Consider the following 41,663-nt stretch of genomic DNA (forward strand, 5'->3'; position numbering starts at 1 on the left):
GCCATGCGCCGGATCGGGCGTTCGCAAAAACCTGCCAGATGGTGTTTCAGGATCCCCTTGCGGCCTTTAATCCCCGCGCGACCATTGGGGGTGTGCTGGCGGACCCGCTGCGCATCCACGGGCTCGCAGATCGCGGTTCGCGCCCGGCGCGGGTCGGCGAGCTTCTGGAACGAGTCGGACTTCCCACTGCCTATGCTAGGCGCGGCGTTCATGAAGTATCGGGGGGCGAGCGTCAGCGTGTCGCGATCGCCCGCGCGCTGGCGGTACGACCCTCGCTTATCGTATTCGACGAGCCGGTGTCCGCACTCGACCAGTCGGTGCGCGGCCAGATCCTGGAACTCATCGCTGATTTGCAGAAAAGCGACGGCCTCTCTTACCTCTTCATAGCGCACGACCTTGCGGTGGTGCGTCTCATCGCCCATCGGGTGGCGATCATGGAGAGGGGACGTATTGTCGAGACAGGATCGACGCCGCAGATCATCGCAAAGCCGCAATCGCAGGCGGGTCGGGCGTTGGTGGCGGCTGCGCCGCGACTTCGAGACCGCCGCATGCAATAGGCTGAGCGGAATCGTGCCGGGCGGGTTGCATTCCCTTTGCACCATGCCGCTATAGTGCGTTTGCAAGACCCGATCAGCGCGAACCCGGAGTCATCGCCCATGACGATCCGCAATCTGGAATTTGCCGCCCGCCCGCGATCCGTCGCCGTGATCGGCGCGTCGAGCAGACCCGGAGCCGTTGGACATATCGTGATGGAGAACCTGCGGGAAGGCGGGTTCGACGGCGACATATGGCCGGTCAATCCGAAGTACAAGGAGGTCGCAGGTCGCCGCTGCTACAAGCGCGCGGCCGACATTCCAGCGGTACCGGACATTGCCGTGATCGTGACACCGCCTGAGCCCGTGCCCGGTATCATCACCGAACTGGGCGAGAAAGGCACGCGCGCAGCGGTGGTCATAACCGCCGGGCTTACGCGGGAGAATGGGCTGCGCCAGGCTATGCTTGATGCGGCGAAACCTTACCTGTTTCGTATCATTGGCCCGAACACGGTGGGGTTGATTGTGCCGCCGATGAATTTCAATGCCAGCTTTGCGCACATGCAGGCGAAGCCCGGTGGATTGGCTCTCTTGTCGCAGTCGGGTGCAATCGCGACTTCGCTTGTGGATTGGGCGGCGGCGGAGGGGGTGGGCTTCTCGCACATCGTCTCGCTTGGCGACATGGCAGACGTGGATGTGGGCGATTATCTTGAAATGCTCGCTGGCGACGGACGCACGCGCGGCATTCTCATGTATCTCGAAACGATCCCAAATCCGCGAAAGTTCATGACGGCCGCGCGGGCCGCCGCGAGGCTAAAGCCGGTGATCGTGATAAAGTCGGGTCGTCACGCACAGGCGGCACAGGCGGCGGCAACCCACACGGGCGCGCTGTCAGGCGCCGATCGCGTTGTGGAGGCGGCGCTGCGTCGCGCCGGTATTCTGCGCGTGCTCGACCTCGGAGAGTTGTTCGACGCAGCCGAAGTGCTCGCGCGTTTCCGTCCCTTGCAGCGCGCGCAAGTGGGCATCGTCAGCAACGGTGGTGGCGCGGGCGTGCTGGCGGTCGACCGTCTCAACGATCTCGGTGGAACATTGGCGGCGTTTTCGCCCGAAACGATCACGCGTTTGAACAAAGCGCTACCGCCCAACTGGTCGCACTCCAATCCCGCAGACATCATCGGCGATGCGCCGCCGGAACGCTACAGCGAGGCTGTTTTGGCGGTGGCCGACGACCCCGATACGGACGCCGTTCTCGTCTTCAACTGTCCGACGGGGCTTGCATCACCCTCCGATGCCGCGCATGCCGTCGCGGCGCACGCGGACAAGGGCCGGATCAATGGCAAGCCGCTTATCACCTGTTGGCTGGGCGAGGAAACGGCGCGAGAAGGGCGCCGCATTCTGCAGGAATCGGGCATTGCGAACTTCAGTACGCCGTCGAGCGCCACGGCCGCGCTCTCCTACCTGAGCGAATGGTCGCGCGCGCAGAAGGCTCTGACCCGTGTGCCTTCAAGCCGCAGCGAGGATGTGCATGGCGATCGCGATGGGTTGCGCGCCATTCTCGAAAAGGTTGCAGCCGAAGGTCGCCGGATGCTGACGGAGCCCGAAGCCAAGGCGGCGATTGCCGCCTACGGAATTCCAGTGCCCGAAACGGTGATTGTCGAAACGCCGGAAGCGGTGGGCGCGGCCACCGCGCGGATGCTCGAGAGTTCGGAGAAGGTTGTCGTCAAGCTTCTCTCCAAGACCATCACCCACAAATCCGATGTCGGTGGTGTGGTGCTCGGTCTCAAGACTCCGGAATCGGCCACAAAGGCCGCTGAAAACATCGTGAAACGGCTTGAGGATGCCGGAACGGTCGAAGGGCTGGAGGGCTTCGTGGTTCAGCCCATGGTGGTGCGCAGGCATGCGCATGAATTGATCCTCGGTGTCAGCCAGGATCCGATCTTCGGGCCGGTGGTGCTGTTCGGTGCCGGCGGCACGGCTGTGGAGGTGATGGAGGACACGGCAATCGCGCTGCCGCCACTCGACGATGTGCTGGCCGGCGATCTGATGGCCTCGACGCGCATCGGCAAGTTGCTTGCCGGGTATCGCGACCGCGCGCCCGCCGACCGGGAGGCGATTGCCGGGGCGCTCAATGCGGTGTCGCAGATGATCGTCGATTTTCCCTGCATCAAGGGCATGGACATCAATCCGCTTCTGGCGGATGCCGACGGCGTGGTGGCGCTCGATGCGCGCATCGAGATCGAACCGGCGGAAATCGGCCGTGCGGGACCGAACACCGATCTCGCCATCCGGCCTTACCCGGACGGGTGGGAGAAGGATGTGAACCTCGAAGGCCATCGTTATCATCTGCGCCCGATCAAGCCGGCGGATGTGGCGCTGTTTCCGGATTTCCTGTCGCGTGTTTCGCCGGAGGACATCCGCTTCCGTTTCCTGGCGCCGCGCAAGCACTTTCCGGATGAAATGCTGGAACGGTTGACCCAACTCGACTACGAGCGCGACATGGCCTTCATCGCGCTGCGGGAAGAGGATGGGGAAATGGCCGGCATTGGCCGCCTCTCTTCCGATCCCGACAAGGAGATCGCCGAGTATGGCCTGCTTGTGCGCACCGATCTTCAGGGGCACGGGCTTGGCTTCGCGCTTTTGAAGCAGCTCATCGACTATGGCCGGGAAGAAGGAATCGGCGCTATCGAAGGCATCGTGCTGAGCGACAACACCAAGATGCTCGCCATGTGCCGGGATTTCGGTTTCGTGGTGAAGGAAAGCGGCGAGGCCGGCGTGATCACAGTGGTGCTGGAGCTTTAGGCAGACCCAGTGTAGTCCCTCACCCGTCTGCCGGATGAGGAACGTTTGACAGCGGTCAAACCTCAGATACAGGCTTCGAACAGTGCCTTCGTGTTCGCAACGGTCAGCTTGACCGGGTTGCCGCCGGCACTCGGGTCTTCCAGCGCCATTTCGACCATCTCGTCGATGCGGTCCGTGCCCACACCCATGTCGCCAAGCCGGTCGGGAATGCCGAGTTCGGCACGCAGGCTCATCACGTAATCGAAGAACCCGTCAAATCCGCCTGCAATGCCCAGATAGGCGGCTGCCGCGGCGATGCGGTCCTCGATTTCAGGCCGGTTGAGTTTCAGCACCGCGGGCATCACCACCGCATTGGTGGTGCCATGGTGGGTGTTGTAAACAGCGCCGACAGGGTGCGAAAGTGCGTGGATGGCGCCGAGCCCCTTCTGGAAGGCGACCGCGCCCATGGCGGCGGCGCTCATCATGTGCGCGCGCGCTTCCAGATCGTCCGCGTTCCGATAGACGCGCGGCAGGTTTTCCTTCACCAGACGAAGTCCTTCGAGCGCGATGCCCTGGCTCATCGGGTGGTAGAAGGGCGAGGAATAGGCCTCCAGACAATGCGCGAAGGCGTCCATCCCCGTGCCGGCGGTGATGGCCTTTGGCATGCCCACCGTCAGTTCCGGATCGCAGATCACCACGGAGGGGAGCACCTTCGGATGGAAGATGATCTTCTTCACATGGGTCCTTGAATTGGTGAGCACGCCTGCGCGCCCCATTTCCGAGCCGGTGCCGGCGGTGGTGGGCACGGCCACATTCGGTGCGATTTTCGAGGCGTCGGCGCGGGTCCACCAGTCGCCGATGTCCTCGAAGTCCCACACCGGCCGTGTCTGACCGGCCATGAAAGCGATCAGCTTGCCGAGATCGAGGCCCGAACCGCCGCCAAACGCCACGACGCCATCATGCCCGCCATCGTTGAACACCTTGATGCCGGCTTCGAGATTCGTCTCGTTGGGGTTGGGGTCGACCTCGGAAAAGATCGCGCGCCCAAGACCGGCATTCTCCAGAATGTCGAGCGCATTCTTCGTGATGTCCATGCCGGCCAGCCCACGGTCGGTGACGAGCAGGGGCTTTGAAATGCCGGCCGCCTTGCAGGCCTCGGCCAGTTCCTTGATCCGGCCCGTGCCGAACCGCACAGACGTGGGATAGGACCAGTTTCCTTCGAGCTTCATGCCTGTTTCTTTCTCAAATGGTAGGATTTCGGGCGGGTCAGATTGTGGTATCCGATTTCCGACAATGCGCCGCCGCGCCCCGTGTTCTTGCAGCCGGTCCAGCACAATGCGGGGTCGAGATAATCGGCACGGTTCATGAACACGGTGCCCGTTTCGATCTCCGAGCCAAGTGCCGCCGCGCGGTCGGGGTCGGCGGTCCACAGCGAGGCGGTGAGGCCGAATTCGCAATCGTTCATGAGGTCGAGCGCTTCGGCGTCGTCCTTTACCGGCATGATGCCGACGACGGGGCCGAAGCTCTCCTCGCGCATCACCCGCATCTGGTGGTTCACGTCGATCAGAATCTGCGGCATGAGATAGGTGCTGCTATCGTCTTCGGGGAAGCGCTTGGGATCGACCAGCGCTTTCGCGCCCTGTGCCACGGCCTCTGCGGTCTGGCTGCGCACTTCGGCTGCAAAACGCTTGTTGGCCATGGGGCCGATCGTGGTTTCCTCGTTCAGCGGATTGCCGAGCTTGAGCTTGTTCGCCCAGTCGACGGATTTCTCGACGAAGCTCTCGAAATGCTTCTCGGCCACATAGATGCGCTCGATGCCGCAGCAGCACTGGCCGGCATTGAACATCGCGCCGTCCATCAGCCCGTCGACGGCCCAATCGATGTCCGCATCGTCCATCACATAGGCCGGATCCTTGCCGCCGAGTTCGAGCCCGAGCCCGGTGAAGGTGCCGGCCGCGGCGCGCTCGATGGCGCGTCCGCCGCCAACGGAACCGGTGAAGTTGACGAAGTCGAAGGAGCGATCGCCGATCAGCTTCTCCGTGCCGGCATGGTCGAGGAACAGATTGACGAACAGCTCTTCGGGAATGCCGGCCTCATGGAAGGCGCGCACGATACGCTCGCCCACCAGCAGCGTCTGCGTGGCGTGTTTGATGGCGACCGCATTGCCCGCGATGAGCGCCGGAACAACCGTGTTGATGGCCGTCATGTAGGGGTAGTTCCATGGCGCGATGATGCCGACAAGACCATGCGGTACGCGTTCGATGCGACGCGCGAAGCTTTCCGAATCCTCCAGAACGATCGGTGCGAGTCCGCGCTCGGCTATCCCGGCCATGTAGGAGGAGCGTTCGTTCATGCCGCCGAACTCGCCGCCATAGCGCACCGGGCGACCCATCATGTGGGCAAGCTCCGGCACCACCTCGTCCTTCATCTCGTTGAGGCGGGCGATGCCGGCATTGACCAGCGCGATGCGCTCATCGAGCGGACGCGCGGCCCAGGCCCTCTGCGCCTGGCGGGCGGTGGCGAGAAGCGTGGCAGCCTTGTCGGGGGCCATCACGGGTCGCTCGGCGAAGACCGATCCGTCGATGGGGGAAATGCATTGCAGGGTTTTCGTCATGTCATGCTCTCTCAAAACCGCGCCTGACCTCCCAGTCGGTGACGCGGCGGTCATATTCGGATTGTTCCCAGCGGGCTGCATGGACATAGTGATCGACAACGTCGTCACCAAAGGCCGCACGCAGCATTTTCGAACCGTCGAGCGCGGTGGCGGCGTCGCGCAGGGTTTTGGGTATCTCGCGGATCCCTTCGCCCTCATACGCGTCGCCGACAAAGGCCGGCTCCAGCTCTTTCTTGTTTTCGATGCCATCAATGCCTGCCGCAATTAGCGCCGCGAAGGCAAGATGGGGGTTCAGGTCGGCGCCACCGACACGGCATTCCACGCGCACCGCCTTGGTGTCCGAACCGCAGACGCGGTAACCCGCCGTGCGGTTGTCGAACGACCATATCGCCTTGGTGGGGGCGAAGGTGCCAGCCGCGAAACGCTTGTAGGAGTTGATGTAGGGCGCGAGGAAATAGGTGATCTCGCCGGCATGGGCGAGAAGGCCGGCCATGTAGTGCCGCATGAGTTCGGACATGCCGTGCTCGCCCGACGGATCGAAGAACTGGGGCTTTCCGTCGAGCGCCCAGAGTGACTGGTGCACATGCGAGGAATTGCCGGCGGCATTGTCGTCCCACTTTGCCATGAAGCTGACGGCGCGCCCGGCCTTCCAGGCGATTTCCTTGCAGCCGTTCTTCACGATGGCATGGCGATCCGCCATGGTGAGCGCATCGGTGTAGCGGACGTTGATTTCTTCCTGACCGGCATCGGCTTCGCCCTTGGAGTTTTCCACTGGCACATCGGCACCGTTGAGGCCGTTGCGGATCGCTCGCATCACGTCTTCCTCCTTGGTGGTCTGGAAGATGTGATAATCCTCATTATAGGCGCTGATGCGCTCCAGCCCGCGATAGCCCTTGGCGGCGGCTTCCTCGAACGTGTCGCGGAACAAGAAGAATTCCAGTTCCGAGGCCATCATGGCTTTCATGCCCATGGCTTCCAGCCGCGCGACCTGCTTTTTCAGGATGGCGCGGGGCGAATGGGGCACGTCCTCATGGGTGTGGTGGTCGAGCACGTCGCACAGAACCAGCGCCGTGCCTTCCAGCCAGGGAATGCGGCGCATGGTCGAAAGGTCCGGTTTCATCGTGTAGTCGCCATAGCCCGCCGACCAGCTCGTCGCGCGATAGCCCTCGACCGTGAACATCTCCATGTCGGTGGCGAGCAGATAGTTGCAGCTGTGTGTCTCCTCGAAAGCGCTTTCGAGGAAGAAGTCCACATGGAACCGCTTGCCCATCAGGCGCCCCTGCATGTCGACCAGCGCGACGAGAACCGTGTCGATCTCGCCGGCCTCCGCTGCCGCCTTGAGGCTTTCCAAAGTCAGTTTGCCCGCCATTCAATTCGTCCTGTCGGTGGTTTTGGGTTTGGCCCCGGAGTATTTGCCCCGGAGCCATGAAGTTTCGATCTAATCAGCCGTAGCGATAGGGTGGGCCGGCCTTTTGCATGAGGGCGCGATAGTTGCGCAAGATCTGCACGACGCGCTCCCTGCGCCCGCCCTCGGCGGCGATCTCGTCCCAGAATTTTTCCGCCTCGGCTTCCACCGTCGCCCACTCGGCGTCGGGTATGGTGGTGAGCTCCATCTTGCCGCCATTGACGCGCAGATCCGCTTCGCCGGCCCAATACCAGTGCAGGCGGTAATAATGCGAGGAATCCATCGCCAGTCGGAAGAGCTGCTTCAGATGGTCGGGCACTTCGTTCCATCGGTCCGAATTGGCGAAGAAGGAGCCCACCCACGCACCGCAGATATTGTTGGTGAGCAGGTAGGGCGTCACGTCGGCCCAGCCCACCGTGTAATCCTCGGTGATGCCCGACCAGGCGATGCCGTCGAGTTCGCCGGTCTGCACGGCCACTTCCACGTCTTCCCAGGGCAGGGTGACGGGAACGACACCGAAGCGAGAGAGGAATTTGCCGGCTGTCGGGAAGGTGAAGACACGCTTGCCCTTCAGGTCTTCGAGGCTGTTGATGGGTTCCTTCGTGTTGAAGTGGCAGGGATCCCAGGAGCCCGCAGAAAGCCATGTTACGCCCTCCACTTCGCCATAGGCTTCTTCCCAGATCTCGGCCAGGCCGTGCTTGTAGAACAGGGCCTGCACGTCGAGCGAATAGCGCGTGGCGAAGGGGAAATAACCGCCGAAGACCGACACATCGACCGGGGCCGCCATGGAATCGTCATCCGACTGCACGGCGTCGATCGTGCCGTTCTGCATGGCGCGGAAAAGCTCGCCCGTCGGTACGAGCTGATCGGCGTAGTAGAGCTCGATCTCCATCTCGCCATTGGCTGCCTTGTTGAAGGCGTCGATGGCCGGTTTGACGACATGTTCGGCAAGGGCGGCGCCAGCATAGGTCTGCAGCCGCCAGCGGATCGGGCTTTGCGCATGAACATAGGGCGTTGCAAGGGCCGTGGTTCCGGCTGCTGCCGCCGATGCCATGCCCGCCTTTTTTAGAAAGTCGCGTCTGTTTTGCATCTTCGTTCACTCCTCTGGTTGTTGTCCCGGTCGCTTTTGCCGGGCATTGCCGCAGGCTTTTCTTGTCGTCACCTCCGTGGTTTCTTTGGTTTCAGCGCGAATAAACGTGTTGCGGGAGCCATAGCGCGATCTGCGGGAAAGCCATGACGATGATCAGTGCGAACACCATGACCGCCACGAAGGGCACAATGGATCGGTATATGTCTCCGAGCCCGATCTCCGGCGGTGCCATGGCCCGCATTAGGAACAGATTGTAGCCGAAGGGCGGGGTCATGTAGGCGATCTGGCAGGTGATCGTGTAGAGCACGCCATACCAGATGAGGTCGAAGCCGAGCAGCTTGACGAGCGGCACATAGAGCGGCGCGACGATGACGAGCATCGCCGTATCGTCCAGAAACATGCCCATGATGAGATAGGAAAGCTGCATCAGGATCAGCACTTCCCAGGGCGACAGGCCGAGCTGATCGAGGAAGAAGCCCTCGATGGCCCTGACCGCGCCCAGCCCGTCGAACACCGCGCCGAAGCACAGCGCGGCCAGGATGATCCACATGAACATGCACGAGACGGAAAGCGTTTTGCGCACCGTGTCGTGGATCACCTTGAATGTGAGGCGGCCACGAATGGCGGCGGCAGCGGTCGCCGAAACCGCGCCGATGGCTGAGCTCTCCACGAGGCTGGTAACGCCCATGACGAAAAGCCCGGTCATCAGGAAGAAGATCATGAAGGGCAGGATGCCGGCGGAAAGAAGCTTGATCTTTTCCGACATCGGTATGCGGCGTTCTTCGGCAGGAAGCACAGGCCCGAGATTGGGCTGCAACCAGCAGCGCACGGCGATGTAGAGAATGAAGAGACCCGCCATGAGCAGGCCCGGAAACACACCCGCGAGCCAGAGCTGGCCGACCGGCTGGCGTGCGATCATGGCGTAAAGCACCAGCACCACGCTGGGCGGCACGAGAATGCCGAGCGATGAGCCGGCCTGAATGACGCCGGTCACCATGATCTTGTCGTAGCCGCGTCTGAGCAATTCCGGCAGGGCGATGGTCGCACCGATGGCCATGCCGGCGACGGAAAGGCCGTTCATGGCGGAGATGACGACCATGAGCGCGATCGTGCCGATGGCGAGACCGCCGCGCACCGGACCGAACCACACATGGAACATCTTGTAGAGATCGTCGGCAATGCCCGATTCCGACAGCATGTAGCCCATATAGATGAAGAGCGGCAGCGTCAGCAGCGCGTACCATTTCATCAGTTTCATGGCAGCGGAGAACGCAATTTCGGAACCACCTGTGCCCCAGAGCAACAGTGCGAAAACAACGGCGATGAAACCGATGGCGCCGAAGACGCGCTGGCCCGTCAGGAGCAAACCCATCATACCGGTGAACATCAGGATTGCGGTGAGTTCGTAGCTCAAGACAGTTCCTCCCCGCGTGCCTGCGCTACGTCCTTGAAAAGCTGCGCGATGGCTTGGAGCAGCGTCAGCGCGATGCCGATACACATGATGATCTTGATCGGTGCCATGTAGGGCGACCACGCAGAATAGCTGGTTTCATCGTATTTCAAGGCATAGGAGGTGGAGGAGAAACCGCCGTAGAGCAGAAGTGAGAGATAGAAGATCAGGAAGAGGACGGTGACGGAATCGACGATGGCTTTTGTGCGCGGCGACCAGCGTGCGTAGATCAAGTCCATGCGCACATGGGAGTCGTTTTGCAGCGCCCACCCGCCGCCGCCCATATAATAGGCGACCATGGCGAACTGCGCCATTTCCAGCGTCCACAGTGGTGGAATGGCCACGGTCTTCATGATCGACGAGTAAAGCAGGATGCCGATCATCAGGAAGATCATGTACATGACCACAAGACCGACATAATGGTTTGTCCGATCGATCAGACGCACGTAGCGCCTTATGGCGTTCGGCATCGGTTCCGGTCTCCCATTTCTTGCTCCATTGTTTTCCCGCTTCGGTTCCGTGCCGGTTTTTGTCAGGCTTTTTCTGGCCCGGCTGCGTATATGTCGACGTGAAAGCGCTCCAAAGCCGTTTCGAGCAGTCGAGCGGTGCGCTTTGCCCATTCGTCTTGTCCCGCAGCGGTTTCGATGAGGTCGCTGCAATATTCGATCATGACGTTGAGCAGGCCGTTTTGAACCGCGTGCAGGCGCAGCGTGTGCGTGACCCCGTCTTCCGGCCCGTAAGGGTAGTTGCGCAACGCGTTGGCGATGCCCTGTCCTTCGGCAAGCTGCAGCATGGCGTCGGCGAGTCGCCGGTCGCGGTCGTGCAGCAGGCCGATAGCCCGATGTCGGGCGATGCCGAAATAGACGCGCGTGAAAGAATGGATGGTAACGATGACCGGCAGTTTGGCCGGGCCGGTACGGGTTGCGATGAGATCCGCTACCGCCTGGCGGAACGGTTCGTAGATTTCAGTGACCCGCTGACGCCGTGCCTGCTCGGCAAGTGTGCGATTGCCCGGGATCGCGTGGACTTCGCTCATCTCGGGAATGGCGTCCATCGCCTCCGGTGGTCGGTTGCAATCGTACACCAGGCGTGAAAACCGCTGGTGAATGAGCGGTGCATCGAGCAGGGCGGAGAGCTTCTGCGCGGTTGCCAGCGCGCCGATGTCCCAGGCGGCATGACTTGTCAGTGTTTCCGGTTTGGCCCCCAATGTCGAAAGGGCACGGGGTATGCGGCGTGAAGCGTGTTCGCATACGAGAATGACGGGCGACCGTCCACCGGCGCGCTCGATCTGGAATGGCTCTCCCTCGGACGGATCAAGCAGCGCTCTGACCATCAAACCTCCACACAGTTCCGCCCGTTCCTTTATTGTTTTCCGGGGGAACGTCTCTTTGAAGCGGCTTTGTAATATTGATTAGCATTGCCGGGAATTTGTCAATCGTGTAATTTTCATTACGGGCCGTGATTGGATGTCTTGTCGAGGAGACGCGCTTGGGAACGAAAGAACAGGTTCATGTGGCGCTCGGCCAGATGACCGACGCCGAGCGCAAAGTGGCGCATGCGTTTCTCGCCAATTATCCCAGCAGTGGCCTGTCGACCGTTGCCGAGTTTGCCATGCTCGCCAGCACCAGCGCGCCGACCGTTTTGCGTTTCGTATCGCGGCTCGGCTTCTCCGGTTATCCGGAGTTTCAGCGGACCCTGCGCGCGGAAGTTCAGGCGGAGCTTCTCTCGCCGCTCGAAAAGGGGGACAGCTCGGCGACACGCAGCCTCAACGGCTCGGCGCTCGGCGCTTATTTTTCAAGGGCCATGGCCAACATCCAGACGACGCTGGAAGCTATACCCGAAAGTGAGTTCGAGGCGGCCTGCACACTGCTGTCGGACCCGAAGACGGCTTGCTACACGCTGGGCGGCCGTTTCAGCGATGCCATTGCCCGCTATATGGCTGCACACCTGCGTATTGTGCGACCCAATGTGCGCCGCTTTCAGGACCAGACCTCCACCTGGGACGACCAATTGCTTGACGTTAAGGCTGGCGATGTGGTCGTGCTTTTTGACATTCGTCGCTATCAGCGCGACCTGGTGCATCTGAGCGAACTTCTTTGTGAACGCAAAGCGCGCATCGTGTTGATCACCGATAGCTGGCTTTCGCCGATCTCGCGATACGCGAAGGTGGTTCTGCCTTGCGCGATCGATTCCGGCCGCACGTGGGATTCGGGTGTGGTGTTGATCGCTTTGGTGGAAGCGATCGTCGACCGCGTGACACACAAAGACTGGGACGCCGCGCGCAGCCGTATCCAGGCGTTGGAGCATATTCACTGGAACAAGCCGTCCGCAAAGGAGTGACCAAGCGCACCTGAACGGAACTTTCCGTTATCCGTAGACCGCCGCCGCTGCTTCCTTCAGCCAGGCTGTGGCGCCGCGATAGGGGCCTGGGCCGTGGCTGATGCGGGCGACGCCCAGCCGCCCTAGTGCCGCCGCATCCGGCGCGGACTTCATTGCCATGATGTTGACGGGCAATTTGGACGCGTCGCAAAGATCTTCTATCAGTGGCGCGTCCACCAGCGCCGGAGCGAAGAAGCCGTTGGCGCCCGCATCCGCAAAGGCTTTGGCACGCGCCTTCGCTTCGGCGATCAATTCCGCGTGCCGATCGCGATCGCTTTCCTTGAGGAACAGGTCCGTGCGCGCATTGATAAAGAGTGGCAGGCCGCGCTTGTCGGCCATTGTGCGGATAGCGGCGATACGCTTGGCCTGATCGGCAATCGGGTGCAATCCCTCGCCCCCGACGATCTGGTCCTCGAAGTTGATGCCCACCGCGCCAGCATCGAGAATGCGTGACACATTCTCGGCGGCACCTTGCGGGTCGGTCGCATAAGCACCTTCGAAATCGACCGATAAGGGCAAGTCTACGGTTTCAACGATACGCCGAACCACCTGAGCTAGAAACGCGACCGGGATTTCCTGACCGTCGCCATAGCCGTGAGCGGCCGCGACGGACCAGCTTCCCGTCGCCAACGCGCTGGCGCCGGCGTCGGCCACGGCTGCTGCCGAACCGGAATCCCAGATGTTGAAGAGTATGAGAGGATTGCCTTTGACGTGCAGGGCGTGGAAGGCGTGGGCTTTGTCATTCTGGCGCATGGCATGTCTCCAACGGGCCGAGATGGTTCTGAAACATTAATTTCTCGTGTTCGAGCAGCCAGCGCTTGCGCCACAACCCGCCGCCATAGCCAACCAGCGATCCGTTTGCGGCGACGACGCGATGGCACGGAATTACGATGGCGAACTGGTTGGCCCCGTTCGCGCGGCCGACGGCGCGGCTTGCGTCAGGGCGATCGAGCGCGGCGGCAAGCCGAGCATAATTCATCACCGTGCCTGGCGGAATGGTCCGCAGCGTCTCCCAAACCCGGCGCTCGAACGGCGTGCCGTGAGTGGCGAGCCGCGTCCTGAAGTGATCGGCGTGGCCTGCAAAGTAGGCTGCGAGCTCGTTTCGCGTCTGTTCGATGGGACCGTTTGATCCCATGGCGATGGTCGAGCCTGTGGCTTTGTGCAGTTTACGGATCTCTGCAGGCAATGCGGTACGTTCCAGAAATTCGAGGAGATGCAGGGCGTGGTCGTCGGCAATCGCCACCATGGTTCCGATGGGGGTCTCGATCCAGTCGGCGCGTAGCAGCGCCTTGCCCCGCATTTGCCTGGGGGCTTCGCCTATCAGCCGTGCGACTGCGTCTCGAAAGCCGCTTCCCGAGCTGAAGCCGGCCTCTTGCTGGGCCTCGATGACGCTCGCGCCACCGGCAATGTTTTCCACCGCGAGCGCAACGCGGCGTAGCCGGGCCATTTCCAGGAAACTGATCCCATAACGTCGCTTGAATGCACGACGTACCGTGGAAGGGTCGTAGCCCACCCTGGCGATATCGTCCTCGCTCCAGCGTCGTCCTGGTGCCCTGTCGAGCGCTTCCAGCAGCGTTGCGACGACGGGTTCGGCTTCGCCGGACGGTGCCAAGGGACGGCAGCGCTTGCACGGGCGCAGGCCTGCCTCGAAACATTGCGCAACCGTGTCGTGGAAGGTCACGTTCTCGCGTTTCGGTTTACGGGCGGGGCATGTGATCCGGCAGAAGACGCCAGTGGTCGTTACGCCGGCATAAACGAAACCGTCGTAACCGGAATCGCGCGCCATGAGAGCCTGATAGAGTGTGTCATCGTCGGGACGTTGGAACAGCATGGCGCGAGATTAGCGCAAAGTGCGGGGACTGCCGCCGAAAATCGGGCGTTTATTTCAGGGCTCCTGACAAACGCCGATTTCAATCGCAAAGCGGGCGGAGCAGAGCTTGTGTCGCGCTGATGTCCTCACTGATCGCCCGACGCACGCCTGATCCGTCGCGTTTGCGCAATGCCGCGATGGCGTCATGATGATGGCGTGTGTACGTTTCGCCTTCGTGCGAGCGCAGGGTCGGCTCCAGGTGGCGGGTCAGCACGCGCATATAGGGACCGAAACGCAGCCACAGGGTCTCCGCCAGTTGCAGCAACACTTCGGAACCGGAGCCCTGGTAGAGAGCGAAGTGAAACTCCCGGTTCTTCACCAGCATTGCGTATATGCTCTCTTCATGACTCGATGTCTCGTGCGCTTCCACAAGCCGTTCGAGCTCGCTGATATCTGCGTCGGAACTGTTGGGCGCAGCAAGCTCTGCCGCCAAACCTTCGACCGCGATGCGGGCGCGGCACAGATCGTCGAGCCGTGCCTTGCTGATGGCGGGCACGCGGGCCGAGCCGTTCGGTGCGATTTCCAGAGCGTTTTCCGCCGCCAGTCGGCGCAGGGCTTCACGCACCGGCATATGGCTGGTAGCGAAGGTTTCGGCGAGTGAAGCGATGGTCAGCGTCTGGCCCGGATCGAAGCGGCCGACCATAAGTGCGTGGCGAAGTTGCTGGTAGACGCCATCCTGTATGGTAACTCGCCTGGACACCGGAACAAATTCGCTTTCCATTGCCGATCCACCCCTGTCCATCTCGCCATTGTCAGCGCAGCTTCCGCGAGCACTGGTTAACGACCGACTAAGCGGGCTTTTCTTGCGATGCAAGGTTTCCAAGCCGATTAAAGCGTTATCTCACATGTTCGCATTGAGAAATGGACAGTGCCGCAACGACCGGCAGCAGAATGCGACGCGTCGCAATGGTGTTGTTGTTCGGCGTCTCAGTTTGTCCGGCGGATAACCTTTCCCTGATCGTCAAAGCGGAACACCCGGCTTTCATCGAACTTTGCGTGCAGTTCGCTGTCGATCTCGAACTGGTGTTCGCCGAACAGGCGCGCGCATAGCAGACCGGCTTCGCCGCAATCCAAATAGAGATTCGTATCGGCGCCCAAATGCTCGATGTGAGAGACGCGCCCCTTGATATCGCCATCGGCGGGAACGATCGAGATGTGTTCCGGCCGAATGCCGATGGTTTTTGCATCATCTCTGTTGAGCAATGTCGCATCTATGAAGTTCATTTGCGGCGAGCCGATGAAGCCGGCGACGAAAAGATTGGCCGGATCGTTGTAAAGTTCCATCGGAGTACCGACCTGCTCGATCCTGCCACCATTGAGGACGACGATGCGGTCGGCCAGTGTCATGGCCTCGGTCTGATCGTGCGTGACATAAACCATGGTGGCGCCGAGCTCGCGATGCAGGCGGGCAATCTCAAGACGGGTGTTAACGCGCAGCGCCGCATCGAGGTTCGAGAGCGGTTCGTCGAACAGGAACAGCTTGGGCTTGCGCACAACCGCACGGCCGATGGCAACGCGCTGCCGCTGGCCGCCGGAAAGTTCGGCCGGCCGCCGGTCGAGATAAGGCTCGAGTGACAGCATCTTTGAAGCGAAATCCACCCGCTCGGCGATATGATCCGCGGGATGTTTGGCCTGTTTCAGGCCGAGGCTCATATTGTCGCGCACATTGAGATGCGGGTAGAGCGCGTAGGTCTGGAACACCATCGCGATGCCGCGCTTGGATGGGGGTGTGGAGCCGACTTCGGCGCCGTCGATCTCAACGCTGCCGCCGCTTGCATCCTCAAGGCCCGCGATGATGCGTAGAAGGGTGGATTTTCCGCAGCCCGAAGGGCCGACGAAGATGACCAGTTCACCGTTTTGAACCTCCAGATCCACGCCCTTGATGACGTCGACCTGACCGAACGATTTGGTGATGTTTTTCAGTGCGAGTGAGCCCACGGTTTCGTCCTAGAGTTCGATTTCCTTGCCGCTTCGCACGCTTTCGTCGGCGGCGAGGCAGATATTGAGGGATTGCACGGCATCGTTCATGTGCCGCGAGAGATCGAGGTCTTCGCTGATGGCCTGCAATACGAATGCCTGCTCGCGGTCGCAAAGTTCCTGATGCCCCGGCTCGCCTTCCATGGAAAGAAGCGTGTCTTCATGGGCGAATTGGCCCGTTGCGTTTCTCTCCGCCTTGTGGAGGCGTATGCGCGAAGTCTGCGTATGCGCGTCGATGTCGTCCGACTTGGCACCCTCGTCCATGACGATGGAGACGCAGCCCTTCGGTGACACGATATCCTTCACGAAGAAGGCGGTTTCCGACATCATCGGTCCCCAGCCGGCTTCGTACCAGCCGACCGAACCGTCTTCGAAGAGCACCTGGAAATGTCCGTAATTGTACATATCCGGTGCGATCTCGTCGGAAAGGCGCACGCCCATGCCCCGTACCTTCAGCGGCTTGGCGTCGGTGATCTGGCACATAACGTCCACATAGTGCACGCCGCAGTCGACGATGGGCGGTGTTGTCTGCATCAGTTGCTTGTGCGTGAGCCAGGTGGGGCCGGAGGATTGCTGGTTGAGGTTCAGCCGGAACACATAAGGTCCGCCGAGCCCGCGAGCTTCCTGGATCAGTCGCACCCAGGAGGGATGATGGCGCAGGATATAGCCCACCACCAGCTTGCGGTTTTGGGCTTTGGCCGTCTCCACCACGCGCCTTGCATCGGCGACATTGGTCGCCAACGGCTTTTCGACAAAGACATGCGCACCGGCTTCCATCGCCGCGATGGCATAGGGCGCATGGCTGTCCGAGTAGGTGTTGATGGAGGCGAGGTCTGGCTGCGTCTCAGCCAGTGCCTCATCATAGCCGGTGAAATGCGGATAGTTTTTCAACGCATCGGGCAGGTCCGGCTTGGAACGGGTGACGAGGCCGACAATCTCGAAACCTGGATTGGCGTGATAAGCGAGCGCATGGCTCATGCCCATATTGCCGAGCCCTGCAACCAATACCCGCACGGGGGCCTCCTGCGCACTCATTTCACGGCTCCCGAGGTGATGCCGCGGATGAGCTGGCGCGAGAAGATCAGATAGAGGATAAGCACCGGCAGGATAGCGAGCGAGAGCGCTGCCAGAACCGCGTTCCAGTTGGTGACGAACTGCCCGATAAAGACCTGTGCGCCAAGCGTGATGGTTTTCGTGGCCTCAGCGGGTGCCAAGATCAGCGGGAACCAGAGATCGTTCCAGATCGGGATCATGGTGAAGACCGCGACCGTCGCCATGGCCGGCCGAACCAGCGGCAGGACGAGGCGGAAGAAGATGCGGTATTCGCTGAGCCCGTCGATCCGACCGGCATTCTTCAGGTCATCGGAGACCTGCCGCATGAACTCCGACAGGATGAAGATGGCGAGTGGCAGGCCCTGCGCCGTGTAGACCAGAATGAGCGATGTCAGCGTGTTGACGAGGCCGGAGGCCGCCATCATCTGCAGGATTGCCACGGTGCCGAGCCGGATCGGTATCATGATTCCCAGCGCCAGATAGAGGCCCATCAGCGAATTGCCCTTGAAGCGGTATTCGGCAAGCGCAAAGGCTGCCATTGCGCCGAACAGGAGCACCATGAACAGCGACACCACGGTGACCACGAAGCTGTTCTGGAAATAGAGCAGGAAGTCGCCCTGTTTCAGAACGGTTTCGAAACCGACCAGGCTGAAGGTTTCCGCATTGGGAAACTCCAGCGGTGTGCGGAAGATCGCTTTGCGCGATTTGAAGGCGTTGACCACGATCACGAACACTGGAAAAAGCGCGATGACCGTGTAGGTCGCCAGCACCGCGTGAGCGGCGATGGAGCGGGCGGGGGAATGTCTGGCTGTGCTCATGGTTGCTGCTTCCCGCTCAGAATTGGTAGCGGCGCAGCCGCCGCTGGATGCCGAACAGATAGATCGACACGCCGATGAGAATGATGCCGAACATCGCGGTGGCGATGGCCGCACCAAGATTCGGATCGCCGAGCTGAAGCTGGAAGCCGAAGAAAGTGCGGAACATGAATGTGCCAAGAATGTCGGTGGAGAAATCCGGTCCCGCCAGCGCGCCCTGCGTGGCGTAGATCAGGTCGAAGGCGTTGAAATTGCCGACGAAGGTTAGGATCGAGATAATACCGATCGCGGGCAGGATCAGCGGCAGTTTGACCTTCCAGAATTGCGACATGCCTGTAATGCCGTCGCACTCGGCAGCTTCCAGAAGTTCGTCGGGAATAGAGAGAAGTGCGGCATAGATGAGCATCATCGGAATGCCCACAAACTGCCAGACTGAAATCAACGCCAGCGTTGTTAGTGCATAGGCTTCCTTGCCGAGCCAGGGCTGGAACAGGCTTTTCAGGCCGACGAGATCCAGAAGGTTGGGCGCCACGCCCCAAAGAGGGCTGAGAATGAGCTTCCATGCAAAGCCGGCAATGACGAAGGAGAGAATCGTCGGAATGAAGATGGCTGTGCGGTAGAAAACGCGCAGGCGCAGTCGCGGGCTCGACAGCAGCGCGGCCAGAAGAATGCCGATCGGATTTTGCACCAGCATGTGTATGATGAAGAACCAGGTGTTGTTCTTGAGCGCGTTCCAGAACTGCTCCGACCAGCGCGGATCATCGAACAGGGTTCGGAAATTTTTCAGCCCTACGAAAACCTGGCTGTTGTTCACATCGCTGAACATTGCAAGCTGCAATGTGCTGAACAGCGGAATGATCATGATTGCCGTATAGATCAGAACCGCCGGCGCCAGAAAAACGGCGATATGCCAGCGGAAGGGCTTCTTGACTGCTTGGGCCATGGAACGTCTCTCTATGGCGTCGGGCCCGCGCATCAGGCGGGCCCGGCTCTTGTTCGAGGCTCAGGACTTACTGCTGCGGTTCGTACCAGCCGGCAAGGCCGTCCTGAAGCTGTTTCGCACCGTCTTCGGGCGTCTGGGCGCCGCGCAATACGTTGGCCGAGACGTTCCACATCTCGTTCCACAGGTTCGGTGTGCCGCGCGAAAGGATCTGGTGCGCGGGACGGATGGTCGAGTTGCAGTTCTCGCGCCAGGAGACGAATTCCTTGGCGAGCGGGTCTTCCATCTCTACCGTCTCGTTGGAGAGCGAGAAGAAGCCAGGCAGCGAATTCGCATAGAGTGAGGCGAATTCGGCCGAACCGACCCAGTTGAGGAAGGTACGCGCTGCTTCGGCGTTTTCCGTTTTCGCGTTCATGCCGATGCCGATATCCGTGTGATCGGAAATGTAGCATTCGTCCCCGGCGCTCTGCAGCGGTGGCGCGAAGGCCCCCATCTCGAAGTCGGCCTGTTCGTTAAATATGGCAATTTCCCAGGAACCGGCCGGGAAGATGGCCGCACGGCCGAGGGTGAAGAGATTCTGGCTGTCGGGATAGCTCTGGGCTTCGTATCCATCGCCCAGGTAGGGCGCCCAGGCAGCGAGCTGACGGAAGGGCTCGACCCATTGTTCGTCGGTCAGCTTCTGCTCGCCCTCGATCAACGCCAGCCGGCCTTCTTCACCCTTCCAGTAATTCGGGCCGATATTGGTGTAGCCCATCGTGGCCGCTTCCCACTGATCCTTGGCGCCCATGGCCATGGGGATGTAGGTGCCGTCTTCCTTGATTTTGTCGAGGACTGCAAAGAACTCTTCGTTGGTGATCGGCGGCTCGATGCCCAGTTCCTCAAAGGCTTCCTTGTTGTAAATGAACCCATGGATCACGGAGGCCATCGGTACGCAGAAGGTTGCAGAACCGTCATCCGTACTCCACGCGGCCTTCGCCACATCGGAAAAGTTCGCCATGTTCTCCAGATCCTGGATCGCCGATAGGTGACCCTTCTCGTAGAGGCTGAGCGATGCGTCGAACGGGCGGCAGGTGATGAGGTCACCTGCAGTGCCGGCATCCAGCTTGGAGTTGAGAACCGCGTTGTATTCGGTCGGGGCGCTCGGCGCGAAAGTTACCTTGATGCCCGGATGCTTGGCCTCGAAGGCCGGTATGAGCTTTTCTTGCCAGATGGTCAGGTCGTCGTTGCGCCAACTCTCGATGGTGAGTTCGGCATCCTGTGCCATCGCCGCGCCGGTTGCGCCCAGCATGGTCGCGGCAAGCAATGCCAGTTTCGTGGTCTTCATCATGGTCTTCTCCCTGTTGTGCCCAGCGAGCATCCCCGTCGCTCGATACGCAAGCACGGGGTCCGCTCGGGGCGCGGCTGAACTCGTCCCTTGGAGGTGCGTATTTGGTGCGGTTCGTGAGCCCCACGAAGCTTTAATCAGTGCTTCCGGTCTGCCTTGCGCGGTTCTGGAACGTTCTTCCGTGCCCCTTATATGCGCCGCTTCCCGGACCCCTCTGTGTCCTCCAATGGTGAAATTAAAGTCCAAAAAGATACCATTTGTCCAGAGAAAATCCGGGTGCCTCAGCCCATTGTGTCGACTTTAAGCGGTAAGGTCATTTTGAATCAATGATTTGAACCGATTTTTGGGGTCGGTGATTTTTGTTGTTCCCTGGAGGTATCTTTTTGGTATTATATCCGTGAGGAGCGATCATGAGCGAATACGTCATTGCGATAGATGGCGGTGGAACCAGTTGCCGGGCCGCGCTGGCTGATCGGCATGGCCAGGTGATCGGCCGCGGCAAGAGAGGTTCCGCCAACATCTTCACCACATCCGATGCGATCGGAGAGAACATCGTCGCGGCTGCGAACGAGGCGTTGCGGAATGCGGGGCTCAACTCGATAAACTTATCTGATATCCCGGCTTATCTGGGGCTTGCCGGTATCAATGTGGGCGAGCGCCAGCATGAGCTTGCAACGGTGCTTCCCTTCGCCGATACGCAGTTTGTTCACGACGGTCTGATCGCGCTTCAGGGCGCGCTGGGTGACGAGGACGGCGTCATGGCCATTCTGGGTACCGGCTCGGTTTATCTGTCGCGTTCGAACGGTGCCCTGCGCAGTATTGGCGGTTGGGGGTTTGCCGTTGGCGACCAGGCGAGCGGCGCGGTGATCGGTAGAACGTTGTTGCAGCAGACGCTGCTGGCCCATGACGGGATTCATGAACATACACCGTTGAGCCGGGCGATCATGGCCCGGTTCGATGACGATCCCGAAGCGGTGGTGGAGTTCGCTCAGCAGAGTGCGCGGCCCGCCGATTACGGTGCGTTGGCGCCGATGATCTTCGATTACGACGGCAGGGGCGATCTGCTTGCCCGAGAAATTCTTCTTGAAGCCGTGCGCGACATTACCCGGGCACTGGACACGATTGTATTCCAAGGATGTGAGCGTCTGTGCCTGCTTGGCGGGTTGGCTCAGGAATATGCCAGGCGGCTTGCGCCGCGTCATCGAGCGATATTGAGGGATCCGCGGGGTGACGCCCTTTCTGGTGCCGTTCAACTGGCGCTGCGTGCCTTTCCACCGGAGATGGCGGGCGAGGAGCGGCGATGAGCGCGCCGGATCTCTTCACTGCGCAACGGGTCGCGGCCATGGGTTCGGGACCGCTCTATCTGCGTTTGCGCCGGCTTCTGGAAGACGCGATTGTCGGAGGGATGCTGGGCGAAGGCGAGGCTTTGCCGACCGAGCGTGATATTGCCGAACTCACGGAATTGAGCCGGGTAACGGTGCGCCGCGCTGTCGACGATCTGGTCAAGCAGGGCCGGCTCATTCGCCGGCACGGCTCGGGCACCTTCGTCGCGCCGTCCGTTTCGCGGGTAGAGCAATCGCTGTCTCTTTTGACCTCGTTCACCGAGGACATGGCGCGACGCGGACTTTCATCGCGCTCGGAATGGCTGGAGCGTACGGTGGTCGCGCCGTCGCCGGACGAGATGATGGTGCTTGGACTTTCCGTGGGCGACACGGTTTCCAGGCTGGAGCGCCTGCGGATTGCCGACAATGTACCGATGGCCATCGAACGCGCATCAATCATCGGCAGCTTCCTTCCCGATCCCGCCTCGGTGACGGATTCTCTTTACGATGTCCTCGACAAGCGCTCGGCACGACCGTGCCGCGCCACGCAACGCATTTCCGCGCGCAATGTCGACGAGCGTGAGGCTGCGCTCCTCAAGGTCGCGCCGGGGGAAGCCGCGCTTTATATCGAGCGTGTTTCCTACCTGCCCAATGGCCGGGTCATCGAATTCACTCGTTCGGTCTATCGCGGCGATGCGTATGATTTTGTCGCTGAGCTTAAAATCCCCGAACGCTGACGCAATCTGAAACATCGGAACCGCTATATGTCTTCATTCGCAATTGCCGGCGCGCGCATCTTTGACGGGGAAACCTGGCTGGGCGACCGGACATTGATTGTCGAGAACGGCAAGGTCGCGGGGATCGAACCGCGTGGGCGCCATGCCCCGACACTTCCGGTACGTGAAGCCGGCGGCGCGATGATCGTCCCCGGTTTTATAGACCTGCAGGTCAATGGCGGCGGTGGGGTTATGTTCGACGGAGATTGCGGCGTCGATGGCCTGCGAAAGATTTGCAATGCCCACGCAAAATTCGGCACGACGGGCCTTTTGCCCACCTTGATTACCGATACGCGAGAATCCACTGCGGCATCTGTGGTCGCCGGGCTGGAAGCAGCACGGTTGAAAGTGCCGGGTTTTCTCGGCCTTCATCTGGAGGGGCCGCATCTCTCCATTGCGCGCAAGGGCGCGCACGATCTGGCCCTTATTCGTTCAATGGAGGACAAGGATCTTTCTGCCTTGATCGAGGCACGTAAGAAATTGCCGGCGCTTATGGTGACGCTGGCGCCTGAGAATGTGACCATCGATCAGGTGAGGGCACTGGTGCGCGGCGGTGTGAAGGTCAGTCTCGGCCATACGGACACGAACTGCCGCACCGCGCTTTCCTATGTTGAGGCCGGGACTTCCCTTGTGACGCATCTTTTCAATGCGATGAGCCCGCTGGCGCATCGCGAACCCGGCCTGGTGGGCGCGGCGTTGGAAAGCGATCGGCTTTGGGTTGGCATCATCGCCGATGGCATTCACGTCGACCCGGTGGCCATCGGCGTTGCCTTACGCGCCAAGAACGGCCCGGCGCGCATCTTCGCTGTCACCGACGCCATGTCGACCATCGGCACGGATATGAGGTCGTTCACGCTGAACGGCCGAACCATCAAGAGGGAGGAGGGACGTTTGACTCTGGAGGACGGGACGCTTGCCGGAGCGGATATCGACATGATCTCAACGGTTGTCTATCTCCACCGCGAGGTTGGCCTGCCTCTGGATGAAGCGCTTCGTATGGTGAGCCTTTATCCTGCCGAGGCCATCGGTCTCGATCATGCCAAGGGTCGTCTAGCGCTGGGCAAGGATGCCGACTTCGTGATGCTGAACGAGGATCTGGGCGTGATATCGACCTGGATCGGCGGCGAGATCGTGCATGTGTCCGCCTGATCGCGAAACTTTATTTTTCCTCTTGAAGCTCTAGTGACTAGAGATTCTATCCTTGCAGTCGTTGATAGACTGCAAGGAGAATCATCGTGTCCTTGAAACAGGATGATCGCGCCGCAACCACCCATTCATGGACGGTGGGCGGCATGGATTGCGCAAGTTGCGCAAACAAGATCCGCACGGCGCTCGAGCGCCTTCCCGGTGTGGGCGATGTCAAAGTTTCGGTGATGTCCGAAACGCTCACGCTCGCGCTCGAAGAAGACAGTACCGAGCCTGGGAAAGTTAAGCGCACGGTCGAAAAGCTCGGTTATTCGATCGCTGAGCGCCCGGCTGCCGAGGCTTTTTCGCAGGCGTCCGCCGCCGATGACGTTTGCTGTGGTAGCAACCGTAGTGAAGGGGGTGAAGAATCGGAACGAACCGACCCGGGACATGGCGTCGCCGGCCACGTGCATCGTGCCGACAATGACGGCAGAAGCTGGTACCGGACCGGCAAGGGGCGTCTCGTTGTCTTCACCGGCCTGCTGCTTGCTGCCGCCTGGGGTGCTAAATTTCTGCTGTCGGGCGAAATTGGGATGTGGGCTTTCGTGGCCGCGTGTCTGATCGGCGTCGCGCCGATTGCCCGTCGGGCTGTTGCGGCACTGCGTGCGGGCATGCCTTTCACAATAGAGATGCTGATGACGGTTGCCGCCGCCGGCGCCCTGGTTATCGGCGCGGCGGAAGAAGCAGCGCTGGTGGTTTTTCTCTTCGCCGTTGGTGAGGTGTTGGAGGGCGTCGCGGCGAACCGTGCGCGTGCTGGCATTCGGGCATTGGGCGATCTGGTGCCCAAGACAGCTCTGCTCGAGGAGAACGGCAAAACACGAAAAGTCCAGGCGTCGGAACTCGTCATCGATCAGGTTGTTGTTGTGCGGCCAGGAGACCGAATCCCGGCGGATGGCGAGATCGTCGATGGGACAGCCGGTATAGACGAAGCACCCGTGACGGGTGAATCCGTTCCCAAGACGAAAGGCGAGGGTGAAGAGGTCTTTGCCGGATCGATCAGCACTGATGCGGCGATCAAGGTGCGTGTCACCCGCGCGCCGGAAGACAACACCATCGCGCGTATCATCCGCCTGGTCGAAGAGGCACAGGAGGCGCGTGCGCCCACCGAGCGCTTCATCGATCGGTTCAGTCGCTACTACATGCCCGCGATCGTGGGTTTTGCGATCCTGGTGGCCATTGTGCCGCCGCTGGTTGCCGGCGCGGCCTGGGATGTGTGGATTTACCGTGCGCTGGCGCTGCTTCTGATCGGCTGCCCCTGCGCGCTGGTGATCTCCGTACCGGCGTCTATCGCTTCGTCCTTGTCGGCCGGTGCGCGCCGCGGTCTTTTGTTGAAAGGCGGTGCGGTGATCGAGGCTGCCGCCAAGACCGATTTGGTAACGTTCGACAAAACGGGCACGCTGACGGTCGGACGCCCCGCGGTCACGGATGTCTGGTCGCCCGAGGGGGACGAGGCGCGGACGCTCGCCCTGGCGGCCGGTGTGGAAGCCGGGTCGAGCCATCCCCTTGCCGAGGCCGTGGTGGCCCATGCCGAGGACAGGAGCATTCCGTTCAAGGTCGGCACCGGCGCGCGTGCAATTCCTGGCCGGGGTGTGGAAGCTCATATAGGCGGTGAGACGGTGTTCGTTGGCTCGCCGCGCCATGCTGAAGAGCAGGGTGCCATGACTCCGCAGGCGAAAGAACGCATCGCAGCTTTCGAGGCGGACGGCAAGACGGTTGCTGCCGTGTTCCGAGCCGGCGCGCTTGCCGGAGTGATCGCTCTGCGCGACGAGCCGCGCGAGGATGCTGCGGTCGCGATGCGGGATCTCAAGGCGCTGGGCGTACGCTCCGTAATGCTCACGGGCGACAATGCGCGCACCGCCGAAGCCATCGCCGAAAGTCTGTCGATGGAGTATCGGGCTGAACTTCTGCCCGACGACAAGGTTTCGGCCATCCGGGAATTGACCGGCCGGCATACGGTGATGATGGTCGGCGACGGCATCAACGACGCGCCGGCGCTTGCCGTGGCCAATGTTGGCGTGGCCATGGGATCGGGCACCGATGTGGCGCTCGAATCGGCCGACGGGGCCTTGCTGCGCAATCGTGTAGGCGATGTCGCAGGCATGCTGCGTCTGGCACGCGCAACCATGGCCAATATCCGTCAGAACATCGCGATAGCGCTCGGCCTCAAAGCGGTGTTCCTGGTAACAACGGTGCTTGGGATAACGGGATTATGGATTGCAATCCTTGCCGACACCGGGGCTACGGTGCTGGTGACTTTGAACGCTCTGCGGCTTCTCGGTTTTCGCCTCGGTCGCTGACCGACGCTGCAGGGCGCCGCCTGCTTGAGCATAGAATCTTTTCGTGAAGCATGACGCCGACCCTTGCGGTCGGCGTTTTTTTACGTGGTTGTATACGCGTCGAAATACGCGGTTATTGTCGTATAGGTTGTATATTCTGCTCAATCGAGACCGGTTTCAATTATCCTATATCTATATGAAAAAAAAGAAAAATTACGACTCTAGACAGCTTTTTTCCTTATCGATTGTGAAGATATCCACATAATCTACTATAGGTTGTATATGCAGTTCGAATCCGTTATCGTGCGGACATTGTATTGGACAGGGTTACATCGAGATTTTCGGGGGTGCGTGTGTTTCAGCGGATAAGCGTTTAACGCCGCAACGATCGAGGTCGGGCGCCATCAAGGCGTCGGGAGCGAGAGGTTGGGGTCGCGCATTGGCAGCGTATCATGCGGCTGATGCTCCACGGTGTCGCAAGCGCCGTGAAACTGCATTGCGCGGATGAACCGCGTCGTGCGGACGGGTGGCTGTTGCCGCTTTTATCAGCGTTTTGTGCCGCGTTCGCGGCGGCGTCCTTAGGGTCAGATTTTCACCTCTTATGAAGCGAGGCGTAGAGCATATGGGCATGCACAAACAGGATGGACTTTCATTTGCAACATTGCGGGCCGCAGAAGCGGTCATCGACACACGCAGCCTGACCGGCGCTGCACAGAAGCTGGGCATCAGCCAGCCGGCGGTCAGCATGCATCTGGGGCGTCTGGAAAGGGCGATCGGCACACCGCTGATCAAGAAACTCGGCAATAGAATCATCGTCAAGGAGGAGATCTCCGGGCTCATCCGTCAGATGCTCGATCTCGAACGCCGGTTGCGCACGGTCGGTTACGAGAAGAACGTCTCGAAGCTCAAGGTGGGAATTTGCACCTACACAGCTCCGCTCTTGCTGGGGGGGGGTGGGGCGGCTGGGAAAGATCAGGGAGACGGTGAGCTGGCGCATCGCGGATTCCAAGCGCCTCGAAGAAATGTACGATCTCGGACAGGTGGATGCGGTTTTTCGCGCTCTCTACCCCAATGAAATGGGCCCTGACCTGATCTGCGATTATTCCATGCGTTGGATCGGATCGCGCGAGCTGGGCGATCAGAGCAAGCGTGGTTCGGCCACGATACCGGTTGTTCTTACCAACCCGCAGTCCCCTCTCGGCATTGTGGCGAGGGAATGGCTGCGCCAGCGGAACGTTTCCTATGAAGTGATCGGCGAGGTGGACGATATCACCAATGCCATGAAGCTTGTGATCAGTGGCGCCGCTGTATCACCGCTGCCTGGGTTTGTCTTCGATGGCGTTTCCCCCTCATTGGAAGATTGTACCGAAATCATACCCGGCGGCCTCGATATCCGCTACGGTATGTTCTTCGACGACAAGCGTTTCAATCTGCGGTTGGCGATGGATATTTTCGAGCTTCTGCAGGGCGAACTGCATCGCCTTACGCCGCCGCCCGCCACTTATCAGGGTCACAGCCTGGCACATCAATAACGTCCTGTCTTCAGGCCGACGCCGCGCAGTCCACTGCGCGGCGCGCTTGTGCCTAGAAACTGTCGTTAAAATTTCACCCAGCTGCCGCTTTGCCGTCAGGTTCCGAGCGCAAGATTCCACACCATGAGCAGACCGATTCAAAACGCCCGTTCGGACGCGCAGACCGATGCGCAGATCGACGCCCTCCTGTCGCCTCAGGATGAGGTTTCCATTGTCGATTCCCTTTTTGCGATGGCGAAAGGGCGTGCGGCTCCGGGCACGCGCGATGTGCTTGAACGTGTGCTTGAGGCGCGGCTTGAAGCCCGTCTTGCGCGCCGCATGCGACAGACCATCGAGAACCCACCCGACGATTCAGCCGGAAGATCCAGGAGCGCGGCATGACACGCCACATCGTTCCATTGAAAAACGAGGCGCCACTGGAAGGGCGGCGTCTATTGCAGCGCGAGAAAATCTTCGATCTCCCGCGCGGCTTGCCGCAAGGGCGGCAACACGATTTTTTCCATCTGCGTACAGGTGAACCGGGCGGATTGCGTGGACACGTTGAGAGCGGCAGCAATGCGTCCCGCCTTGTCGTGGATGGGCACCGCGATCGAGCGCAAGCCGAGTTCCAGTTCCTGGTCGACGATGGCATAGCCGCGTACACCGGACAACGTTATGGTTTCGGCGAGTTTGGTCCGGTCCGTCACCGTTCTTTCGGTCTTTGCCCCGATCGACGCCTGCGCGAGAAAACGGGTGAGTTCGGCAGGATCCAGATCTGACAGAAGCACCCTGCCCATTGACGTGCAATAGGCAGGCAGGCGGGTGCCGACGTTGAGCGCTACGGAGACAATGCGCCGCCCACTCACACGTGCCACATAGACCACGTCCTCTCCTTCCAGAACGGCAGCGGAGCAAGATTCGCCGAGCGTTTCGGATATTCCCCGCATGATCGGCTCAGCATAGTGCCAGACCGCTGCATCTCCGATCCATGTCCGAGTCAGCCCAAGCAACTTTGCAGAAAGCAGGAAGCGCCGTTCTGCCTGACGCGCATAGCCGCTGGCTACCAGCGTGAGCAGGAAGCGGCGCGCGCCTGCGCGCGTCAGCCCGGCCTCCGTCGCCACTTCCGTCAGCGTCATCCCCTCCGGCGCGTTTGCCAGAATTTCAAGAACACTGAGCCCCTTCTGCAGCGATCCCACGAGGTCGCGCGAGCCGCGGGTGTCGGGTGTGGCGGGCGCATTTGACTCGGTTTCAGACTCCATCTAGAAAGTATCGCATATAAAACTTTTGTTCGCAATACGAACTTACGAGGAGTGCCATGGCGCGTTTCGTCCCGCTGCCCCAGGCGGTTGCGGAGAACCTGAACAATGGCGACAGCGTCGCTTTCGAGGGGTTTACCCATCTTATCCCGACCGCTGCCGCCCATGAGGCGATCCGCCAGGGTTTTCGCGATCTTACACTGATCCGCATGACCCCCGATGTGGTCTACGACCAGATGATCGGCATGGGCCTCGCCCGCAAACTGATCTTTTCCTATGCCGGCAATCCGGGAGTGGGGCTTCTGCGCCGCCTGCGCGATGCGGTGGAAAACGGTTTTCCGCACAAGCTCGAGATCGAGGAACACTCCCACGCCGCCATGGCCAATGCCTATGAGGCGGGTGCGGCCGGGCTTCCCTGCGCGATTTTCCGTGGCTATCGCGGCGCGGAGCTCGCCCGTGTGAACCCGAACATCAAGTTCATCGAGTGCCCCTTCACGGGCGAGAGCCTGGCCGCCGTTCCGGCGCTGAAGCCCGATGTCGTCTTCATTCATGCGCAGAAGGCGGACCGGAAGGGCAATGTTCTGGTCGAGGGCATTGTCGGCATTCAGAAAGAGGCGGTGCTTGCAGCGAAACGCGCTGTTGTGACCGTCGAAGAAGTCGTCGACGATTTCTCCGACCTGCACCCCAATCTGACCATTCTGCCCCACTGGACGGTGACCGACATCGCCGTGGTGCCGGGTGGCGCGCACCCCTCCTACACGCATGGCTATTACGCGCGTGACAACGCCGAATATCTGAAATGGGACAAGATCGCCGCAGACCGCGACCTGTTCCGCGACTGGATGCAGAAGAATGTGCTCGATGCGACGCCCGAGGATTTCGCAGGCCGCGTCGAGAAGCTGAGGGACGCATGATGAGCAAGCCCGAATTCACTCCCAATGAAATGATGACGATTGCGGCCTCACGCGCGCTGAAGAATGACGATGTGTGTTTCGTCGGCATCGGCGCGCCATCGGCTGCCTGCAACATTGCGCGTCTGACTCATGCGCCCGACATCACGCTGATCTATGAATCCGGCACCATCGGCACCGCGCCGGACGTGCTGCCACTTTCCATCGGCGATGGCGAGTTGTGCGACACCGCGCTGACCACGGTGCCGGTGCCGGAGATGTTCCGCTACTGGTTGCAGGGCGGACGCATCACCATCGGCTTTCTGGGCGCGGCCCAGATCGACAAATACGGCAACATCAACACCACCGTGATCGGTGACTATGATAGCCCCAGGACGCGGCTTCCCGGCGGCGGTGGCGCACCGGAAATCGCCACCTCTTCGCAAGAAGTCTACATCACGCTCGCCCAGTCGAAGCGGGGTATGGTGGAGAAAATCGACTTCTACACCTCCTTTGGACATGGCGATGGCGGCGACCACCGGGAGAGGCTTGGCATCGACACCAAGGGGCCGACGCTGCTCGTCACCGATCTTGCGATCTGGAAGCCCGACCCGGTGACGAAGGAGTTCACCGTCGTTTCGCTGCATCCGGGCGTCACGCGCGATCAGGTGCAGGAAACCTGCGGTTGGACGGTGACATTCGCCGACGGTGTCGAAGAGACGCCACCACCCACCGAACTCGAGCTTGCGACATTGCGCGACTTGAAAGCCCGCACTGAAGCGGCTCATAAGACCGCATGATCTTTCTGCCGGGCGCTGCCCGGCATCCATGGTTAGGAGACCTTACGCATGGCTGAAGCATTCATCTGCGATTACATCCGTACGCCGATCGGCCGTTTCGGCGGCGCGCTTTCCTCCGTTCGCGCCGACGATCTGGCCGCTTTGCCGATCAAGGCGCTGATGGAGCGCAACCCGAAGGTCGATTGGGCGGCACTCGACGATGTGTTCTATGGCTGCGCCAATCAGGCGGGCGAGGACAACCGCAACGTGGCGCGCATGGCCGTGCTTCTTGCTGGCTTGCCAGCCGATGTGCCGGGCTCCACGGTGAACCGCCTGTGCGGTTCGGGCATGGACGCGATCACCATTGCAGCGCGCGCCATAAAAGCGGGCGAGGCCGAGATCATGATCGCCGGCGGCGTGGAATCCATGAGCCGTGCGCCCTTCGTCATGCCGAAAGCCGAAACGGCCTTCTCGCGCCACGCGGAAATCTACGACACCACGATTGGCTGGCGCTTCGTCAACAGGGTGCTCAAGAAGCAGTATGGCGTCGATTCCATGCCGGAGACGGGCGAGAACGTGGCGGCGGATTTCTCCGTCAGCCGCGCCGATCAGGACGCCTTTGCCGTGCGCAGCCAGAACAAGGCTGTGGCCGCGCAGGAAAACGGGCGTCTCGCAAGCGAAATCGTTCCCGTCACCATTCCCCAGCGCAAGGGCGATCCGGTGGTGGTCGAAAAGGACGAGCATCCGCGTCCCGGCACCACGGTGGAAAAGCTCGGAAAACTGCCGACGCCCTTCCGCGAGGGCGGGACCGTGACCGCCGGCAACGCCTCCGGCGTCAATGACGGTGCGGCGGCCCTCATTATCGCTTCGGAAGAAGCGGCGAAGAAATACGGCCTGACGCCGATTGCCCGCATTCTCGGCGGTGCGACGGCCGGCGTTCCGCCGCGCATTATGGGCATCGGCCCGGCGCCGGCAACACAGCGCCTTTGCGCGCGGCTCGGCCTAAAACCTTCGGATTTTGACGTGATCGAGCTCAACGAGGCGTTCGCCTCGCAGGGCATTGCCGTTCTGCGCGAACTGGGCCTTGCCGAAGATGCGCCGCAGGTGAACCCCAATGGCGGCGCGATTGCGCTTGGCCATCCGCTCGGCATGTCGGGTGCACGCATCTCCGGCACCGCCGCGCTTGAGCTACAGACCTCCGGCGGCAAACTGGCGCTCGCCACGATGTGCATCGGCGTCGGGCAGGGGATCGCGCTGGCCATGGAGCGGGTTTAATTCCGATGGTGATGGGGTGGGGTAACCCGCCTTGCCTATCAATTAAGCGGAATATCGTTCTCCGCCTTGCCGTCCTGATAGCGCTTAGAAAGCGCGGCATAGGCTGCGGCCAGTTTGGAAATCCGCGCCTTTAGAACCTCAGCCTCCGGTAGCGCTTCTGCGAGAACGGGCAGGGCATAGCTTTTCCAGAAAGCGTTTTCGGCATTGTAGCCGCCGGGCTCCAGTGTGAAGACCTCTTTCAAAATCTTCAGATCGTGCGGGATCGCGAAGGCGTCGCGCGAATCCTCGTGGCTGAACAGATAATAGAAATTGTCGAAGCCGGTCCATGTGATCGCCGAAAGACACAGCGAGCAGGGCTCGTGCGTGGACAGGAAGATGCAGTCTTTCGTGTCGGGGCGCGCATCCTTCGGCAGTTCGTAAAACCGCTTCAGCGTATGCACCTCGCCATGCCAGAGCGGGTTTTCGCGTTCATTGTTGGTTTCGGCAAGCACCAGCGACAGATCGCTTTTCTTCAGGATTGCCGCGCCGAAGAGCTTGTTGCCATGGGCGACGCCTTCTGCGGTTTTCGGCAGGATGTCCTGTTCGATCACGTCGAGCAGCCGGTTGATGAGATGAGTGTCGGGAGCAGTCATGTGAGGGATGGCACCGTGATTTCATAAGGGGCGGGGAAGTGGAATTCTTCGAGATTGTTGCCGTCTCCGCCACGGTCGATCACGACGAAATCCTGCGGTTCGCCGATGGGCGTCAGGACGCCATGCCAAGTGCCGCGCGCATAGTTCACGCCCTGTCCCGACCGTGTGACGAAGGCGCGGGGTTCGCCGGGCTTCCCGCCCTCATCCGGGCAGACGACCACCAGAAAGGGAGCCGGCGAAAGCGGCATGAAGGCCTGACTCCCGAGCGGGTGCCGCTCGACCATGGAAAGCCGCAGCGGCAGTGCATAGGGCGTGCCGCGAAAGATGTTGATCAGAACGCGGGCGTTTTCGCCCGCCGTTTCGACCTTGGCCAGATCGTGAAAGCGGCGGCACTTGTCGGCATTGATGAGGAAGCTCTCCGCGCCCTCGGTCTCGATCACGTCGCCGAAGGGCGCGAAGGCCGCGCGTGTGAGCTTCCCGGCCTCGATCCGTTTCATCGCGCGAAGCTGCCGCCCAGCCGGGCGTGCCGGTTGACGTCCTTGTAAAGCAGGTAGCGGAATTTGCCCGGCCCGCCCGCATAGCAGGCCTGCGGGCAGAAGGCGCGCAGCCACATGAAGTCGCCGGCTTCCACCTCCACCCAGTCCTGGTTGAGCCGGTAGACAGCCTTGCCTTCCAGTACATAAAGCCCGTGTTCCATGACATGCGTTTCGGCGAAGGGGATCACCGCGCCGGGTTCAAGCGTGACGATGGTCACATGCATGTCGTGGCGCAGATCCGCCGGATCGACAAAGCGCGTCGTGGCCCATTTGCCATGGGTTCCCGGCATGGGGGAAGGCGCAATGTCGGCCTCGTTCAGAAACAGCGGATCGGGCGCGTCGAGGCCGTTGACGGGCTCATAGGCCTTGCGGATCCAGTGGAACCGCGTGGGCGCCTCGCTCCGATTGTGTGCCGTCCAGCCGCTCGATGGCGGCAGATAGGCGTAGCCGCCGGGCGTCATTTGGTGTGTCTCGCCGCCGATTTCGACGGTCAATTCCCCCTCGACGATGAAAAGAACACCTTCCGCGGTCTCGTCGAGCTCTGCCTGGTCGCTGCCGCCACCGGGCTGAACTTCCATGATGTACTGCGAAAAGGTTTCCGCAAAACCGGAAAGCGGCCGCGCGATGATCCAGCAGCGGGTCTTTTCCCAGAAGGGCAACAGGCTGGTAACGATGTCCTGCATGACGCCCTTCGGCATGAGCGCATAGGCGTCTGTCAGAACAGCGCGGTCGGTCAGGAGCTGGGTCTGTGGCGGATGCCCGCCATGCGGGGCGTAATAGGTGCGGGCGTTCATCTGTGTGGTCCTGATTTCATGCGGGGAGAATGTCGTTGAGGCGCAGCCGGGCGATCCGCTCCACCTGCCGGCAGGCGGCGGCGAATTCATCGTCGCGGCTGTTTTCCAGCCGGGCCTCGAACGCCTTCAAAATGCTGTCCTTGGTGTTGTCCTTGACGGCGATGATGAAGGGAAAGCCGAATTTCCGCGTGTAGGCGGTGTTGAGTTCGGTGAAGCGGGCGCGTTCGCTGTCGGTCAGAGCATCGAGCCCCGCCGAGGCCTGCTCTCTGCTCGATTCCTCGGTCAGCCGCTTGGCCGCCGCCAGCTTGCCGGCAAGGTCGGGATGCGCTTTCAAAACGCCGAGGCGCTCGTCTTCGCTGGCCGAGCGGAAAGCGCGTGCGAGCGCGTTGGCAAGGCCGCCCGCCGTGTCGTGCGCGGGGCCAAGCTCCAGCTTCACCGCGCGTTCGGCGATCCACGGTGAATGCTCGTAGATGCCGCCGAACCGCTCGATGAATTCCGGTTCGCTCATGCGGCTCGGGCGCAGGGCCGGCGCCTCATATGGGTGCTTTTCGCGCCAGTGCCGGGCGATCTCGCCCCGTGTCGCCAGCCACACATGGTCGCGGCTTTTCACATAGTCGATGAAACGCTGAAGCGCCGCGGCGCGCCCCGGCCGGCCGATGAGGCGGCAGTGAAGCCCGATGCTCATCATGGCCGGGCGGCCGGCAGCCCCCTCGGCATAGAGCGTGTCGAAGGCGTCTTTCAGATAGCTGAAGAACTGATCGCCGGAATTGAACCCCTGCGCCGTGGCAAAGCGCATGTCGTTTGCGTCGAGTGTATAGGGAACGACCAGTTGCGCGCGCGTGCCCTGCCCATGGCCGTCATGATCGATCCAGTAGGGCAGATCATCGTCATAGGTGTCGGAGATCCAGTCGAACCCGCCTTCTTCGATGGCCAGCTTGACGGAGTTGACCGAGGTGCGGCCGAGATAAAGGCCGCGTGGGCGCTCGCCCACCACCTCGGTGTGCAACCGGATGGCTTCCAGAAGGTCGGCGCGCTCGCTTTCTTCCGAATGGGCGCGGTAGTCGATCCATTTCAGGCCGTGCGAGGCTATTTCCCAGCCGGCATCCTGCATGGCGGCAAGCTGGTTCGGACTGCGGGCAAGGGCTGTGGCAACGCCGAAAACCGTGACGGGCACCCCGGCTGCCGTGAACATGCGGTGAAGCCGCCAGAACCCGGCGCGCGAGCCGTATTCATAGATCGATTCCATGTTCCAGTGGCGCATGCCCTGCCAGGGGGCCGCGCCCACCACTTCGGACAGGAACGCTTCCGAAGCCTCGTCGCCGTGCAGAATGCAGTTCTCGCCGCCTTCCTCGTAGTTAACGACGAACTGAACGGCGATTCGCGCACCGCCGGGCCACTCGGCATTCGGCGGGGTCTGGCCATAGCCGGCCATGTTTCTGAGGTAACGGGTCATGCAATCTGTCCGGTGTTCGTTATTGGTCAGGATAATCGATGGAATGCGGCGTGAACTTTCCCGAAAAATTTGAAAGAGTTTAGTTGTCGATCCTCCGCGTGGCCTCTTATGCTCGCAATCAATTTGCCCCACAATCAAGTGGTTCAAGGGCAAGTGGCTTGAACGAGTTTACAGGGAGGCCGCATGAGCAACGCGGGTGGAGGTCGTCTGACGACCCATGTGCTGGACACGGCCAGCGGCAAGCCGGCTGCGGGGCTGGAGATCGCGCTCTATCGTTTGGAGGGCGAGGCGCGGACCCATGTGAAAACCGTTGCCACCAACAGCGATGGCCGCTGCGATGCGCCGCTGCTTGCGGGCGAGGCGTTCCGCACGGGCTCCTACGAATTGGTTTTCGAGGCCGGGGCCTATTTGCGCGCCGCGGGCGTTTCCCTGCCAAAGCCGGCCTTTCTCGACCAGGTGCCCATTCGCTTCGGCATGGCCGAACACTCTCACTATCATGTGCCGCTTCTCATCTCGCCTTACGGCTATTCCACCTATAGGGGAAGCTGATGGGCGCGCGTCATGAAATCCGGTTTCTACTGAATGGCACGCCGGTGGCGCTGAGCGATGTCCGTCCGGACGAAACCCTGCTCGATTACCTGCGCCTGCGGCAGCGCCTGACCGGCACCAAGGAAGGCTGCGCCGAAGGCGATTGCGGCGCATGCACCGTGCTTGTCGGCCGGCTGCGCCATGGCGATCTGGCTTATGAGAGCGTCAATGCCTGCATTCGTTTCCTCGGCTCGCTCGATGGTTGCCATGTGGTGACGGTGGAGCATCTGAGGCGGGCCGATGGCACTTTGCACCCGGTCCAGCAGGCGATGGTCGATCATCACGGCTCGCAATGTGGCTTCTGCACGCCGGGCTTCGTCATGTCGCTCTATGCGCTCTGGATGCGCGAGCCGCAGCTATCCGAAAGAGCCATCGAAAAGGCCTTGCAGGGCAATCTGTGTCGCTGCACCGGCTATGAACCCATTGTTCGGGCCGCGCAGGCGGTGTCGGATTACGGTGATGTGGCGTCCGATCCGCTGGCGACTGAGCGCGCCGCCGTCATAGCCGCGCTGGAAGCCATGAAGGATGGTGTGCGCGTGGAGATCGGCTCCGGCCGCGAGCGCCTGCTGATCCCGGCGGATGTCGACGATTTCGCCGCGATTCTCGAAGCCGAGCCGAAGGCCACCATCGTTGCCGGTGCGACGGATGTGGGGCTTTGGGTCACCAAGTTCATGCGCGAGATTTCGCCGGTCGTTTTCATCGGCGGGCTCGACGGGCTGCACGGGATCGACGAGCAGGACGGCATCATCACCATCGGCGCCGGTGTCAGCTACACCGGTGCGTTCGCGCTTCTGGAAAAACGCATTCCCGCCCTCGGTGCGCTGATAGATCGGATCGGCGGCGAGCAGGTGCGCAATATGGGCACGATTGGCGGCAACATCGCCAATGGTTCGCCCATCGGCGACACGCCGCCGCCGCTGATCGCGCTTGGCGCGACGCTCACGCTGCGCAGGGGCAAGGCCCGTCGCACGATTCCGCTGGAAGACTTCTTCATCGACTATGGCAAACAGGATCGCGTGCCCGGCGAGTTTGTCGAGGCGGTGCATGTGCCGGTGCCCGATGCGTCCTCCCGTTTCGCGGTCTGGAAACTCTCCAAGCGCCGGGATGAAGACATCACGGCGGTTCTGGGCGCATTCGATCTGAGGATCGCCGATGGCAGGGTCGAAGCCGCGCGCATCGCCTATGGCGGCATGGCGGCGACGCCAAAGCGCGCAAAATCGGTCGAGAAAGCGCTTGTCGGAAAGCCGTGGACTGAGAAAACCGTCGAGGCAGCACTTTCGGCCTATGAGGGCGATTTCCAGCCGATCAGCGATATGCGCGCCTCCGCTGATTATCGCATGATGGCGGCGAAGAACCTGCTGCGCCGTTTTTACGTTGAAAGCACCGGCAGTTTGGCGAATCTTTCCAGATATGAGGCCGCTTGATCATGTCGCGGCACGAAACACTTGATCCGGACCAGGCAAAAATCGCTGGTGGTGTCGCCAGTGACCAAAAGCACGATTCCGCGCATAAACATGTCAGCGGTGATGCCGTCTATATCGACGACATGCCCGAACCGGCGGGCACGCTACATGCCTGTCTTGGCCTTTCCGAAGTGGCGCATGGCACGATCAAAGGTATGGATCTATCGAAAGTGCGTGCTGCACCCGGTGTCGTTGCCGTTCTGACGGCGGACGACATTCCCGGTGAAAACGACATCAGTCCCACCGGGCTGCACGACGAACCTATTCTCACAGACGACCTGGTTCAGTTTTTCGGCCAGCCGGTCTTTGCAGTGATTGCCGAAACACGCGATGCGGCGCGGCGCGCCTGCCGACTGGTGAAGATCGACTATGCGGAAGAACCTGCGCTGATCGACATTGCCGATGCGGGCGCCGATGCGCGGCTTGTCACCGCGCCGCTGAAACTTGAGCGCGGCGACAGTGCCGCGGCCATCGCCGCCGCCCCGCATTCCATCAAGGGCCAGATGCGGGTTGGCGGGCAGGACCATTTCTATCTCGAAGGCCAGATCGCCTTCGCCATGCCGGGCGAAGATGGCGACGTGACCGTGTTTTCCTCCACCCAGCACCCGAGCGAGGTGCAGCACATGGTGGCGCATGCGCTGGGCGTCTCCTCCCACGCCGTCACCATTGAGGTGCGGCGCATGGGCGGCGGCTTCGGCGGCAAGGAAACGCAGGCCAATCTGTTCGCGGTGATCTCTGCCATTGCCGCCAAGAAGCTGAACCGTCCCGTCAAGCTGCGTCCGGATCGCGACGACGACATGACGGCGACCGGCAAGCGCCACGATTTCCTGATCGACTATGAGGTCGGCTTCGATGACGATGGCGGCATTCTCGGCGTCGACTTCACCTATGCCGCGCGCTGCGGCTATGCGGCCGATCTCTCTGGCCCGGTGACGGATCGGGCGCTGTTTCACTGCGACAACGCCTATTTCTACCCCGCCGCGCGGGCCGTCTCGCGCCCGCTCTACACCAATACCGTGTCCAACACTGCGTTTCGCGGTTTCGGTGGGCCGCAGGGCATGGTGGGCGCGGAACGCATCATCGACGAGGTGGCTTTTGCGCTGGGCAAGGACCCGCTCGAAATCCGCAAGAAAAATCTTTATGGCACCGACGACCGCAACGTCACACCCTATCACCAGACGGTGGAGGACAATGTTGCCGAACGCATCATCGCCGAACTGGAGGCAAGCAGCGGTTATGCCGCGCGTCGGCGTGAGATCGCGGCCTTCAATGCGAAAAGCCCGGTCATCAAGCGTGGTCTGGCGCTGACGCCGGTCAAGTTCGGCATCTCCTTCACGGCGACGCATTTCAACCAGGCCGGCGCGCTGGTGCATGTCTATACGGATGGCTCCGTGCATCTGAACCATGGCGGCACCGAGATGGGGCAGGGGCTCTACACCAAGGTGGCGCAGGTCGTGGCCGAAGAATTTCAGATCGACATCGATCAGGTGAAGATTACCGCCACGACCACGGGGAAGGTCCCCAACACCTCTGCCACGGCGGCCTCCTCCGGTTCCGATCTGAACGGCATGGCTGCGCAGGATGCGGCGCGCCAGATCAAGACCCGGCTGATCGACTTCGTGTCCGAAGCCCATGATGTGCCGAAGGATCAGGTCGTGTTCCTGCCAGGCCGTGTGCGCATCGGCAACCGCGAAATCCCCTTTGCCGAGCTGATCCGCGAGGCCTATATGGCACGCGTCCAGCTTTCGGCCGCCGGTTTCTACAAGACGCCGAAAATCCACTGGGACCGCGACAAGGGCGAGGGGCGGCCATTCTACTACTTCGCCTATGGCGCGGCCTGCGCCGAGGTTTCCGTCGATACGTTGACCGGCGAATACATGGTCGAGCGCGTCGACATCCTGCATGAGACGGGCCGTTCGCTGAACCGGGCCATCGACATTGGCCAGATCGAAGGCGGTTTCATTCAGGGCATGGGCTGGCTGACGACGGAAGAATTGATTTGGGATGGCAAGGGGCGGCTTCGGACGCATGCGCCTTCCACCTACAAGATACCGCTCGCTTCCGACCGGCCAAAGGTGTTCAACGTGGCGCTGGCCGATTGGGCGGAAAATGCCGAACCGACGGTGCATCGTTCCAAGGCCGTGGGCGAGCCGCCCTTTATGCTCGCCATGTGCGTGCTTCATGCTCTGTCCGATGCGGTGGCGAGCGTCGCCGACCATCGGGTCTGCCCGCGTCTCGATGCGCCGGCCACGCCCGAGCGTGTGCTGATGGCGGTTGAGCGGCTCCGGGCGGTAGGCGCGCGCTAGGGGCAGGACCTATCGATATGACCGATTCGACCTCCGGCCTCGGGACCTTCTTGCAAGCCTCGCCGTCCGTCGCGCTCGTGGAGGTGCGCGAGGCGAAGGGATCCACCCCGCGCGAAAAGGGGGCGTGGATGCTGGTTTCGCCAGAGGCGATTTTCGGAACCATTGGCGGCGGTCAGCTCGAATTCATGGCGATTGCCAAAGCGCGTGATCTCATCTCGGACAATCTGGCAAATGGCGCTCTCGAGATTCCGCTGGGACCGGAAATCGGCCAGTGCTGCGGCGGCCGGGTGGCGCTCGACATTCGCCTTCTGGATCGGGCTGAGCGCACGGCGCTTGTGAAGCGCGCCGGCGATGAGGCAAGCGCCTTTCCGCAGGTGATCCTGTTTGGCGGCGGTCATGTCGGCCATGCGCTGGCGGCCGCGCTCGACCCGCTGCCCGTGCGGGTGCTGGTGGTCGAAACCCGTCAGGAGGCGCTTGAGGGCTTTCCGGCGAATATCGAAACGCGCCTTGCGGTCCTGCCGGAAGAGGTGGTGCGTGAAGCTCCCGCCGGAACCGCCTTCGTGATCCTCACGCACGATCACGCGCTCGATTTCCTGCTGGTCGCGGAAGCCCTTGCGCGCGCCGACGCAGCCTATGTGGGCATGATCGGTTCGAAGACCAAGCGCGCGACCTTCAAAAGCTGGTATCTCAAGAATGGCGGCGACGAAGACCGTTTTTCCAGGCTCGTCACCCCCATCGGCGGCGATGCCGTACATGACAAACGCCCCGCCGTCATCGCGGCGATGGCGGCTGCGGAGATACTGGTGGCGTTGCATTCATATTGACATTTGTGTGTACAAACCTACATACTTCATGAATGAAGATCGCGGGCTTTGACTGGGATGCTGGAAACTGGCCGAAATGTGCAAAGCACGGTGTCTCGAAGACTGAGATCGAACATGCGCTTCTTCATAACCCGTTGATTGCGCCGGACCCGGCTCATTCCGGGCACGAAGACCGCTACATCGTCATAGGACGCAATCCGCAGGGGCGTGCCATGTTCATAGGCGTGACCTTTCGGGTGGTCGATGGGCAACGTCTTATCCGTCCCATCACAGCGCGCTACATGCATGCCAAGGAGGTGAAACGCTATGAAACGCAGCGTTCCCAAACTGAAAACCGATAAGGATGCGGAAGACTTTCTCGATCAGGATCTGTCCGATCTGGATTTCGGTGCGTTCAAACCCGCCGGTTTCGAGTTCGAGAACAAGGCGGCGCGGGTCAATATGCGCATGCCTCAAAGCCAGCTTGACGCGGTGAAGGCTGAGGCGGAGAAGCGCGGCGTTCCCTATCAGCGCTTCATGCGCGAGCTTGTTCAGCGCGGTCTGGAAAGCCTGCGCGGGGGTTGAGCCTTATCGCACCGACAAGGTTTCGCCGATCATGCGTTGGCAGCGGCTTGCCATGAAGTCCACCAGAAGCCGCACTTTCGGGTCCTGAAACTTCTTGTGCGGGTAAAGCGCCGCAAGCTTTACCGGCACCGGTGGGGTCTGGGGCAGGACCACCTGAAGCCGCCCGTCGCGCAGGAATGGCTCGATCTCGAAACGGGGCTTGTTGACGATGCCGCGTCCGGCGAGCGCCCAGTCGGTGATGACGTCGCCATCGTCGGAATCGAACGGGCCGCCAACCTCGAATTTCCGCGCACCCTCCGGCGTCTGCAACACCCAGAAGTGCTCGCGCGCGCCGGGAAAGCGCAGCATCAGGCAATCGTGCCGCTCATCGATCAGCGCTTCGGGCGTCTTCGGTTCGCCGCGTCGTTGCAGATAGTCGGGCGCTGCCGCCAGAACGCGCGCGCAATCCATGATGCCGCGCATGCGGAAGGAGGAGTTTTCCAGAATGCCGAGCTTGAAGGCGACGTCGATGCCCTCGCGCATCATGTCCACCTCATGGTCTGAAAGTCTTAAGCGAACCTCGATCTCGGGATATCGGTCACGAAATTCGGGAATGCCGCTGGCTATCAGCCGCTTGCCGATGCCGAGCGGCGCGGTGACGCGTATCGTGCCACGCGGCTGGCCCGAAAGGTCGGCCACCGAGGCTTCGGCTTCCGCCACCGCTTCGAGAACCTTGCGCGCGCCCTCATAGAAGACACGGCCCTGCTCGGTCGGGGTCAGTTGCCGCGTGGTGCGGTTGAAAAGCCGCACGCCGAGATGCTTTTCAAGCTCCTTCACCCGGTTCGATGCGACGGCCGGAGAAAGCCGCATATCGCGCCCGGCGGACGACAGGTTTCCCAGTTCCACGACGCGAACGAAAACGGCGATGTTGTCGAGATAGGCCATGCGATTCCTTTAGGGCTTCGCGCGCATTATTTTCCAGAATTTTTTGAAAGTCATCGTGATCTTATCCGCTTTCCGTTTATC

General features: G+C 61.3%; 40 protein-coding genes. 19 read left to right on the plus strand and 21 right to left on the minus strand.

Annotated features, from left to right (window positions below; all coding sequences use genetic code 11):
• The coding region (locus QZ638_RS05265) for an ATP-binding cassette domain-containing protein (protein WP_295807775.1) at positions 1-557 on the plus strand (557 nt) is incomplete at its 5' end.
• 99 nt (positions 558-656) lie between these two features.
• Positions 657-3,332, plus strand: coding sequence for a bifunctional acetate--CoA ligase family protein/GNAT family N-acetyltransferase (locus QZ638_RS05270; protein WP_295807777.1), 2,676 nt, complete (start codon positions 657-659; stop codon positions 3,330-3,332).
• Between the two features lie 62 nt (positions 3,333-3,394).
• Here the strand turns inward: QZ638_RS05270 and QZ638_RS05275 are convergent, their stop codons facing one another.
• The 7 genes from QZ638_RS05275 to QZ638_RS05305 all read right to left on the minus strand — a co-directional run bounded on the left by QZ638_RS05275 (position 3,395) and on the right by QZ638_RS05305 (position 11,203).
• On the minus strand, positions 3,395-4,540 hold the full coding sequence (locus tag QZ638_RS05275) for an iron-containing alcohol dehydrogenase (RefSeq protein WP_295807779.1): 1,146 nt from the start codon (positions 4,538-4,540) through the stop codon (positions 3,395-3,397).
• A complete protein-coding gene (locus QZ638_RS05280) occupies positions 4,537-5,925 on the minus strand; it encodes an aldehyde dehydrogenase family protein (RefSeq protein WP_295807781.1) in 1,389 nt (462 codons plus the stop codon). Before QZ638_RS05280 ends, QZ638_RS05275 begins: the two co-directional genes overlap by 4 nt.
• Before the next feature lies 1 nt (position 5,926).
• Entirely contained in the window at positions 5,927-7,294 is a 1,368-nt protein-coding gene (locus QZ638_RS05285; RefSeq protein ID WP_295807783.1) for a glutamine synthetase family protein, read from the minus strand.
• 73 nt (positions 7,295-7,367) lie between these two features.
• Entirely contained in the window at positions 7,368-8,420 is a 1,053-nt protein-coding gene (locus QZ638_RS05290) for a TRAP transporter substrate-binding protein (RefSeq protein ID WP_295807784.1), read from the minus strand.
• Between the two features lie 91 nt (positions 8,421-8,511).
• Complete coding sequence (locus tag QZ638_RS05295; protein WP_295807787.1) at positions 8,512-9,834, minus strand: TRAP transporter large permease subunit; 1,323 nt, start codon at positions 9,832-9,834, stop codon at positions 8,512-8,514.
• A complete protein-coding gene (locus QZ638_RS05300; RefSeq protein ID WP_295807789.1) occupies positions 9,831-10,340 on the minus strand; it encodes a TRAP transporter small permease subunit in 510 nt (169 codons plus the stop codon). Before QZ638_RS05300 ends, QZ638_RS05295 begins: the two co-directional genes overlap by 4 nt.
• Before the next feature lie 62 nt (positions 10,341-10,402).
• On the minus strand, positions 10,403-11,203 hold the full coding sequence (locus QZ638_RS05305) for an N-formylglutamate amidohydrolase (protein WP_295807791.1): 801 nt from the start codon (positions 11,201-11,203) through the stop codon (positions 10,403-10,405).
• Positions 11,204-11,358: 155 nt separating this feature from the next.
• On the opposite strand from QZ638_RS05305, the gene QZ638_RS05310 reads away from it, so the two are divergent.
• Positions 11,359-12,210 (plus strand): MurR/RpiR family transcriptional regulator, encoded by an 852-nt coding sequence (locus tag QZ638_RS05310; RefSeq protein ID WP_295807794.1) that lies wholly within the window; start codon positions 11,359-11,361, stop codon positions 12,208-12,210.
• 27 nt (positions 12,211-12,237) lie between these two features.
• Here the strand turns inward: QZ638_RS05310 and QZ638_RS05315 are convergent, their stop codons facing one another.
• The 8 genes from QZ638_RS05315 to QZ638_RS05350 form a co-directional block, all read right to left on the minus strand.
• Positions 12,238-13,002: an isocitrate lyase/phosphoenolpyruvate mutase family protein gene (locus tag QZ638_RS05315; protein ID WP_295807796.1), complete on the minus strand. Its 765-nt coding sequence runs from the start codon at positions 13,000-13,002 to the stop codon at positions 12,238-12,240.
• On the minus strand, positions 12,989-14,080 hold the full coding sequence (locus QZ638_RS05320) for a bifunctional transcriptional activator/DNA repair enzyme AdaA (RefSeq protein WP_295807798.1): 1,092 nt from the start codon (positions 14,078-14,080) through the stop codon (positions 12,989-12,991). Before QZ638_RS05320 ends, QZ638_RS05315 begins: the two co-directional genes overlap by 14 nt.
• 79 nt (positions 14,081-14,159) lie before the next feature.
• Positions 14,160-14,840: a GntR family transcriptional regulator gene (locus tag QZ638_RS05325; protein ID WP_295807799.1), complete on the minus strand. Its 681-nt coding sequence runs from the start codon at positions 14,838-14,840 to the stop codon at positions 14,160-14,162.
• Positions 14,841-15,046: 206 nt separating this feature from the next.
• Positions 15,047-16,057, minus strand: a complete 1,011-nt coding sequence (locus tag QZ638_RS05330) for an ABC transporter ATP-binding protein (RefSeq protein ID WP_295807801.1) — start codon at positions 16,055-16,057, stop codon at positions 15,047-15,049.
• Positions 16,058-16,066: 9 nt separating this feature from the next.
• Positions 16,067-17,131 carry a Gfo/Idh/MocA family oxidoreductase gene (locus QZ638_RS05335; protein ID WP_295807804.1) on the minus strand — a complete coding sequence of 355 codons (1,065 nt, stop codon included), beginning with the start codon at positions 17,129-17,131 and terminating at the stop codon, positions 16,067-16,069.
• The gene (locus tag QZ638_RS05340) at positions 17,128-17,967 is read right to left on the minus strand and encodes a carbohydrate ABC transporter permease (protein ID WP_295807806.1); all 840 of its coding nucleotides are present in this window, start codon (positions 17,965-17,967) and stop codon (positions 17,128-17,130) included. Before QZ638_RS05340 ends, QZ638_RS05335 begins: the two co-directional genes overlap by 4 nt.
• A 16-nt stretch (positions 17,968-17,983) precedes the next feature.
• Positions 17,984-18,907, minus strand: a complete 924-nt coding sequence (locus QZ638_RS05345; protein ID WP_295807808.1) for a carbohydrate ABC transporter permease — start codon at positions 18,905-18,907, stop codon at positions 17,984-17,986.
• Positions 18,908-18,974: 67 nt separating this feature from the next.
• Positions 18,975-20,231 carry an ABC transporter substrate-binding protein gene (locus QZ638_RS05350; RefSeq protein ID WP_295807810.1) on the minus strand — a complete coding sequence of 419 codons (1,257 nt, stop codon included), beginning with the start codon at positions 20,229-20,231 and terminating at the stop codon, positions 18,975-18,977.
• A gap of 407 nt (positions 20,232-20,638) precedes the next feature.
• Here QZ638_RS05350 and QZ638_RS05355 point away from each other — a divergent pair, with 407 nt between their 5' ends.
• From QZ638_RS05355 to QZ638_RS05385, 7 genes are all read left to right on the plus strand, one after another.
• The gene (locus QZ638_RS05355) at positions 20,639-21,532 is read left to right on the plus strand and encodes an N-acetylglucosamine kinase (protein ID WP_295807812.1); all 894 of its coding nucleotides are present in this window, start codon (positions 20,639-20,641) and stop codon (positions 21,530-21,532) included.
• Positions 21,529-22,287, plus strand: coding sequence for a GntR family transcriptional regulator (locus tag QZ638_RS05360; protein ID WP_295807814.1), 759 nt, complete (start codon positions 21,529-21,531; stop codon positions 22,285-22,287). The genes QZ638_RS05355 and QZ638_RS05360 overlap by 4 nt, the downstream gene beginning before the upstream one ends.
• 27 nt (positions 22,288-22,314) lie before the next feature.
• Positions 22,315-23,475: an N-acetylglucosamine-6-phosphate deacetylase gene (gene nagA, locus QZ638_RS05365; protein ID WP_295807816.1), complete on the plus strand. Its 1,161-nt coding sequence runs from the start codon at positions 22,315-22,317 to the stop codon at positions 23,473-23,475.
• Between the two features lie 86 nt (positions 23,476-23,561).
• Positions 23,562-25,808, plus strand: a complete 2,247-nt coding sequence (locus QZ638_RS05370; RefSeq protein WP_295807818.1) for a heavy metal translocating P-type ATPase — start codon at positions 23,562-23,564, stop codon at positions 25,806-25,808.
• 601 nt (positions 25,809-26,409) lie between these two features.
• Positions 26,410-26,862, plus strand: a complete 453-nt coding sequence (locus QZ638_RS05375) for a LysR family transcriptional regulator (protein WP_295807820.1) — start codon at positions 26,410-26,412, stop codon at positions 26,860-26,862.
• Complete coding sequence (locus tag QZ638_RS05380; protein WP_295807822.1) at positions 26,771-27,319, plus strand: LysR substrate-binding domain-containing protein; 549 nt, start codon at positions 26,771-26,773, stop codon at positions 27,317-27,319. Before QZ638_RS05375 ends, QZ638_RS05380 begins: the two co-directional genes overlap by 92 nt.
• A 123-nt stretch (positions 27,320-27,442) precedes the next feature.
• Positions 27,443-27,700, plus strand: coding sequence for a hypothetical protein (locus QZ638_RS05385; RefSeq protein WP_295807824.1), 258 nt, complete (start codon positions 27,443-27,445; stop codon positions 27,698-27,700).
• A gap of 50 nt (positions 27,701-27,750) precedes the next feature.
• On the opposite strand, the gene QZ638_RS05390 is transcribed toward QZ638_RS05385, so the two are convergent.
• Entirely contained in the window at positions 27,751-28,557 is an 807-nt protein-coding gene (locus tag QZ638_RS05390; protein ID WP_295807826.1) for an IclR family transcriptional regulator C-terminal domain-containing protein, read from the minus strand.
• 56 nt (positions 28,558-28,613) lie between these two features.
• On the opposite strand from QZ638_RS05390, the gene QZ638_RS05395 reads away from it, so the two are divergent.
• The 3 genes from QZ638_RS05395 to pcaF are packed head-to-tail and all read left to right on the plus strand — an operon-like array spanning position 28,614 to position 31,498.
• Positions 28,614-29,468, plus strand: a complete 855-nt coding sequence (locus QZ638_RS05395; RefSeq protein WP_295807831.1) for a CoA transferase subunit A — start codon at positions 28,614-28,616, stop codon at positions 29,466-29,468.
• Entirely contained in the window at positions 29,468-30,244 is a 777-nt protein-coding gene (locus tag QZ638_RS05400; protein WP_295807832.1) for a CoA-transferase subunit beta, read from the plus strand. The genes QZ638_RS05395 and QZ638_RS05400 overlap by 1 nt, the downstream gene beginning before the upstream one ends.
• 48 nt (positions 30,245-30,292) lie before the next feature.
• Positions 30,293-31,498: a 3-oxoadipyl-CoA thiolase gene (gene pcaF, locus QZ638_RS05405; RefSeq protein WP_295807834.1), complete on the plus strand. Its 1,206-nt coding sequence runs from the start codon at positions 30,293-30,295 to the stop codon at positions 31,496-31,498.
• A 38-nt stretch (positions 31,499-31,536) separates the two neighbouring features.
• Here the strand turns inward: pcaF and QZ638_RS05410 are convergent, their stop codons facing one another.
• Genes QZ638_RS05410 through puuE form a run of 4 tightly spaced genes read right to left on the minus strand, consistent with a single transcriptional unit; the run spans position 31,537 to position 34,913 of the window.
• Positions 31,537-32,130, minus strand: coding sequence for a nucleoside deaminase (locus QZ638_RS05410; RefSeq protein WP_295807835.1), 594 nt, complete (start codon positions 32,128-32,130; stop codon positions 31,537-31,539).
• The gene (locus QZ638_RS05415) at positions 32,127-32,627 is read right to left on the minus strand and encodes an ureidoglycolate lyase (RefSeq protein ID WP_295807838.1); all 501 of its coding nucleotides are present in this window, start codon (positions 32,625-32,627) and stop codon (positions 32,127-32,129) included. Before QZ638_RS05415 ends, QZ638_RS05410 begins: the two co-directional genes overlap by 4 nt.
• Positions 32,624-33,460, minus strand: a complete 837-nt coding sequence (locus QZ638_RS05420; protein ID WP_295807840.1) for a bifunctional allantoicase/(S)-ureidoglycine aminohydrolase — start codon at positions 33,458-33,460, stop codon at positions 32,624-32,626. The genes QZ638_RS05415 and QZ638_RS05420 overlap by 4 nt, the downstream gene beginning before the upstream one ends.
• Before the next feature lie 16 nt (positions 33,461-33,476).
• Entirely contained in the window at positions 33,477-34,913 is a 1,437-nt protein-coding gene (gene puuE / locus QZ638_RS05425; protein ID WP_295807842.1) for an allantoinase PuuE, read from the minus strand.
• Positions 34,914-35,096: 183 nt separating this feature from the next.
• Between puuE and uraH the strand changes: the two genes are divergently transcribed.
• From uraH to QZ638_RS05455, 6 genes are read left to right on the plus strand one after another with little or no spacing between them, the layout of a single operon-like run.
• A complete protein-coding gene (gene uraH, locus QZ638_RS05430; RefSeq protein WP_295807844.1) occupies positions 35,097-35,462 on the plus strand; it encodes a hydroxyisourate hydrolase in 366 nt (121 codons plus the stop codon).
• Positions 35,462-36,925 (plus strand): xanthine dehydrogenase small subunit, encoded by a 1,464-nt coding sequence (xdhA, locus tag QZ638_RS05435; RefSeq protein WP_295807846.1) that lies wholly within the window; start codon positions 35,462-35,464, stop codon positions 36,923-36,925. Before uraH ends, xdhA begins: the two co-directional genes overlap by 1 nt.
• A 2-nt stretch (positions 36,926-36,927) precedes the next feature.
• Entirely contained in the window at positions 36,928-39,270 is a 2,343-nt protein-coding gene (xdhB, locus tag QZ638_RS05440; protein ID WP_295807848.1) for a xanthine dehydrogenase molybdopterin binding subunit, read from the plus strand.
• Between the two features lie 17 nt (positions 39,271-39,287).
• A complete protein-coding gene (xdhC, locus tag QZ638_RS05445) occupies positions 39,288-40,094 on the plus strand; it encodes a xanthine dehydrogenase accessory protein XdhC (protein WP_295807850.1) in 807 nt (268 codons plus the stop codon).
• Between the two features lie 32 nt (positions 40,095-40,126).
• Entirely contained in the window at positions 40,127-40,435 is a 309-nt protein-coding gene (locus QZ638_RS05450; RefSeq protein WP_295807852.1) for a BrnT family toxin, read from the plus strand.
• Positions 40,401-40,658 (plus strand): CopG family antitoxin, encoded by a 258-nt coding sequence (locus QZ638_RS05455; protein WP_295807854.1) that lies wholly within the window; start codon positions 40,401-40,403, stop codon positions 40,656-40,658. Before QZ638_RS05450 ends, QZ638_RS05455 begins: the two co-directional genes overlap by 35 nt.
• Before the next feature lie 3 nt (positions 40,659-40,661).
• Here the strand turns inward: QZ638_RS05455 and QZ638_RS05460 are convergent, their stop codons facing one another.
• Positions 40,662-41,582: a LysR family transcriptional regulator gene (locus QZ638_RS05460; RefSeq protein ID WP_295807856.1), complete on the minus strand. Its 921-nt coding sequence runs from the start codon at positions 41,580-41,582 to the stop codon at positions 40,662-40,664.
• Positions 41,583-41,663 lie beyond the last annotated feature (81 nt).

The organism is uncultured Nitratireductor sp., assembly GCF_913053745.1.
Taxonomy (GTDB): domain Bacteria; phylum Pseudomonadota; class Alphaproteobacteria; order Rhizobiales; family Rhizobiaceae; genus Nitratireductor.

Bases quoted from the DNA above. Each gene is read 5' to 3' on its own strand.
- QZ638_RS05285 (WP_295807783.1), bottom strand. From the start codon at position 7,294: ATGGCGGGCAAACTGACTTTGGAAAGCCTCAAGGCGGCAGCGGAGGCC.
- QZ638_RS05335 (WP_295807804.1), bottom strand. From the start codon at position 17,131: ATGAGTGCGCAGGAGGCCCCCGTGCGGGTATTGGTTGCAGGGCTCGGC.
- xdhC (WP_295807850.1), top strand. From the start codon at position 39,288: ATGACCGATTCGACCTCCGGCCTCGGGACCTTCTTGCAAGCCTCGCCG.
- QZ638_RS05455 (WP_295807854.1), top strand. From the start codon at position 40,401: ATGAAACGCAGCGTTCCCAAACTGAAAACCGATAAGGATGCGGAAGAC.
- QZ638_RS05385 (WP_295807824.1), top strand. From the start codon at position 27,443: ATGAGCAGACCGATTCAAAACGCCCGTTCGGACGCGCAGACCGATGCG.
- QZ638_RS05320 (WP_295807798.1), bottom strand. From the start codon at position 14,080: ATGCTGTTCCAACGTCCCGACGATGACACACTCTATCAGGCTCTCATG.
- uraH (WP_295807844.1), top strand. From the start codon at position 35,097: ATGAGCAACGCGGGTGGAGGTCGTCTGACGACCCATGTGCTGGACACG.
- QZ638_RS05355 (WP_295807812.1), top strand. From the start codon at position 20,639: ATGAGCGAATACGTCATTGCGATAGATGGCGGTGGAACCAGTTGCCGG.
- QZ638_RS05420 (WP_295807840.1), bottom strand. From the start codon at position 33,460: ATGAACGCCCGCACCTATTACGCCCCGCATGGCGGGCATCCGCCACAG.
- QZ638_RS05270 (WP_295807777.1), top strand. From the start codon at position 657: ATGACGATCCGCAATCTGGAATTTGCCGCCCGCCCGCGATCCGTCGCC.
- QZ638_RS05300 (WP_295807789.1), bottom strand. From the start codon at position 10,340: ATGCCGAACGCCATAAGGCGCTACGTGCGTCTGATCGATCGGACAAAC.
- pcaF (WP_295807834.1), top strand. From the start codon at position 30,293: ATGGCTGAAGCATTCATCTGCGATTACATCCGTACGCCGATCGGCCGT.
- QZ638_RS05340 (WP_295807806.1), bottom strand. From the start codon at position 17,967: ATGAGCACAGCCAGACATTCCCCCGCCCGCTCCATCGCCGCTCACGCG.
- xdhB (WP_295807848.1), top strand. From the start codon at position 36,928: ATGTCGCGGCACGAAACACTTGATCCGGACCAGGCAAAAATCGCTGGT.
- puuE (WP_295807842.1), bottom strand. From the start codon at position 34,913: ATGACCCGTTACCTCAGAAACATGGCCGGCTATGGCCAGACCCCGCCG.
- QZ638_RS05275 (WP_295807779.1), bottom strand. From the start codon at position 4,540: ATGAAGCTCGAAGGAAACTGGTCCTATCCCACGTCTGTGCGGTTCGGC.
- QZ638_RS05345 (WP_295807808.1), bottom strand. From the start codon at position 18,907: ATGGCCCAAGCAGTCAAGAAGCCCTTCCGCTGGCATATCGCCGTTTTT.
- QZ638_RS05410 (WP_295807835.1), bottom strand. From the start codon at position 32,130: ATGACTGCTCCCGACACTCATCTCATCAACCGGCTGCTCGACGTGATC.
- QZ638_RS05360 (WP_295807814.1), top strand. From the start codon at position 21,529: ATGAGCGCGCCGGATCTCTTCACTGCGCAACGGGTCGCGGCCATGGGT.
- QZ638_RS05415 (WP_295807838.1), bottom strand. From the start codon at position 32,627: ATGAAACGGATCGAGGCCGGGAAGCTCACACGCGCGGCCTTCGCGCCC.
- QZ638_RS05400 (WP_295807832.1), top strand. From the start codon at position 29,468: ATGAGCAAGCCCGAATTCACTCCCAATGAAATGATGACGATTGCGGCC.
- QZ638_RS05375 (WP_295807820.1), top strand. From the start codon at position 26,410: ATGGGCATGCACAAACAGGATGGACTTTCATTTGCAACATTGCGGGCC.
- QZ638_RS05290 (WP_295807784.1), bottom strand. From the start codon at position 8,420: ATGCAAAACAGACGCGACTTTCTAAAAAAGGCGGGCATGGCATCGGCG.
- xdhA (WP_295807846.1), top strand. From the start codon at position 35,462: ATGGGCGCGCGTCATGAAATCCGGTTTCTACTGAATGGCACGCCGGTG.
- QZ638_RS05280 (WP_295807781.1), bottom strand. From the start codon at position 5,925: ATGACGAAAACCCTGCAATGCATTTCCCCCATCGACGGATCGGTCTTC.
- QZ638_RS05460 (WP_295807856.1), bottom strand. From the start codon at position 41,582: ATGGCCTATCTCGACAACATCGCCGTTTTCGTTCGCGTCGTGGAACTG.
- QZ638_RS05325 (WP_295807799.1), bottom strand. From the start codon at position 14,840: ATGGAAAGCGAATTTGTTCCGGTGTCCAGGCGAGTTACCATACAGGAT.
- QZ638_RS05390 (WP_295807826.1), bottom strand. From the start codon at position 28,557: ATGGAGTCTGAAACCGAGTCAAATGCGCCCGCCACACCCGACACCCGC.
- nagA (WP_295807816.1), top strand. From the start codon at position 22,315: ATGTCTTCATTCGCAATTGCCGGCGCGCGCATCTTTGACGGGGAAACC.
- QZ638_RS05350 (WP_295807810.1), bottom strand. From the start codon at position 20,231: ATGATGAAGACCACGAAACTGGCATTGCTTGCCGCGACCATGCTGGGC.
- QZ638_RS05395 (WP_295807831.1), top strand. From the start codon at position 28,614: ATGGCGCGTTTCGTCCCGCTGCCCCAGGCGGTTGCGGAGAACCTGAAC.
- QZ638_RS05450 (WP_295807852.1), top strand. From the start codon at position 40,127: ATGAAGATCGCGGGCTTTGACTGGGATGCTGGAAACTGGCCGAAATGT.
- QZ638_RS05305 (WP_295807791.1), bottom strand. From the start codon at position 11,203: ATGGTCAGAGCGCTGCTTGATCCGTCCGAGGGAGAGCCATTCCAGATC.
- QZ638_RS05315 (WP_295807796.1), bottom strand. From the start codon at position 13,002: ATGCGCCAGAATGACAAAGCCCACGCCTTCCACGCCCTGCACGTCAAA.